This window comes from Cupriavidus sp. UBA2010 (assembly GCF_002335265.1).
In the GTDB taxonomy this organism is placed as follows: domain Bacteria; phylum Pseudomonadota; class Gammaproteobacteria; order Burkholderiales; family Burkholderiaceae; genus Cupriavidus; species Cupriavidus metallidurans.
In genome coordinates this window covers 230,687-277,244 of the sequence record NZ_DDCI01000015.1, presented here as the reverse complement: position 1 = coordinate 277,244, position 46,558 = coordinate 230,687, and the positions used below count along the sequence as shown (strand labels likewise).

Genomic DNA, 46,558 nt, shown 5'->3' with positions numbered 1-46,558 from the left:
TTCGTGGAACAGGGGCAAGGTCAAATGGTCCAATTCCCAGGTGTTGCCGATTCGATGGTGCTCGGCTTCCAGTCCTTCACTTCAAGCACGAGCAATCCATGCATTGGATGCAAGATTACAAAGTCCGGATATTTCTCCAGCGAAGCGATACGCACGTCGTACCAGATCTTGTAATCGTCATCCAGCTTCTGCTCAAGTCGTTCGGCAAGACGCTTCTCACCTGGCCACATTCTGCCAACACAAGAGGAAAGCGAGGGAACGATGGTCGCCATTGCCATAAACCAACACCTTGAAAGTTCAGTTCGCTAATCTACCATGCGGCAGCAGACCTACTGATGCTTTCCGCATCATTGTCACCTGTAGCAGCACCATCGGCGCTGCAGTGGATGTCATGGCGACTACCACCTCAGGTATTTTTATAACTCCCCCTATATGTTGTGGGAAGGAGTCGATCGAGGTATCAACGGATAATCATCAACACTAAGTGACAAACAAAGAGAGGATATAAAGGACGCGCACTTAACCTTTCTCTCTTTTCGAGTCAAATCAACCCTGATCACCCTACCCGCAAGCAGCCAGCGAGATTTATTCGCTGGCTTTTTTATTCCTGCAAAAGAAAGGGTAGTAACACATCATGGCGAGCTTTCATCACTGCCTCAAGAGCGGCAAAAAGGGCACTGCTGCGAATCACGCGGCCTACATCACCCGACAAGGAAAACATGGCCATCGCGAGGATCTGGTCTGCACAGGGCACGGCAACATGCCCGCATGGGCAAAGGGCAATCCCTCGGCATTCTGGAAGACGGGAGACAAGCACGAGCGCGCAAACGGTGCCGTTTATCGCGAACATGAGATCGCACTGCCGGCCGAACTGACGTGCGAACAGCAGAAAGAACTCGTCGTCGAGCTGATCCAAATGATGGTCGGCAGCAAGCCTTATGAGTACGCGATACATGCTCCCAACTCGTCCATCGAGGGCAGCACCAATACGCACCTGCACCTGATGTTCTCTGATCGCATGCAGGACGGCATTGAGCGATCGCCCGAGCAAACTTTCAGCCGCTACAACGCGAAACAGCCAGAACGTGGTGGATGCAAGAAGGACAGCGGGGGTAGGAACCGATTGGCTCTGCGCGACGAGCTCATCCAAACACGCAAAATGTGCGCTGACTTGCAGAACGCAGCGCTAGAGAAGCATGGCCATCCAATCAGGGTCGATCACCGTTCGCTGCGGGAGCAAGGCATCGAGCGTGCACCAGAGCGCCACCTTGGGCCAGCGCGTATCCAGGAAATGTCAGAGGAAGACAAGGCTCGCGTAGTGGAGGCAAGACGAGCTCACACACGTCATCAAACCAAGTAGATGTCATGGTGCACAGGCGTCATGTGAAGTCGAGAACATCGGCGCCTGGCATACAGCAACAGTTCAGCTGAGTGCCTCGGGGCTGCCAACCCTGTTCTCGCACTCGCCAAGATGGAACCCGTCGTGATCACAAATCCGGAGATGGACCGGTCTCTCCCACAAAAAAACGAACCGGCCAGGGAAAAAAGCATGCGATTCGTGCGATTAATCGCACGAATCGCATGCCGAACGCCAAGGTCTAGGCTGCAAAATACGCTGGATTGAGATGGATATAGCGCTCTCTTTTTGGCCCGACGGTGATCCACACGGCGCCATCGGCGATCAAGCAGTCCAGTGCAGCGTCGAGACGCGAGACCGGGCGCACCGGACCATTTCGCAACACCCCATTCTTCGGCACTATCCATCGGTTCCAGCGCCCATAGCGGGTCCAGAGGTGACGCGCCAACGGCTGCGCATCCGCCTGCTCCTGTGGGACAGCATGGTCCGGAGAGAAGATTCGCTTGAATTCGCCAATGTGCCACGCAACGATGTCGACCGCCCGACCAAGCGTATCAACCGAGATGGCACCTTCCTGCCTCGAGAACACATGCAGCAAAGCTGCAATACGGCCCGTTATTTCCAACGCCTTGGATATGTGGTCCTTGATATCATGCTGTGGACCATCTGGCCCGAGCGAAGACTCAAGTTCATTGGCAAGGCCGACCCAGCGCCGGACCGCATCTTCGGCGAACTCCAAAATCGTTCGCTCCGTAGCGCCTGCATCGAGGCGGCGCCCCCAATCGTCGAGCACCTCGCGTAGTCGCTTGTGAAACTTGGGTAGATGGTAGAACTCACCGTCTAGCCGATACTTAATGCGAGTACCCTGCGTTGAAGGCGGGTAAGCCACGAGATATCGCGCGCAGTGGCCTGATCCGCGCATGACATCCCCTCGGCGGCGCAGAAGATCGTTGAGCACAGCTGGCTGCACCTGGTAGGACAGCGTCACACGCGGATTGCGCGCGACGATGCTGACGCCATGGCTGCGATCCATCGTCAGCATCTGCGCGCCATCCCAAGCCTTGTTGAGCACACCGAGCTGATCAAGTGCACCGCCCTGAATAATGACATCCCCCTCATCACTGACGAAAGCCACCGACTCACCATCCCCTTCAAGCGCCTCCATGACGGCACGCTCCGATGCGCTCTGGCGCATGCTACGCCGAAGCCTCGGCTTGACGGGCTTGGAAGCCGCATGCTCCGCCATTTGATGACACAACTCGTCGGTTGGCTTGCCATCGACTGTCAGTTTGGTGAGCCTTCGACGTAGCCCTTTATCGATGTGCTCCCAGACGGATATTTCGTGTTCATACTGCGCGCGATCGGCCTCGTGTTTCCGTGTGCGTGCACGATCAAATTCGTAGAGCGGTTCTGCTACGAGATTGTGGACACCCGTCTTGCGCTCGCCTGAATCCGCAACCGTCAGCAGATTCAGTGATAGCGGGCGAATCTGTCCCGTCGGCAAACGTACGTCGTAGAGCCCCTGTGCCGATACCGACATGTTGGTCAAGAACTCCATCGCGACCAGTGCATCCGGCGCCTGAACGTGCCTGATAACTTCTTCAACGGCCTCTTTGATTACGACATGAAAGGCATGCAGCGGATAAGGCTCCTGTAGTGTGAGCGTGGGGTTCATGCAAGGCCTCCTACGCTTGTTGCGGCGTGACAAGTGAAAGGCACACATACGGTGTTTCCGACCCTCACCATGTTCCCGACGTAGTTCGTCAATGACACGCGCTGATCCAACGAGAACGGCGTGTGATTTTTCCTGACATGCATTTTTTCTTTTCTCGCAAATGGCTGACTGACCATTGCGCCCTCGCCAGCCCCACTACGTGTTGGCGAATCTGGCGAGCAACGCGAAGAGCCAGCGAATCCCTCGTCACTGATGCTTGTTGCCCTCGGGTACCAACTCACGGTGATCCATGCTCTTTGCGGCAAGACTGGCCAGCGTGGGGATGTCTCGTGGATTGGAGGCATCGCTTGATACCGGCAAGACACCGCCGCAGTAGTCACAGCAGAGAGGCTCACCCGACTCTGCCCGGCGCTTGCGCTCAGCCTCAAGCAGCGCGCGGAAACCACCCATGGACAGTGGCAACTCCGCGCTCAGTTGCGCGACGACCATTTTTTGCGGTACTTCCCGCGCCAGTGCGCTCTCGATAGCGGGGTACAGCCTCCGGAATAACGCCGTTTTCTGCTGCTGCTTGCCTGGCTGTAGCGCATCCAGTTGCTTGATCAACTGGTCTACGTTCGCCAGGGGAAGGCTGTCGGTTGTATTTTGAAGTTCCATTATTCGTTCCTCATACAGGTATGTCAGCGGCCCGATGTAACTCACTCGGGTGTACTAGCGGCCGATCCATACTTCGTCGTGTCGACGGGCTGCAGCAACCGAATACACGCATGTGCGCCCGATGTCGGTTTGGAAATAAGCATCTTTCTCTCCGATCTATGCTGAAGCGTGCGAGCTGGCACGCAAGGCGATCCACGCATCGAGATGGTGTTCTATTACCCCGGTAGTACGGGCTGACAGCGAGACCTTTCTCGGAAACGCCGGGTCATTCTTCATCAGTACGTACAGGGTCGAACGTGAGAGGCCGGTGCGCTCAATTACATCTTTGATGCGCAGCACGCGAGCGCCGGGCGGAATGCCGATACGGTCGGGAACGGCTTCGTCGTGCGCCCAGCTTGACGGCCCTACTCCAGGTCGCCCAATCTTCGCCGCGAACGGAGAAGTGGCGTCCATCGGGGTTTTGTTGTGCATGGTTACTCCTCGTTGGACACTGCGAATTTGCAGTTCCGGCATGATTGAGGATCGAGCGAAAATCCACGATGCCTAGCGCCTGTAAAAAAATACCCAGCGTCAATCAGACGATCGATGGTTGGCGTGCAACCACGCTATTCAGGCGGTACGCAATTGACGTGAGACGATGGTGGGGGTGGGCGGCGACACTGCAGCGAAGCGTTCGAGGAGGCTGGCCGGACATTGAGCGGTGTTCACCGGCGGCACGAAGGCCGCGTAGCCGAGCATCCAGAACTGCGAGGCGAGGAATTCGGTTTGCCGCCATTGCGCGACCGTCGAATGCGGCACGCCAAGCGTGTCGAGCCGACGCATGGCAGCAGCCGTACCTGCGCTGGCCCGCGTGGCGCTGACGGCGACCACGATCGCGGCGACGTACACGCGCTGGCCGAAAAGCGCACAGAAAATGGCGAGCCAGCGGTGGCAGTCGGCGCAGTAGAAGCTGTAGCGGAAGGCGTACTTGGCGCGGGTTTCGCGGGGCAGTCCACGTGGCTTGTGCGGATAGGGGGCACAGTGCAGGACGCCGCCACAGCCGAACAAGCCCGTTCGCGGGCTTGTTCGGCGTAGTTCTGATCGATATGTAACGGCAGGCGGGCTCGGGGACAGCTCAAACGGAGCAACAATCAGAACAAATCAGTCCTTCCTACCCCGCATTGTGAAACCGCCAGCTTGCTGGACTTCCGGGTCATCGCTCAACCAGTCGTGGAGCAGCGCGCGGACATCAACATCTCCATGTTTCTTTCTAATCGACTCTGCAACCTTTGAGACTACGGTACGAATGGCGGCGTCCCGCGATATCCAACCATCTTCAGGGCGATCATCGTTTAGGTGTTTGATGCACGCTTCCCGAACGGCCTGCCGCTTGTTCGCCTCCTTGGTGATGCCTCCCTTTCTTCCGCTCTGCTTCGTATCCTCCGCCGGTTTCGCCGCCAAGTAATACCCCTGCGCCCAGCCCTCGTGAAAGCAGGCACGCGACAAATGCCACCATGCTTTTTCCGTCAGGCCAGCCTCAAGCGCAGCCTTTGCCGTCAATAATTCACCGCACAAGCGCACCATGCTTCGGCGATACACGCGATCGTTATCCTTGAGAAGTTCGGGGTCCAGAGGGTAGGAATCGATCAAGCCCACAAAAGCTTCCCGCCCGCCCTCCTCAAGGAAGTCTTCCTCCGTCGAATACGGCGTGGCGAGTCGAGGAAGCGGGACGAACGGGGTCAGCCGATCCAGATACGCCCAAAGGCTTGTATCAGAATCAAAATCTCCGCGTAGTAGCCGATATCCGCTGTCGATCTGCGTAGCGGCATCAAACCACTGTTGAACATCTGAAGCATCCGGCTCGTTGTGCTCCCAACCCATATAGCCCTTCTCTCCCGGTATTATTCGTTGTTTAGTCAAAACGGTCCCACCGTCCGTAAGTCGTAGCAGTCGGCAAGGAAGCAAGACAACTGCACCTTGCTCCCGCGTCTGCTCAGGCCGCTTGGCCGCCAAGCCGCACGACATCAGCTCCTGCCTTCAGCTGTTCAAGATAGTCTGCCCACCTCTGCATCATTGAAATGCGGTCATCGATAAACTTTGTCCGGTTGTAGGCGGTGCCCAGTGCATCAGCAACCTTATGGGCAAGCTGGTGCTCGATGACTTCGCTCGGGAAGCGCAATTGCTCGTGCAGGATCGTACGTGCCATTGCACGGAATCCGTGTCCGGTTATTTCCGTTTTCGTATCGAAGCCCATCCGTCGAAGCGCTGCATTAATCGCAGCGCCACTCATCGGCTTCTTGACGTCCCGTCCCGGAAAAACATACTTCCGGTCACCTGTGAGCGCATGTAACTCATGCAGGATTGCAACAGCCTGCGAGGCAAGGGGCACCAGATGTTCAGTTTTTGTCTTGGAAACCGTATATCGCCACTGTGCCTTGTCGAGATCGAACTGCGACCATTCGGCCGTACGCAACTCCCCCGGTCGAACGAACAACATTGGGGCGAGTCGTAACGCGCACTGAACCACGAATGTTCCACGGAATCCATCTAGTGCGCGCAGGAGGCCTGCAACATCTGCAGGCTCAGTGATGGAAGCAAAATGGGTGTGGCGCGCAGGTGGAAGCGCTCCGCGAAGATCTGCACTGACATCGCGCTCCGCTCGCCCTGTGGCCACGGCGTAGCGAAAGACCTGGCCGCAATTCTGGTGTACGCGATGTGCTGTATCAAGCGCCCCTCGGGCTTCCACCCTACGAAGCACCGAAAGCACTTCTGGGGCTTTGATTTCCGCGATCGCCCGGCCCCCGAGCCAGGGAAACACGTCATTCTCAAGGCGCCCAATGATCTTGTCGGCGTGACTAGCGGCCCAGCCCGGCGCTTGCCTTGCAAACCACTCGCGCGCGACGGCCTCGAAGCTGTTTGCAGCTCGCTCGACGCTGGCCGCTTTCTGCACTCTACGTTCGATACCGGGGTCAACGCCGTTGGCGAGCAACCTTCGCGCATCGTCTCGACGCGTCCGCGCTTCCTTGGCGCTTACCTCCGGATAGACACCCAGCGCCAATCGCTTTTCCTTGCCAGCGAATCGGTATTTGAACCGCCAGTACTTCCCCCCTGCTGGTGAGACTTCAAGGTACATGCCGAGGCCGTCCGTCAAACGGTAAGCCTTATCGCGCGGGCGCGCGCTGCGGACTTCGACATCAGTTAAGGGCATTTGGTCTCCGTGGGGGCATCAGCGAAAGGGACAGCTGACATGCCCCCTAAAATGCCCCCTCATGCCCCTAGATGTCAACGGACGATGTTGGACTCCAGCAGAAACAAAAAACCCCGCAAGCCTTGAACTTGCGGGGTTTTTTGGACTTTCCCGGATCATCCGGGACATGTTCTTGGTGGACCGAAGGAGGATCGAACTCCCGACCTCTGCATTGCGAACGCAGCGCTCTCCCAGCTGAGCTATCGGCCCGTAGCGGATGATTGTAGCTGCCTTCAGGCGGCCTTTCAATCGCATTGGCGCAACCGTTGCGTCGATGTCAGGCGGTCGTAATTCCCGGGTTGCCGCTCATGCCGCGCACGGTCGGCAGGTTCAGTGGGCGAGCGCTGACTTCCTTGTTTGTCCGCAGCCACTGGGCCATCACATCCCAGATTGGCGCCCCACCTGCCTGGCGGGCTTCTTCTGATACCGGGGCCCAGCCGGCCACCTTGTAGGTCTTGCCGGTTTCCAGCGGCTTGCCGCCCAGCCGCATGTCGGTGATTCGCTTGCCGATCGGCTGGTTGGGGTCGATCGTGTATTGCAGCCCGCCCACGCGCACCATGTCGCCGCCCTGCTGGTAGTAGGGATCGGGGTTGAACAGGTTGTCGGCCACGTCCTCGAGGATGGTCTTGATGGTCTCGGCGGTCATCGGCGTCACCGTCGTGTACGGGTACGTGACGGCCGTCTGGTCCATCAGGGCTTCCATCGTGATGTTCTCGCCGGGCAGCAGCGTGGTGCCCCAGCGGAAACCGGGCGAGAACGCGATCTCGGCGTCCTGCACGGCCATCAGGCCGTCCAGGATGAGCTGGTCGAAGGTGCCGTTGAAGTTGCCGCGGCGATACAGCAGGCCACGGTTGATCGCCAGTACCTCGCTGAGCCTGGACTCGTACGGGGCACGTACCTTGGTGATCAGTGCCTCCATCGCGGGGTCGGCCGGCAGGTAGTCTGCGAAGACCGGCAGCAGCTTGTAGCGGAAGTCGGCCACCTTGCCGTTGCGGACGTCGAAGTCGAGCACACCGAGGAACTTGCCGTTGGAGCCCGCGTTGGTCACCAGCGTCGCACCGCCCGGATTCCTGACATGCACTGGCTTGGGCACGCCGTCATGCGTGTGGCCGCCGAGGATCGCGTCGAGGCCGCGCACGCGCGAGGCGAGCTTGAGGTCGACGTCCATGCCGTTGTGCGACAGCAGAACCACCACCTCCGCGCCCTTGGCACGCGCATCGTCGATCACCTGCTGGAGGTTTTCTTCCTGGATGCCGAAGGTCCAGTCCGGCACGAAGTAGCGCGGATTGGCGATCGGCGTGTATGGGAAGGCCTGCCCGATGATCGCCACGGCCACGCCGTTCATGTCGCGGATCACGTATGGGTCGAAGACCGGATCGCCGAAGTCGTTGGTCTTGATGTTCTGCGCCAGGAACGAGACGCGGCCCTTGAAGTCGTTGTCGACGATCTGCTTCACGCGCTCGGCGCCGAGCGTCATTTCCCAGTGCGGCGTCATCACGTCGACGCCCAGTTGCAGCGCCGCGTCGACCATGTCCTGGCCCTTGGTCCACAGCGCCGTGGCCGAGCCCTGCCAGGTATCGCCGCCATCGAGCAGCAACGCGCCGGGCCGGCTGGCCTTCATGCGCTGGATCAGCGTAGAGAGATGGGCAAACCCGCCCACCTTGCCGTAGCGGCGCGCGGCTTCGGTGAAATCGAGGCAGGTGAACGCGTGCGCTTCGGGGGTGCCGGGGCGGATGCCGTACTCGTGCAGAAAGGCCTTGCCCACCAGATGCGGCGGCTTGCCTGCCCATTCAGCCACGCCCAGGTTCACACTGGGTTCGCGAAAATGCACCGGACGCAGTTGCGCGTGGCAATCGGTAAAGTGCAGCAGGTGAACGTTGCCGAAGCGCGGCACGTCGTAGAACTGTTGCGCGGCGCGCGCGGCCTGTGCGTCGCCGCCCGGGAAAGCCATGCCGCCGGCGCCGGCCACCGCCAGCACCTGCAGGAACTCGCGTCGATTCATGCTGATTTCCGTCCGAGTCGTGCGCGCTCAGCGTTTGCCGTAGCGCGCCAGGGCGGCGACGTCGTCGTCGAGCATCTCGCCCACTTCCTTCTGCACCACGCGGCCCTGCCCGTCCAGCACGTACAGTTCCGGCAGCCCCTTGCGCTTGCCGAAGGCGTGGCGCAGGGCATCGGAATCCATCGTCGCGGGGAAGGTGTAGCCGCGCTGTTTCAGGTACGCCACTGCTTCATGCGGGTGCTTGTCGATGCTGATCGTCAGCACCTGCAGCGGCGTGCCGCGCGTCTTGTCGTACAGGGCCTGCAGGCGCGGGTTCTGCAGCGCGCAGAACGGACACCACGAGGCCCAGATCTCGACGACCAGCGGCTTGCCCGCCCACTGCGAGGCAGGCACGGTGCGGCCGTCGAGCAGCTTCACGTCGGGCAGGTGGATCACGTCGCCGACTTCCGCCGCCTGAGCCAACTGCGCTGCCGCGCCAAACGCCGCGGTCAGCGCGAGCATCCATGCGACCACGACGCGCCGAGCCCGCATCATGCGCCCCTTACTGATTGACCGGCGATGCCGGATCGAGCAGCAGCGCCATCACGTCGCGAATCTGCTGCTCGGTCAGGATGCCCTTGTGGCCGAAGCGCGGCATGTTGGAACAGGCGCTGAACGCGTTCGAATCCCAGATCTTGCCCCACGTGTAGCGAACCACTTCCTGCGAGTTACCGCGCAGCTTTCCGTACTGGTAGAGCGACGGCCCGATATTCCCGAATGAGATCTCGGCCTTGGTCAGCTGATGGCAGGCGTAGCAGTTGCCGCCGTTGGTGCCGCCCACCGCGTCGGTGAACTGCATGCCCCGGCCGTTCTGCGCGATCTTCTCGCCTTCCTTCCAGTCGCCGAGCCAGTTGTTGTCGGCGGGATACTTCACCTGCTTCAGCTCGGCGGCTTCCACCTTCTTCGCCACGGCGGCCGGCACCTTGCTGCGATCGGGGTACTGGCTGCATGCCTTCTGCGTGGCATCCTGGTTCAGCACACCCTCGACCGTGGCGGGCCCCTTGGACGTGAAGGACGATTCGATCATCTGGCGCACGTCGGCGTCGGTGACCTTTGCGGTCGCGCCCTTCGTCGCAGCCTTCGTCGTATCTTTTGCCGCCGTCTGCGCCAGCGCCTGCGTGCCGGCAGCCGAGAGCGCCACCATGGCGACCAGCGCCATCGTATGGAGTTTGTTCATGTCGTGGTCTCCTAGCGCTTCATGTTCGGGCCGTCGTACGTGCCGCCGTTGGCGTTCTTCGCCAGGAACATCGTCAGGGCGGTAATCACGTCGGAACCATAGGCCGGTTCGGGGAAGCGCTGCTGGCGCAGGCAGTCGTAAAGCCGGTGCTGCATCGTGCGAACCTCGCCCTGCGAGACGCGGTAGGCGGGCCACGTGGTGTACGCGGCCTCGGCGCCCTTCGACGTCAGCAGGTTCGGGAGGTCCTGCAGGCGGATGCGCTGGCCATCCACGGCATGGCAGGTGGCGCAGGCGAAGTCATACGCGCCGCCACGATAGAAGAACATCTTCTCGCCCAGCGCGTAGACCCGCTTTTCCTCGGGGTGCGTGAGCTGGACGTTCATCTTCACGCCGCGCGATTCGCCGGTCAGGTAGGCAGCCAGGCGTTCGATGTCGGACGGCTTGCCCTGCGACGAGAACGGGTTCTTCGTCGCCTCTTCCTGTGTCAGGCCCTGCAACGTCACGCGGCAGTAAGCCAGGCGCTGCTCCAGGTCCATGACCTTGTTGGTGTCCTTGAAGTAGCGCGGCAGTTCGGCGTAAGCGCCCTTGGTCACGCCCGGGCCCTTGCCCAGGTCGCACTGTTCGAGCGAGACGTTCTTCGGGCCGGCCGGCTTTTTCCACAGTTCCTCGCCGGCGGCTTCCCATAGTTCTGCGGGATTGCCTTCGGCCAGCATCTGACGGTACTTGGCGAGTTCTTCGGCGGTGCTGCCCTGCGCCAGCGCGGGCGCGGAGAGCGTGGTGGCGATCGCGGTGACGGCGGCGGCCACGGCCAGAATGGCAGAAGCGGCGCGGTACGTGCGGCGGGTATTGCGCGGGGAAACCATCGGGGCGTTCTCCTCGCCATCTCGCCACATGGTCGGGCGGCGGACGGCTTGCTATGCGGGTCCGGCCCAGGGGCTCATGGCCGGACTTCCGGAAATCGCGCTCGGCGCTCGCGCTTGCAGCGGCGAACGCCTCGCGAACACATCAGGGCTTGAGGTAAGCGTAGCCTTCGTCGAACTGCAGGCGTGCCACTTCCACCACACCGGCGGGCACCACCTTGGCATCCATCAGCAGGTTCTGCTCGGAAATGCGGCGGGCAGCAAGCGTGTTATGGCAAACGCGAAACTCCACGCCCGACGACGCCAGCGCGGCCACCGGGGCTTCGAACGTGTTGCCGCGCGAATCCTTGGCGCCTTCCACCAGGAAGTCGATGCCGTAGCCGAACGCTACGACGACGATCTTCGTATCCGGCGCGGCGTTCAGGTGATTGCGCAGATTGGCCATGGCACGCACGGCCTGATCGATGCCCTCTGACAACTGATAGACGACCTTGACGCGGCCCTTGCCCAGGATAGGCATGGACGCCTTCTCCTGTGCCGCTGCCTTGGCGGTGAGGCCGATGGCGGCCAGCGCCGCCGTGGCCCGAAAGAATGCTCGCCGCATGGTGCTTCCTCGCTTCGCCCTGGTCAGGCGATGGTGGCTTCGTCGGTACGCTTGTCGCCGCGGTTGTCGACCCAGGTCACGGTGACCTTGTCGCCCTTGGCACCGCCCTTGAACTTGAAGTTCAGGAACGGATCCTTCGATACGGCCGGGCCGAACTGGGCGTGGAACACTTCCTTGCCCTTGCACGTGGCGATCACGGTCTGGATATGCCAGGCCGGAATCGTCTTGCCGGAGGCGTCTTTGCGCTGGCCGGTCTCCATGTCGTGCTTCATCAGAATCTTGACGTCAACCACGCCGCCGTTTTCGGTGGCGCGAACGCGCATCGGGTCTGCCATGTGCTTCTCCTGTCAGCAGTAATCTGGAAATCTGGTCCGTGTTCTCGTCTGAACGATGGGGCGTCAGCCGCCGCAGCCGCCCAGCGTGACCTTGATTTCCTTCGATGCCACGTACCACTTGCCGCCGGCCTTGACCGCGGCGTGGACGACCGAGGTCTGGCCCATCTTCACGCGCGTGGAGACGAACGGCTCGGTGCCGGCCGGAATCGCGAAATCGGCGGCCAGCGTGTTCGGGTTCTTTTCCACCAGGATAGCGATCTGCTCGGTATCGGGGATGTTGCTGGTCACGGCCACCGGCACCACGGCGCCGTTCTCGGCGATGTCCGGTGCGATGAAGGTGATGGCCGAGCTCTTTTCGGGACCGCTGCCGCCCAGTGCCTTGATCACGTCGGCCACGCTCTTGCCGTCGAAGGCCGTCTTGTTCCACTCCGCGGCCTGCGCCTCGCTGATCAGGCCGGTGGCGGCCATCAGCGACAGCACAGCGGTCATCCGCAGCACGTCTCGTCGTTTCGCATTCATGTTGCTGTATTTCCTGTACTTGCCTTGCTTACCCGGTTTCCCTGGAAGCCGTTTCAAAATGATTCTGGCGCTCGTTCCACTGTCTGCAGCCGCGTGGCTGGCCAGAACTGCTTCGCTTCATTCTGAAACGACTTCTTGCGAACAGTGCGCCGGCATTGCTTTGGTATTTCGCCGGTCATCACGATGGATGTCCTACCGCCGGAAATGGCACGGGCCGCCGGAACATCAGACGGCCCGCGCGGACGTCGCGGCGCTTACTTGGCCGGGGCGCCAGCCAGCACCCACTCCACGACCGTCTTCAGGTCGGCATCGCTGACGGCGGCGTTAGCCGGCATCGGAACCGGACCCCAGACGCCCGAACCACCGTTCTTGACCTTCGCGGTCAGCTTCGCCAGAGCGGTCTTGTCGCCCTTGTACTTGGCGGCCACGTCCTTGTACGCGGGGCCGACCAGCTTCTTGTCGACCTGGTGGCAGCCCATGCAGGCGTTCTTGTTGGCGATTTCCTGGGCCTTGGCGGCGTCCACGGCGTGCGCGGATGCGGCGGCGGCCAGGAGAGCGGCGGCGATGACAAACTGCTTCATGTTGTTGTGCTCCAAACTGATTGAGCCGTGGGGACGGCAAGGACGCGCTTGGGGGGGGCGATCCCGCGGCGCGGCACGCGCTGGCCGCCGTTGGGGCGGGCCTTCTTTCGGGCCTCTGGGCCTCCGGGCCTCTCGGGTGATCGGTGAGAGCGTCTCGGGCGGGTTGCGGCCAGTCCGCTATTTTGCCTCAAGAAGCGGCAACGATACGGATTCACACGTGATATCCATATGCGCAAAAACGCGGGAACGGCGGCTAAATTGCGGGTTAACCCTCGAAATCACCGCCCGGCGAGCATCCGACCGGCCCACAGTCGCCCGCCGAACACGTTGAGCAGCAGACCGGCCATTACCACCAGGGCGCCAGCCCATTGCGTCAGCGCCAATGCTTCGCCCAGCAGCAGGTGTGCGGAGACCAGGCCGACCACCGGCACCAGCAGCGTCAGCGGCGCCACCTTGCTGGCCGCGTAGCGCGTCAGCAGGCGGCCCCACATCGTGTAGCCGAACAGCGTGGCACAAAACGCCAGGTAGCAGACCGCGAACACGCCCATGCCGGAGATATGGGTCAGCGCCTGCGTCATCCGGGCCGGGCCCTCGAACCAGAGCGACAGCAGCGCGAACGGCACGATCGGGATCAGCGCGCCCCACACCACCAGGCCCAGCAGGTCCACCGGCCCGATCTTCTTGCTGACGATATTGCCCGTGGCCCAGCACAGGGCGGCGCACAGCGTCAGCAGGAAGCCGGCCAGCGTCATGCCGCCCGGGCCGTGGGCGGCGCCGCTGCCAATCAGGGCGAGCCCGCAGGCGGCGATGGCCATGCCAGCGATGTTGTGCCAGCGCACCGGCTCGCCAAGCCAGAACCCGGCGATGGCCACGGTGAAGAACACCTGGGACTGCAGCACCAGCGAGGCCAGCCCCGCCGGCATCCCGACAGCCATCGCGTAGAACAGGAACACGAACTGCCCAAGGCTGATGGTGGCGCCGTAGGCCACCAGCATCCGCAGCGGGATACGCGGCCGAGGGATAAAGAAAACAGCCGGAAACGCCACCAGGCAGAAGCGCAGCGCGCCCAGCAGCATTGGCGGCACGCCGACAAGGCCGACCTTGATGACGACGAAATTGACGCCCCAGACCACGATGATGGCCAGGGCAAGCAGACGGTCTTTGGATTGCATGATCGAAAAAGGATCGCCACATCCCTGGGGGCGGGATGACCGGCACGGCTAGCGTATCAGCCCATGGCGGCGCGGCGTTGCACGATCCTGCGGTTTTGCGGCGTGTGGGGTGAGCGGGGCGTGTGGGGCAGCCGGCACTCTGTCAGTGAGTCAGGCGCCCAGCATGTCGGCCCAGATGCTGTGGGCCCAGGCAAGTCCGTACTCACCTTCCCGCCTGCTTGGCGCGACGGACAGCCCGCCGGACCCCGGCACGGTCAGCATGGTTTTCTCGCCGGCATCATAGCGATGCACGCTGGCCACGTGGATGGCCTCGTTCGACGACGTGAAGCTGTAGCAGGTGTTGGTGTAGACCGGCTCCGGGTCCGGATCCTGACCTGCCAGCAGCCGCAGGATCGCGGCGGCGGCCACCTTGCCGTGCTGATTGGCCATCGTGCCGGACTTGGGCATCAGCGGCGCGATCTGGACGGCGTCGCCAAGAACATGGATGTCGGGTGCCACGGTCGACGCCATGGTCAGGAAGTCGACCTCGCACCAGCGGCCGTTGGCCGTCGCCAGACCGCTGGCCACGGCGATGGCGCCGGCGCGCTGCGGTGGCAGCAGGTTGATGACGTCGGCCCGCTCGTCGTCCTGCACGTCGAAGCGGATCGTGCGTGTGGCCGGATCGACATCGACGGTCTCGAACTGCGGCCGGTACTCGATCATCCCCTTGTAGCGGGTCTCCCAGACCTTCCGGAACAACGCGCCTTTCGACGTGATGTCCGGGTTCGCGTCGAGCACGAGCACCTTGCTGCGCGGCTTGTGTTGCTTGAGATAGTCGGCAACCAGGCAGGCCCGCTCGTACGGGCCGGGCGGGCAACGGTACGGCGCCAGCGGGATCGTGATCGCGAACGTACCGCCATCGGGCATCGCCGCAAGCTGGCGGCGCAGGACGTCGGTCTGCGGACCGGCCTTCCAGGCGTGCACGATCTGATCCCCGCCAGGACGCGCCAGACCCGGGATCGCGCTGGACTGCATCTCCACGCCGGGGGACAGGATCAGGCGGTCATACGGCAGCGTCCCGCCGCTCGCCAGCCGGACAGTGCGTGCCGCCGGGTCGATCGCCGTGACCGTGTCGCGCACGTGCCTCACCCCGTGACGACTCACCAGCGTGTCGTAGGGCAGCGTGATGTCGGCCATCTGGCGATAGCCGGCGACAACGAGATTCGACAGCGGGCAGGACACAAACGCCTCGTCGGGCTCGACCAGCGTGACGTCGACAGCACCACGACTCCAGGTGCGCAGGTAGCGTGCGGCCGTGGCGCCGCCAAAGCCGCCGCCGATCACCACGACCTTCGCTGCAGTTGCTGCGCGCGCCTGACGCGGCGTCAACATGCCGAGCGTGGAGGCCGCGACACCGGCCAGGGCGGCCTGTAGGACAGAGCGTCTTTGCATGGGCTATTTCTGGTCGGCGAACCAGGCGGCCATCGCGAGGATCTGCGCGTCGCTATAGCCCTTGGCGATTTGCGGCATCACGGTCCCGGAGCGCTTGCCGTTCTTGAAATTGAACATCAGCTCGACGAGTTCGGCCTGCTGCCGGCCCGCCAGTAGCGGAATCGGACTATCCGCAGGCGGCTTGCCGTCCGTGCCGTGGCAGACCGCGCAGGACGCGGCGAGATTGCGCCCCTGCATCGTGCGGGCCGCCTGCGCCTCCACGGTCAGCTTGCCGGCTTCGGCCGGCCCGGCGGGTGCCGAAGCCGGCTGCGCGAGCGCCAGCGCCGGCGCCACGCAGACACCCGCCACGACGCCCCTCAGGTACCGCGGCGCGAGCGTCATGTCGCTTACGGCAGGTTGCGGCCCGGCGGCAGCGCCACCGGCGACGAGACCGGCGCGGCCACGGGGCTCGTGGTCGCGCCACCGGAGGTGCCCATCGACGCGGGCGCGTCGGAGTTCACGGGCGCGTTGGGTGCGCTACCCGGCACCGACTGGACCGGCGCCGGCGTACCTACCGCTTCGCTGCCGGTGTTGCCGTTCTGCGAACTGCCCAATGCATCCAGACGGGCGCGCTCGGATTCGCTGATGTAGTCGAACGCCTTGACCACCTTCTGCACGCCGCTGGAGTTGCGGGCCACGTCCGTGGCCTTGTCGCCTTCGGCATTGGTCACGATGCCCAGCAGATAGACCACGCCCTTGTCCGTCGTGACCTTGATCGAATTGGCGGGCACGCCCTCGGCGGTCACCAACAGCGTCTTGACCTTGCTGGTCAGGTACGCGTCATTGCTGCGCGTCATGAAGCCCGGCGAGGCCGTGACCTGGAGTTCATTCACTACGTCACGCGTGTTCTGCAGGCCGCGCACGTACTGTTCGACCTGCTGCTTGACGTCGGCATTGCTGACTTCGCCCACCAGCAGCACCTTGCGGTTGAACACCGCCGCCTCCACGCGGGCCTTGTCGCCGCTGAAGCGCGAGCTCAGCGTGCTGTCGATTTCCATCTGCAGGCCACGGTCGATCGTTTGCGTGCCCGTGGGCCGACGGTCGGTGGCCATCACCACGCCGGTACCGACCGCGCCGGCCAGCACGGGGAAGCAGCCGGCGAGCTGCGTGGCGGACACGATCAGTGCGGCCACGGTGACGGCCGTGCGTGCGATACGGGCCGGGGAAGTCTTCTTCTGGTTGGTCTTGGTCACGTTCGTCATGCGGTCCTTTGCAGGAAATCAGATTGCAGCGGTTTGCAGGGCGGTTGCGCGGCTGTGGATATCACTGTGGATGACGCCGCAAAACCTGTGGATACGTTGTGGGCAGGCCTGTGAATAACCCGGGATAACTCGCGGGCGTCCACTGGCGTGGTCCTTATGCTTCACCCAGCAGTGCCTCGTCGATACCGTCGCAGAGGCAATGCAGTGTCAGCAGATGCACTTCCTGGATCCGCGCGGTCCGATCGCTCGGCACGCACAGGTCAATGTCGAATTCGTCCAGCACCGTGGCGATCTTGCCGCCACCCTTGCCGGTCAGCGCCACCACGCTCATGTCGCGCTGGTGCGCGGCGTGGATGGCCGCGATCACGTTGGCCGAATTACCCGAAGTGGAGAGCGCCAGCAGGATGTCCCCGGGCTGGCCCAGGGCTTCCACCTGCTTGGAGAACACCACCGAAAAATCGTAGTCATTGCCGATCGCCGTCAGGATCGAACTGTCCGTGGTCAGGGCGATGGCTGCCAGGCCCGGGCGCTCGCGCTCGAACCGGCCGACCAGTTCGGCCGCGAAATGCTGGGCGTCCGCAGCCGAGCCCCCGTTGCCGCAGGCCAGGATCTTGTTGCCGCTGGTCAGGGCCGCGACCATCCGCTCCACGGCGGCGTCAATGTGAGGCGCCATCAGTGTGGCGGCCATCCGCTTGGTCTCGGCACTGTCCAGGAATTGCTGCTCGATACTTTCAATACTCATGGCTTGATGACTTCTGCACAATCCCGCGCATTATGACGCACGCCCCTCGCCGCCGCCCTCGGAATCCAGCACCCCGAGGTCGAACGCGTTCCGCAGCCATTCGAGCCGGCCCGGGTCCAGCGCCACCACATCCACCCGGCATGGCGGCAGCCGGTCCAGCGTGGCAAGGTAATGACTGGCCGCGCGCAGCACGCGCCGCTGCTTGGTCAGCGTGATGCTTGCCGCCGCGCCGCCAAACCCGCGTCCGCCGCGCTTGCGCACCTCGACGAAAACCAGCGTATCGTCAGCGGCGCGCATGATCAGGTCGATCTCGCCGCCTTTGCAGCGATAATTGCGTTCGACGGGCACCAGACCCTGCCGCTGCAGGTAGGCAAGCGCGCGATCCTCGGCCAGCGCGCCTTGCCGCGTCGTGGACGATGCCGGCAAGGCCGGCAAGGCGGATGGCGTGGTGGTTTTGAATGAGCGAATCAACGGAAGTTCTCCAAGCATGAGTGACTGGACCCTGCTGGCAAGCGGCCAGACCTACCCACCGGGTACGCTGTACGTGGTGGCCACGCCGATCGGCAACGTCGCCGATCTGTCCCTGCGCGCGCTGCACGTGCTCGGCCTGGCCGACGCAATCGCCTGTGAAGACACGCGCAACACCGGGCAACTGCTGACCCGCGTGGGGCTGCAGCGGCCGCTGGTCGCCGTGCACGAGCACAACGAGCGCGAGGCCGCCGTCCGTATCGTGGAACGCCTGCGGGCCGGGGAGCGGATCGCCTATGTGTCCGATGCCGGCACGCCGGGTATTTCTGACCCGGGCGCTCGGCTGGTCGAAGCCGTGCGCGCGGCCGGACTCGGCGTGGTGCCGTTGCCGGGACCGAGCGCCGCGGTCACAGCGCTGTCCGTGGCGGGCGACATGCTCGAGGCCGGCGAAGGCCGTTTCACGTTCGTCGGATTCCTGCCCGGCAAGCCCAAGGCCCGCGCGGACGAGATCGCCCGGCTGGCTGCGCTCGACCACGCCTGGGTCTTCTACGAAGCACCGCACCGCATTGCCGACACGCTGGCCGCGCTGGCGGCCGCCCTGCCCGGCACGCGCCGCCTGCTGATCGGGCGCGAACTGACCAAGCTGTTCGAGGAGACACCCGTCCTGACCGTGGCGGAAGCCCCGGCCTGGCTTGCGAGCGAAGCTGCGCGCGGCAAGGGCGAGTTCGTGCTGGTAGTGGAAGGTGTGCGTCGGGCGGAAGCGGGCGATGAAGATGCGCCCGATGCCGAAGCCGTGCGCGTGCTGAAGCTGCTGCTGGCCGAGCTGCCAGCCAAGCGTGCCGCCAAGCTGGCGGCCGCGATCACCGGCGCGAAGACGGATGCGCTCTACCAGCTCGCGCTCGCGCAGCGTGCTGAGTGAGAAAAATCTGAATTGGGAGGGGGGCTGCAGGCGGGCGGTTGAGCGGGGAGCGAGAGGATCGATCCGGCCGGCCTGCATCGCGGATCAGGGGCGCTTGCGCTTGACCGTGGACTTCTTGGCCTTCGACTTCGCCGGCACCAGCGCATTGGCGGTATCCGGCATCTCGTCGGCGCCGCTGCCGTCGCCGGCCTCGGTGCCACCCGCCTCGATCTCGGGGCCCAGGGCCGCCACTTCGGTGCGGGACAGCCGGCGGATTTCCACCTTGGTCGAACCACTATTGACGAAGCTCAGGCGCTTGGCTGCCGCGTACGACAGGTCGAGGATCCGGTTGCCATGATAGGGGCCACGGTCGTTGATCCGTACCACGGCCACCTTGTTGTTGCTGAGATTGCGCACCAGCACCCAGCTGTCTAGCGGCAGGGTCGGGTGAGCCGCCGTCATGGCGCGCATGTCGAAGCGTTCCCCATTGGCGGTCTTGCGGCCGTGAAAGCCCTTGCCGTACCAGGACGCCGTGCCACGCTGCTCGAACGTACCCATGTCCGCGCGCAGGCCGTCGATCGACGATTGCGCCGGCGCGCCTTCATCGAGGCCGAACAGGTTCCAGCTACCGCGATCGTCGGACTTGGCCGTCGCCGGCGCGTTCGTGCCGGACTTCGACCGTGCGGACTTGGTCGGGATCGCGCCTTGCGTCGATGCGTTCTCGGTGTCGCCGCCCGGCGGCGTCGCGCACGCGGCCATCACCAACGCCGATACGATGATCGCGCATTGACGAAGGAAGCGTGTGGAGCCGGGCGCTATCGTGCGCACGGACTCCGGGCGGAGTGCAGGCTGGCTAAACATAGGCGCGCAGTCTAACAGAGTCGTATTGAGGCTAGTGCCTTGATTTTGTTACGAAACTTAATCAAAAGGTGCTTAAATTGATGTCAATTCCCCGCAATCCACGGCGTGGCAAGGGATTGCGCCGGATACCCCGGGGCGGGCTTCCGATGGAGCGTGCACGGCCTATGCTGCACTTTCCGTGTGGCATCGCACGTATCGGAGTCGATGACCGAGCGATGACGAACGCATGACGCGGCTACAATGACCCACCTGCTGAGGCTGGCGTCTGGCCTCAAAATATGCCGCAACAAGCACAAATGAAAGCCCTCCTGATCCCCGTCACGCCCTTCCAGCAAAACTGTTCACTACTGATCGACGAGACCACGCAGCGCGCAGCCGTTTGCGATCCCGGAGGCGATCTCGACCGCATCCTCTCGGCGGTCAAAGAGCAAGGCGTCACGCTGGAGAAGATCTTTCTGACGCACGGGCACGTCGATCACTGCGCTGGCGCCGCGACGCTATCGCGCCAGCTCGGCATTCCGATCGAGGGACCGCAGCAGGAGGAACGCTTCTGGATCGAGCAACTGCCCGAGCAGACGCGGCGATTCGGCTTTGGGCATCCCGAGGCGTTCGAGCCGGACCGCTGGCTCGAGAACGGCGACACGGTCACGTTTGGCAACGAGACGCTCGAGGTCTATCACTGCCCGGGCCATACGCCGGGCCACGTTGTGTTTTTCTCGCGTCCCAACAAGCTCGCGATCGTCGGCGATGTGCTGTTCGCCGGCTCGATCGGGCGCACCGACTTCCCGCGCGGCAACCACGCGGATCTGATCCGCTCGATCCGCACCCGGCTCTGGCCGCTGGGTGACGACGTGACGTTCGTGCCGGGTCACGGCCCGGTCTCCACGTTCGGCGAGGAGCGTCGCAACAATCCATTCGTGGCCGATCACCTGATCGACGCGGCCTGACCCATGGCGAAAAAACAGGCGCCGGACACGCGTCCCGAGATCTACGTCAGTACCGACGTGGAGGCCGACGGCCCGATCCCGGGCCCACATTCGATGCTGTCCTTCGCATCGGTGGCGATGCTGGCGGACAAGACTGTCGTGGGCACGTTCTCCGCGAACCTCGAGACCTTGCCCGGTGCGGCCGGTCATCCTGTACAGATGCAATGGTGGAAGACGCAGCCCGAAGCCTGGGCGGCATGCCGGCGTGACCTGCAACGCCCCGAGGACGCCATGCCGCGTTACGTCGAATGGGTCGAAAGCCTGCCCGGCAAGCCGGTCTTCGTCGCGTTCCCGGCCGGCTTCGATTTCACATGGGTGTTCTGGTACATGATGCGGTTCGTGGGCCGGTCACCCTTCGGCTGGGCCGCGCTCGACATCAAGACCGTCGGCTTCGCGCTGACCGGGCTGCCCTACCGTAAAGCGGTCAAGGCGGCCTTTCCGGCCCATTGGCACGATCCGCTGCCACATACGCACGTGGCGCTCGACGACGCGCTCGAGCAAGGGGCGCTGTTCTGCAACATGCTGACCGAACTGCGCGCGCGGGAAGCCGCCCTGGCTGCCCTGCCCCCGGCGGCGGACACATCGGAAGGCGATCCCAAACCCGCAGTGTGAATGCTGGATCGCTTTCGGTGCATTTGAGGCCAAACAGGCGCACCGCCTTGGTGCGGCAACCAACACCTGTTTGATCCGTGCCGCATCGATAGCATGGCAAACGTCACCTATAGTAGAAGCGTGCAATTGGTGGCGTGAGGTGGCGTGAGCGTTCGCGCGCCTGTGTCCGCCAGCGATCCCTGACGGTGCGCCGAGGAGGTGTGGCCATGCGATTCCATCCCGATCTTCATCTCAAGGATCTTTCCGGCCGATTGCACTGGCCGCACCGTCCTGGTGCGCATACCGATATCGTCACGCACTACCATTCCGTCACGGAAGATGCGGAAGTCGCCCAGGCGACGATCTACGTGAGCGCGGTCACGGCTGTCGTGCTGCTGGTCGTCCTGGCAGGAATCTCTTTCGGTCAGGAGGTCATGCACTGGCTGGGCGTCAATTGAACGGCCCCGTCTGAAGCACAGTCCCTGTCTGACCGGCCGGCCTCCACCTCTGGTGGGGGCCGGTTCTATTTCAGGGGCGGAAAACTGGCGCTCAGCCCAGCAGCGGGGCCACGTTCTCCGGCGGACGCCCGATCGCCGCGCGGCGGTTGCGGACCACCACCGGTCGTTGCAACAGAATCGGGTTGTCGGCCACGGCGGCCAGCAGTTCGGCGTCGGTCAGGCCGGGATCGGCAAGATCCAGTTCCTTGTAGGCGCTTTCGCCATCGCGGATCATGGCGCGCACCGGCACGCCCAGCATCGTGTGGAGCTGGCGCAGCGTGGCGAGCGACGGCGGTGTCTTGAGGTATTCCACGATCTCCACCGGTTCGCCCAGGCGCTGCGCCGCCGATTCGACCAGCGCGAGCGTTTCGCGCGACTTCGAGCAGCGGGGGTTATGGTAGATCGTGATCATGACGGCTTCCTTCGGCCTGTTCCGGCAGTCTGTGTTGAACTACCCGCACTATATACAACGGCACGCTGCAACGGACAGGCAACGAATGCCGGCTGGCACGCATCATGCGAGACCCGGCCTACCGCTGAACCATGGCCAGCGACGACGTGCCATGGCAGGTTTACCCCTCAGAATCTTCTTCGGAATCCAACGTGTCCGCCCTCCCCACCACCGCGCGCAAGCCTTACCGGCTGCGCGACGCCACCACTGACGACGTCCCGGCGATCCACGCCATCTACGCCCACCACGTGCAACACGGCCGCGCCTCGTTCGAGGAAGTGGCGCCGACCGTCGACGAGATGCGGCACCGGTTCGGCGAGGTCCTCAAGAAGGGTCTGCCATATATCGTCGCCGAACGCGATGGCGAGATCCTTGGCTATGCCTATGCGTCGAGTTATCGCGCTCGCAGCGCCTACCGCTTCGCCATCGAGGATTCGATCTATATCGACCATCGCCATACCGGCGAAGGGCTGGGCCGCGCGCTGCTGGCCGAACTGATCACGCGCTGCGAGACCGGGCCGTGGCGTCAGATGGTGGCCGTGGTGGCACTGACCGCGTCCGGCGAGGGCGCCGGTTCCGTGGCCGTGCACGAGCGACTGGGATTCCGTACCGTCGGGCGGCTGGAAGCGGTCGGTCTCAAGCACGGCCAGTGGATCGACACCCTGCTGATGCAGCGCCCGCTTGGTGTCGGAGACGGGACAGTCCCCGACTGATTGGCCGAGTGGGCCGCCTCTGCGGCGTCAGTCCACATCAGTCCAGCATCAGTCCGGCATCAGTCCGGCATCACGGGCACGGCGGCTTCGCACCAGGCGCGTAGGTGGTCAAAGCTGCGCGCCACCGGGTCGGAGCCGCGATTCATGTTTTCCATGCGCAGGACCTCGACGCGCGACAGGCCGATCGTCCCCAGCACGTACTTCAGGTATGGCGTGAAGAAATCCTGCTGACTGCCGGGCCCGTCGTGGAACGCGCCGCCGCAGGCCACCACGGCCAGCACCGGGCGATCTCGCAGCAGGCCCTGCTTGCCTTGCGGCGTGCTTCGGAAAGTCCGCCCCGGCCGCACGACGAGGTCGATCCACGTCTTGAGCGTGGCCGGCACCGTGAAGTTGTGGATCGGCGTGGTGATGAGCACCATGTCCGCAGACTCGAGTTCGGCAATCAGGCGCCCGGAGAGCATCAGCGCCGGGGCCTGCTCGTCACCGCCGGCCGCCACGGCAAGATTCGCGTCGGTGAACGCCGCGTCGATGGGCGGCAGCGGCTCGGCACCGAGATCGCGTTCGATCACGGTCAGCGGTCCGCGATGCGCGGCCAGCCGTTCTCGTACGACGGTTCCAGCCCGGCGGCTATGTGATCGTTCGCCGCGCGGGCTGACGTTCAGGTGTAGCAATGTGGTCATGTCTGGGGGCGTATGGTCGGCCCATGAGTTCGGCCCATGAGTTCGGCGCAGTGATCGACTCACTCAGTCGAACACGTAGTTGAACCGTAGCGCCCGGGCCAGCAGGCCGTTGCGGTAGTAGAAGCGGTGGCCGAGCACATTGTCGAGCGGCGTATCCAGTACCAGCCGCGCGCATCCCTGCGCGTGCGCTTCCGTCTTCAGCCAGTCCATCAGCATCTGGCCGTACCCACCGCTGCGCGCGGCGGCGTCGGTAACCAGATCGTCGACATAACAGTACGGCCCGTAGACGAGGTTTTCCGCGTACCGATAGCCAGCCAGCGCTACCAACGGGCCGTCGTCCCACAGGCCGACCAGACGGTAGCCGTCGCCGGTCTGCTGCCGCCAGCGCGTGACCAGCTCGTTCGCGTCCCGCAGATGCGGACGCAACTGGCGCATCAAGGGAAACGCCGCAGCCACGTCGTCGGGCGTATCGATGCCCCGAATCTCGATCCGCTCCACGGTGACGCCGTTCATGGCCGGCCCCCGGGTGCGGCCGGCGGCGGCGCGAAATGCAGGCCGACCGCAATGCGGTTCCAGGCATTGATCGACGCAATCGCGGCTGCCAGCAGCATCAGTTCCTGCTCGCTAAACACCGTCCGCGCGGCGGCGAAGGCCGCATCGCGCGCGGCGGGATCGTTCATGGACGTCAGCGCCTCGGCCCAGCCCAGCGCCGCGGCTTCGCGCGCTGTGTAGATGCCCGCGTCGCGCCAGCCCGCAAGCAAGTCGAACTTGCGCGGGTCGATATCGAGTTTGCGCGCAATGTTCAGATGGAACTGCAGGCAGAACGCGCAGCCGTTGATCTGCGAGACACGCAGCTTGAGCAGCTCCGTCAGCGCTTTGTCCATCCCCGCCGCTTCCACCGCCTTGCTCACCCCGCTCAGCGCCGCGTAGACGTCGGGTGCCGATTTCGTGAAGGTCTGGAAATCCATGACTGGCTCCTTGCGATAAGATGTCAGAGTTCGAAGATTAATGTAAGAGCACTGATATCATGGGAAAGACCCTGTCATCCAAAGGGAAAAACAAAGGGAAGAAGGCGGACGCGGCGGAAGCGGCGCGGATTCCCGCACCCGGTGAAGGCAAGCGCGGCGAGAGCGGCTATCTGGCGTACCTGCTGCGGCAGGCCAGCGCGGCCAATCGCCTGAACATGGAACGCCTACTGGCCGATCTTGGCGTGACCCTGCCGCAGTTCTTCGTACTGACGATGCTTGGCGCATACCCCGGCATTTCCGGTGCCGACGTGGCGCGGCTGGCGATGCTGACCCCGCAGACGGTCAGCGTGATCATGAACAACCTGGAGAAGATGGGCGCGATCGCGCGTCAGCCTCATCCGGTGCACGGCCGCATCCAGACGATCGCGCTGACGGAGAGCGGGCAGGCGTTGCTGGCCGAGTGCAAGGTACGCGCGCGGGAGGCCGACAAGCGACTGCGCGCCGGGCTCACCGCCGAGGAAGAGCAGATCGTGCGGCGATGGCTGGTAAGCCTGGCCGTGCCGGACGAAGACGCCGCCGAATGAAAAAAGGCCCGCGGACGAGTGTCTCGCGGGCCATCATCACAACCAAGAGGTACTACAGTTCGCGGGGGCGCGTCTTGTTCAGGCCATCAGGTCCGACAGTGCCAGCGCGACGACCTTGGTGGCACGGTTCAGGTCGTTCAGACGCAGGTTCTCGTCCGAGTTGTGGCCGCGGGCTTCCATCAGCGTGCGCGGGCCGGCGCCGTACAGCACGGTCGGGATGCCACGGCTCGTGTAGTGGCGAGCGTCGGTGTAGAGCGGCACGCCCTGCACCGGGATCTCCACGCCGAAGACCGACTCGGCGCGTTGCTTCAGGGCACCGATCAGCTTCTCCACGCCCGGCAGTTCCGACAGCGGTTCGGCCAGGATGATGCGCTCTACCTTCACTTCGATGCCCGGACGCTCCTTGGCGGCCTTCTCCACGACGGCACGGAGCTCGCCTTCGGCGTCGAAACCGATCTCTTCCGGAATCATGCGGCGGTCCACACGGAACGTGACCAGGTCAGGCACCACGTTGGTGTTGATGCCACCCTTGATCAGGCCGACGTTCAGCGTGGCAGTGTCGATGCCGAGCACCTTGCTCTTGCGCGTGGCCAGTTCGGCTCGCAGGCCGTAGATCGCCTGCAGGATGTGCGTGGCAGCCTCAATCGCGTCCACGCCAGTGTGCGGCATGGCGGCGTGGCCCTGCTTGCCCTTGACGGTGACTTCCACGTGCAGGCAGCCGTTGTGGGCCGACGTGATGCCGTACGAGAAGCCGGCCGAGATTGCGTAGTCGGGCTTGGTCAGGCCTTCGTCGAGCAGGAACTTCGGACCGATGTCGCCACCGGTTTCCTCGTCATAGGTGAACTGCAGTTCGACGGTGCCGTTCAGCTTCGCGCCCTGCTTCTCGGCTTCCTGAAGCGCCAGCACGGCGTAGGCGTAGGTGGCGAAGTCCGACTTCGACACGGCCACGCCACGGCCGAACATCACGGGGCCATGTTCGCTGTCGGCGATCTCGCCGCCGTACGGGTCCTTGGTCCAGCCCAGGCCCGGAGGCACCACGTCACCGTGGGCGTTCATCGCGATGGTCGGTCCACCGTTGCCGAACGTCTTGCGCACCAGCAGGTTGGTCGCGCTGATCATGCCGGCTGCACGGACCTTGTCTTCGGGCACCTTGTGGGCCTCGACCTTGAATCCCAGCCCTTCGAGCAGTTCCTTGGCGCGCTTGCCATGGGCGTCGCAATCGCCGGGGGGGTTGTCCGACGGCACCTTGACCAGCTCGGCCAGGAACGCTTCCTGTTGCGGGCGATGTTGGTCGATATATTGCGTCAGCGTGGTTTCAACGGGATTCATGTTGTCTCGTGCGGTCATCTTCGTTATCTCTGGAGTGTTCGGGGCGACGCCGATGGCGCCGCTTATTGGGGGCGATGGAAGTGCTCGACGAAATCGGCGAACACGCGCGCGGCCGTCTGGGCGTCTTCCGACGTCATGGTTTCGGTGGGGTGATGGCTGATGCCGCCGTTGCCGCAGCGAACGAACAGCATGGCCACATCGGCGATGGCGGCAATGGCCATGGCGTCATGGCCCGCGCCGGAGGGCAGGTGGCGCACGGGCACGCCCTGGCGCTCCACTGCCGCGGCCCATTGGGACTGCAGCCACGGCGCGCACGGAACGCTGGCGGCTTCGTGCGTCTTGCGGATCTGCGAGCGCACGTTGCGGCGCGCGCAAACACGTTCGATTTCGGCCAGCACGTCGTTGACGGCGGCCTCGCGCTCGGCGTCATCGCCAGCGCGGATATCGATGGAAAACACCGCGCGGCCCGGAACCACGTTGGTGGCGCCGTTCGGTACGTTGAACTGGCCGACCGTGCCGACCAGGCCCGGCTTGCCGCCGCAGCGCTTCTCGATGAACAGGCCGATCTCCGCGCCGGCCATCGCGGCGTCGCGGCGCATATCCATCGGCACCGTGCCGGCATGGCCGGCCAGGCCTTCCAGTTCGACGATGAAGCGCGTGGCGCCGGAGATGGCGGTAACCACGCCCACGGGCAGGCCTTCGTTCAGCAGCACCGGACCCTGCTCGATGTGAACCTCGATGAAGGCCAGCACCTGGCTGCGATCGTGCTTCGCGGCGGGAAGTTGCCCGGCATCGAACCCGGCCGCGCGCATCACTTCACGCATGGTCTTGCCCGAGTCGTCGACGTTGTCGAGCACATTGGTATCGAACGTGCCCGCGATGGCGCGGCTGCCCAGCAGCGTGGCCTTGAAGCGCACGCCCTCTTCCTCGGCAAACCCGACCACTTCGAGCGCGAACGGAAAGCGCTTGCCCTGGCGGTTCCACTCGGCCACACAGGCGATCGGCAGGATCACGCCGAGGTTGCCGTCGTAGCGACCCGCGTCGCGCACGGTGTCGAAGTGGGAACCCGTCAGCAGCGCCGGGGCGTTTGGCGTGGTGCCTTCATAGCGGCCGATCACGTTGCCGGCGGCATCGCGGCGCACGGTCATGCCCGCGGCTTCCATCCATTCGGTCAGCAGCGCGGCGGCGCCGTGATGGGCCTCGGTCAGATAGGTGCGGGTAAGGATGCCGGGCTGATCGGTATGAACGGCCAGGGCGTCGGCCCAGGTCATGATGCGCGTGCCGGTTTCAGCGGACAACGGCGTAGGGGTTGCTGCCATGTGTGTGTCTCTCCTGCTGGTGGTGCGTGAGCTCGGTCGAGGAAATCCTGGCGGGAAGGCCAGTCAAGGCGGGCGCCCGGTGCCGTAGCTCTATTCTGTGCGATTCATGTTAGCACAGTGAATTCAAAAATTGCATACAAAAATGATATGCACTATATTGGCCTCCACGCACCAACAATCCGCTGCGGACAATCCGGTCCGGACAAGTGGATTGCGTGGATTCCGCCTCAACAGGGGGGCTTTCCGCGCGGGATATGGCTCTCGGGCCGATTTCCCGTGGTGATGCCAGACCCGCCGCGCATCCGCCCTCCCGCGCCATGTGACGGCAGGTAGTCCTGAATCAGATCAGGGCCGGCCAGCGACGCAAAGACGTCTCATCTGGACCGCGCCCGGCACGGAGACAACGATGCAGCAAGCCGTACCCTCGCAGCGCGCCGCTGGTGCACGCCTGCACACCCGATTCACCCGCTCCCTGTTCGGTCAGGTGCTGATCGCGCTGGTGATCGGCACCCTGCTCGGGCTGTTCTTCCCCGAGTTCGCCGCCAAGCTCAAGCCGCTGGGCGATGCCTTCATCAAGCTGATCAAGATGCTGATCGGCCCCATCGTGTTCTGCGTGGTCGTGGCCGGCATCTGCGGCGCCGGTGAGCTGAAGAAGGTCGGGCGCGTCGGCATCAAGGCCGTGGTCTATTTCGAGGTGGTCACGACCATCGCGCTGGCGCTCGGCGTGGTGCTGGCCTACGTGTTCCATCCGGGCACCGGCATGAATGTGAATCCGCGTTCGCTGGATATCTCGGCCATGTCGGCCTACATCGAATCCGCCGACAAGGTGAAGAGCGCGGGCATGGTCGATTTCCTGCTCAAGCTGATTCCGAACACGATCATGGGCGCGTTCTCCAGTGGCGACGTACTGCAGGTGCTGCTGGTCTCGATCCTGTTCGGCTGCGCGCTGTCCGTCGTGGGCGAATCCGGCCGTCCGCTGGTCAGGCTGATCGACACGTTCTCGCACACGCTGTTCAAGATGATGGGCTTCATCATCAAGCTGGCGCCGCTGGGCGTGCTGGGCGCGGTGGCGTTCACCGTGGGCAAGTACGGCATCGGCTCGCTCAAGCAGCTCGGGTTCCTGGTGATCCTGTTCTACGGCGCGGTGGTGATCTTCGTGGTCGGCGTGCTGGGGCTGATCATGCGGCTGTGCGGCTTCTCGGTGCTGAAGCTGATTCGTTACCTGCGTGCCGAACTGCTGGTGGTGCTGGGCACAGCGTCGTCTGACAGCGTGCTGCCGCAGGTGATGAAGAAGCTCGAGTACATGGGCATCCGCAAGTCGGTGGTCGGCCTGGTGATTCCCACCGGCTACTCATTCAACCTCGATGCATTCTCGATCTACCTGACGCTTGCCGCGGTGTTCATCGCGCAGGCTACCAACACGCCGCTGGCGCTGGGCGACCTGCTCGGCATCCTGGCTGTGGCACTGGTCACGTCGAAGGGCGCGCATGGCATCCCCGGTTCGGCGATCGTGATCCTGGCCGCGACGCTCTCCGCCCATCCGGCGATCCCCGCGATCGGCCTGGTGCTGGTGCTGTCGGTGGACTGGTTCATCGGCATCGCCCGCGCGGTGGGCAACCTGATTGGCAACTGCGTGGCCACGGTGGTAGTGGCCGCCTGGGAGCGCGACATCGACCGCGAACGGGCCCACGGCGTGCTCAATGGCACGATCCCGGCAGGCGAGCTGGAGGAAGGGCTGACGGTGCACGAGCATGGCTCCGGGGAAGTCCCGGTACCGGCGCCGCTGCCGGGGGTGGCCTCGGGGCGCTAGAATCACGCACATCCCACTCTCCGCGCTGGCCTGCCAGGCGACGCGCGACACCATGCCCGAGCATATCGATCCAGACATGACCGCCGAGGCGATTGCCGACGATATCGTCGCCGCCATCGTCTCGCACCGCCTGCCGCCCGGCACCAAGCTGCGCGAGGAGGCGCTGGCCAGCGTCTATCGTGTCAGCCGCACCAAGGTCCGCGCCGCGCTGCTGATGCTGTCCAAGGACAAGGTCATCCAGATCGTGCCGGACAAGGGCGCGTTCGTGGCCAAGCCCAGCGCGGAAGAAGCACGCGAGGTGTTCACGGTGCGGCGCATCCTGGAGGCGGCACTGGCGCGCGAGTTCGTCGCCAAGGCCACGCCTGCCGACTACAAGCGCATCGAGAAACACCTGACCGCCGAGCGCAAGTCGCTGGGCGGCAATGATGCCCAGACGCGTACCCGGCTGCTGGGCGATTTCCATATCGTGCTGGCCGAGGTGGTGGGCAACAGCGTGATGACCGGCATCATGCGCGAACTGTCGATGCGTAGCGCCGTGATCACGATGCTCTACCAGAGCCGCCGCGATGCGACGTGTTCATCGGACGAGCACCGCGCCTTTATCGACGCCGCGCGCGCGGGCGATGCCGAGCTTGCCGTGAAGCTGATGGTCGAGCATCTGGCGCATGTGGAGGCCGCCCTGCACTTCGAGGAAGTACCGGCGGCAGCACGTGGCAAGGACCTGGTGGCCGCGTTGCTGGCCTGACGCTCAGAGCGAATGCGATAGGCTTGATCGGAGTCAAGGACGAAGAAGCGGGAGAGGCGCAATATTCACCTCGCCATGGAGTTGCGGGGGCGCACTTCATGAGCTCTCCCCGTCCTTCGCAAGAAGGACCGCCCGCAGACCGCAATGGCTGCGGGCTTTTTCTTTTGGGGGTCCGGTTTTGCGGACCTGGTTCCGCGCAGACGGCGCCAGCGCGCCGGAGCACCAACGCTTCAAACCCCTCAGACCCTGCCGCTCCAATACCCCGGCTTTGCAAACGCCTGTTTCAAGTGCTCGATGAAGAAGCGAATCTTGGCCGGCACCGGCCGCTGCTGCGGGTACACCGCGAGGATGTCGTAATCCGGCAGCGCGTACTCGTCGAGTACCGTGATCAGCTCCCCGCTTTCCAGTTGCGGCAGGATCTCCCACGTCGAACGCCAGCCCAGTCCCAGGCTCTCGCCAGTCCAGCGATGCAATAGCTCGCCGTCGTTGCAGTCGAGATTGCCGTTCACGCGCACCGTCACGGTCTTACCGTTTTGCTGGAAGTACCAGCCACGCTGCTGCCCGCCTTGCAGGTTGAACGCGAGGCAGTTGTGCTTCTCCAGATCCTCGAGCGTGTGCGGCACGCCGTGCCTGGCAAAGTACGCGGGCGTGCCGCATACCACGCGCTTGTTGGTCGCCATCTTGATCGCCACGAAGTTCGGGTCGATCGCGCCCCCGATGCGGATGCCGACGTCATAGCCCTCGCGCACCAGATCCACCACGCGGTCAGTCAGGTTGAATGAAATCTGCACCTCGGGATTGGCGGCGAGAAAGGCCGGCGCGTGCGGCGCCACGTGCTTGCGCCCGAATGCGGCCGGTGCCGACACGATCAGGTGACCGGTGGCCTTGTGCTTGCCTTCGGCAATCAGCATCTCGGCGCGGTCCAGGTCGGCCAGCGCCTTCTTGCACTGCTCCATAAACGCGGCGCCCTGCTCGGTCACCACAATGCGGCGCGTGGAGCGATGCAGCAGCTTGACGCCGATGCGTGCCTCCAGCGCGTTGATGCGCCGGCCGATCATGACCGGCGTGACGTTCTGCGTCAGCGCGGCGGCGGCCATGCTGCCGTGTTCCACCACGGCGATGAATGCTTCGATCTGTTTGAGTTTGTCCATGCCAGCCCAGCTAAATGTCTCCTGCCGGCACATTGTGAGGCATCGGAGCCATATCGCGCATCCCCGGGGCGCTATGACGCCCATCCGGCCCACCGAACGTCACGCCCCGGAAGCCCGGCACGGGACGACTGCTACGGCTGACGCTGCCGGTTCACGGCCTCGTTGATTTCCGCCGCTTCACCCAGCACGTGGGCCAGCCGGCGCAGCGGGGCGCTGCATTGCAACTGCGCGAACAACGCCAGGGCGCATCCAGCCACCAACACTGCGCCGTAGATCGCCACGAGCGCCGGGACGCCGCCGGGTGCCATGACCGCCACACCGTCGGCCAAGATCACCGCGGCGGGCCCGATGGCCAGGACCAGCGCCATGGTGCGGGCGCTGGCGTCCCAGAGCCGCGCCTGCAGCACCACGCGACGCTGGCGAGCGCGGAGCTGGAGCGCAGGAATGCGGCCAAGGCGTAGCAGCAGCGCGTTCTCGACCTCGCTTTGGGTATCGAGCCGACGCGTCAGCCAGCGAAGCGGATGTTGCAACGCAGCACGGCGATCAAGCAGCCTGATCACCCATGCGCCGACGTAGAACACCCCGCAAACGGCCAGCAGCACGTGAAAAGCCTGCGGAAGCCACGCCGGCGGCACCTGCGCAAGCACCCGGTGCCACCACACCAGCGCGCCGCCGGCGACCAGCATCGGCACCAGCGCCAGGACAAAGCCGGCCCACAACACCGTGGCCAGCCGGCTCTCGGCGGCCGGTCCGGCCTGCGGAGAGGCCTGGAGCGCTTCAATCAATTCGTAGGTGGTCGGCAGCCGCGAGTACATGACAGAGCAAGGGCGATTCCAAACCTGTCATTTTGGCCCGATGGCGGCGCGACCGAAAGCCCGCGACGCCACCAGATTGCGCCGAACCCCTCTCCATGGGGGATCCGGCGAAGGGTTCGAGCACATACTGCATCGCTCACATTCGACGTTCGATGCTGCGGCATTGCTAACCGTACGTATCGAATCAACTGATCTCCCTTCTGTTTATCCACAGGCCGGTGCGGGCATAGCATCAGACCCAGAACAAATCCCACCCATTGTTTTGAATCGTATTGGAGACAGACATGCCGAAGATGAGAGCAGTCGACGCGGCCATCGCCGTACTGGAAAAGGAAGGCATCACCACCGCGTTCGGCGTGCCCGGCGCTGCCATCAACCCGTTCTACTCGGCCATGCGCCGCGCTGGCTCGATCCGCCACCTGCTGGCGCGCCACGTGGAAGGCGCCTCGCACATGGCCGAGGGCTACACCCGTGCCGAGCCGGGCAACATCGGCCTCTGCATCGGCACGTCGGGCCCCGCCGGCACGGACATGATCACGGGCCTGTACTCGGCCTGGGCGGATTCGATCCCCATTCTCTGCATCACCGGCCAGGCGCCGCGCGCCCGTCTGTACAAGGAAGATTTCCAGGCCGTCGATATCGAGTCGATCGCCAAGCCTGTGACCAAGTGGGCCGTGACCGTGCGTGAGCCGGCGCTGGTGCCGCAGGTGTTCCAGCAGGCGTTCCACCTGATGCGTTCGGGTCGCCCGGGTCCGGTGCTGATCGACCTGCCGTTCGACGTGCAGGTGGCCGAGATCGAATTCGATCCCGAAACGTATCAACCGCTGCAACCGTACAAGCCGGCCGCCTCGCGCGCCCAGATCGAGAAGGCCATCTCGATGCTGAACCAGGCCGAGCGTCCGCTGATCGTCTGCGGCGGCGGCGTGATCAACGCCAACGCGTCGGAACTGCTGGTCGAGTTCGCCGAGCTGGTCAATGTGCCCGTGGTGCCCACGCTGATGGGCTGGGGCGTGCTGGCCGACGACCACCCGCTGCAAGCCGGCATGGTGGGCCTGCAGACCTCGCACCGTTACGGCAACGCCACGCTGCTCGCCTCGGATTTCGTGATGGGCATCGGCAACCGCTGGGCCAACCGCCACACCGGCAGCGTCGACGTCTACACCAAGGGCCGCAAGTTCGTGCACGTCGACATCGAGCCCACGCAGATCGGTCGCGTGTTCGGTCCTGACCTCGGCATCGTCTCGGATGCCAAGGCCGCGCTGGAGCAGTTCGTCGAAGTGGCCCGCGAAATGAAGATGGCCGGCCGCCTGCCGTGCCGCAAGGCGTGGGTGGCCGACGTGCAGAAGCGCCGCCGCACGATGAAGCGCAAGAGCGACTTCGACAACGTGCCGGTCAAGCCGCAGCGCGTGTACCGCGAGATGAACCAGTACTTCCCGCGCGACGTGCGCTACGTGACGACGATCGGCCTGTCGCAGATCGCCGCCGCGCAGTTCCTGTCCGTGAACCAGCCGCGCCACTGGATCAACTGCGGCCAGGCAGGCCCGCTGGGCTGGACCATTCCCGCCGCCATCGGCGTGAAGACCGCCTCGCCGAACTCGGACATCGTGGCCATCTCGGGTGACTACGACTTCCAGTTCATGATCGAGGAACTGGCCGTGGCCGCGCAGTTCAAGGTGCCGTACATCCACGTGGTGGTGAACAACTCGTACCTGGGCCTGATCCGTCAGGCGCAGCGCAACTTCGAGATGGACTACTGCGTGCAGCTCGCGTTCGACAACATCAACGCGCCCGAGCTGGAAGGCTACGGCGTGGACCACGTAAAGGTCGTGGAAGGTCTCGGCTGCAAGGCAATCCGCGTGTTCAAGCCCGAAGACATCGCACCGGCCTTTGCCGAAGCGCGCGACCTGATGGCCGAGTTCTCGGTGCCGGTAGTGGTCGAGGTGATCCTCGAGCGCGTCACCAATATCGCGATGGGTACCGAGATCGACAACATCAACGAGTTCGAGCCGATCGAGGACCTCGAAGACGCCGCGGACGCCGATTCGGCGATCCTGGTCGAAGAGACCACCGCCTGAGTACCGAGTACCGCTTCCCCGTAGTACGCCACCCTGCCCCGCTCCACCGGGGCGGGTGTGGCGGTTTTTCCCAGACACCGAGAGAGACAAACAATGCCAAAGCTCGCAGCAAACCTGACGATGCTGTTTAACGAAGTCGGCTTCCTGGACCGCTTCGAGGCCGCCGCCCGCGCCGGATTCCGTGGCGTGGAGTTCCTGTTTCCGTACGCGTTTCACGCCGACCAGATCGCCGATCGCCTGAACCGCTTCCAGCTCGACCTCGTGCTGCACAACCTTCCCGCCGGAAAGTGGGAAGCGGGTGAGCGCGGCATCGCCTGCCACCCGGACCGCGTGGGCGAATTCCAGGACGGCGTGGGCGAGGCCATCAAGTACGCCAAGGTACTGGGCGTGCGCCAGTTGAACTGCCTGGTCGGCATCCTGCCGCAGAACGTGAAGCGCGAACAGGCGCAGGAAACGCTGGTGGAAAACCTGCGTTTCGCGGCCAATGCGCTGGCGCAGGAACATATCGATCTGCTGGTCGAACCGATCAACACGTTCGACATCCCCGGCTTCTTCCTGTCGCGCACGCAGCAGGCGATCGACCTGATTGGTCAGGTCAACGCGCCCAACCTCTACGTGCAGTACGACATCTATCACATGCAGCGCATGGAGGGCGAGATCGCCAACACGATCCGCGCCAACCTGCCGAAGATCAAGCACGTGCAGCTTGCCGACAACCCCGGCCGCAACGAGCCCGGCACCGGCGAGATCAATTACCAGTACCTGTTCCGCTTCCTCGACGAGATCGGCTACCAGGGCTGGATCGGCTGCGAATACAAGCCGAAGACGACCACCGAAGCCGGCCTGGGCTGGCGCGCGGCGCACGGCGTTTGAGCCGGCGTTCCGCTGAAATCCGAATCGAATTCTTTCTACTGACTGGAGACAAACATGGCAAACCAACGCAACGTCGGCTTTATCGGCCTGGGCATCATGGGCGCGCCGATGGCGGGTCACCTGCGCGCCGCCGGCCACACGCTGTTCGTGCATGACGTGAACCCGGCACCGCAGTTCCTGGTGGACGCTGGCGTCACCGTCTGCACCAGCGCCGAGGAAGTGGCCAAGCGTGCCGACATCGTGATCGTGATGGTGCCGGACACCCCGCACGTCGAAGCCGTGCTGTTCGGCGAAAAGGGTGTTGCCGCCGCCTTCAAGGCAGCCGGCAAGGAAGCCAGCTACAGCAAGATCGTCGTGGACATGAGCTCGATCTCGCCGATCGCCACGAAGGACTTCGCCGCGCGCATCAACAAGCTCGGCGCCTCGTACCTTGACGCACCGGTGTCGGGTGGTGAAGTGGGCGCCAAGGCCGCAACGCTGACGATCATGGTCGGTGGCCCGGCTGAAGCGTTCGACCAGGTCAAGCCGCTGTTCGAACTGATGGGCAAGAACATCACGCTGGTGGGCGGCAACGGCGACGGCCAAACCACCAAGGTGGCCAACCAGATCATCGTGGCGCTGAACATCCAGGCCGTGTCCGAAGCGCTGCTGTTCGCGTCGAAGGCTGGTGCCGATCCGGCAAAGGTGCGTCAGGCGCTGATGGGTGGCTTCGCGGCTTCGCGCATCCTGGAAGTGCACGGCGAGCGCATGGTCAAGCGCACCTTCGATCCGGGCTTCCGTATCGAACTGCACCAGAAGGATCTGAACCTGGCGCTGCAAGGCGCCAAGGCGCTGGGCGTATCGCTGCCGAACACGTCGACCGCGCAAGAGCTGTTCAACGCGTGCGCCGCGAACGGCTTCGGCAAGCTCGATCACTCGGCACTGTGCCGCGCGATCGAAATCATGTCGAACCACGAGATCGCCAAGGGCGGGAAGTAAGCCCTCCCGCGGCCGCCCTGCCTGACGGCGGGCGGCCGCGTTGATTGTTGTCCTTGTTTTTCTGCTTGCGTTTCATTTCAGGACCCACATGTTTGCCACCGACGCCACCGCCGCCCTGCTGTCGCCGCAGCGCCAGGCCGGCACGCCCGACTATCGCGACGCTTCTCAAGCCCGCGCGCTGCTGCGCGATCTGTTCGATACGGCCGTCTCGGCCGTGAGCGCGACGCATTGCCTGCCGCCGCATTTGCCACAACCGCCAAAGGGACGCACCGTTGTGATCGGCGCGGGCAAGGCCGCCGCCGCGATGGCGCAGGCAGTAGAGGCGAACTGGAAGGGCGAACTGTCGGGGCTGGTGGTCACGCGCTATGGCCATGGCGCCGATTGCCAGCGCATCGAAGTCGTCGAGGCCGCGCACCCGGTGCCTGACGCCGCGGGCCAGCAGGCCGCGCAGCGCATGGTGGAACTGGTGCAGGGACTGACCGCCGACGACCTCGTGCTGTGCCTGATCTCCGGTGGCGGCTCCGCCCTGCTCGCGGCACCCGCGCCGGGCATCACGCTGGCGGACAAGCAGGCCGTGAACAAGGCGCTGCTGCGCAGCGGCGCGAGCATCGGCGAGATGAACTGCGTGCGCAAGCACCTGTCCGCCCTCAAGGGTGGCCGCCTGGCTCTGGCCTGCGCACCCGCGCGTGTGGAAACGCTGCTGATTTCCGATATTCCGGGCGATGACCCCACCCTGATCGCCAGCGGCCCGACGCTGCCGGACGCCACCACTTGCGCGGATGCGCTCGCGGTCATCGCCAAGTACCACATCGATGTGCCCGCCAACGTGCACGCGCATCTGGAGAGCGGCGCGGGTGAAACGCCGAAGCCCGGCGACGTCCGTTTCGAAGGTCATCGCAACGTGACGCTGGCCAGCGCCCAACAGTCGCTCGAAGCTGCCGCCGCGCGCGCACGCGAACTCGGCCTGACGGCGCACATCCTGTCCGACAGCATCGAAGGCGAAGCGCGCGACGTGGCCGAAGTCCACGCGGCGATCGCACGCCAGATCGTCGCGCATGGCCAGCCGTTCGAGAAACCGTGCGTAATCCTGTCCGGCGGCGAGACGACGGTGACGGTGCGAGGCAATGGCCGTGGCGGTCGCAATGCCGAGTTCCTGCTGTCGCTGGCGGTATCGCTCGACGGCCTGCCCGGTGTGCACGCGATCGCTTGCGACACGGATGGCATCGACGGCTCCGAAGACAATGCAGGCGCACTGCTTGGCCCCGATTCGCTGACGCGCGCCGTGGCACGCGGCCTGTCTGCCCGCGCGCATCTGGACAACAACGACGGGTATGGATTCTTTGCCGGCATCGACGACCTGATCGTCACCGGCCCGACCCGTACCAACGTGAACGATTTTCGCGCGATCCTGATCATCTGATCGCGCCCTGCAAGGAACGAGGAAGAGAGGAGACACTCATGAGACGCCAGCGCAAAGCCAAGATCGTGGCCACACTGGGCCCGGCCAGCACGGACATCGCGGTCATCCGCCAACTGTTCGATGCCGGGGCCGACGTGTTCCGGCTGAACTTCAGCCACGGCACGCACGAGGACCACCGCGCGCGCTACGACGCCGTGCGCCAGGTGGAAGCCGAGACCGGCCGTCCGATCGCGATCCTGGCCGACCTGCAGGGCCCGAAACTGCGCATTGGCACGTTCGCGGCCGGCAAGGTGGCCGTGAGCGCCGGCGACACGTTCGTCCTCGACAGCGACCCGACGCCTGGCGATGCGAAGCGCGTCTACCTGCCCCACCCCGAACTGTTCAAGGCCGCCAACGCGGGCCAGTCGCTGCTGATCGACGACGGCAAGGTACGCTTGAACATCGAATCGGTGGCCAGCGGCAGCATCACCACGCGCGTGGCCAACAACGGCACGCTGTCCGACCGCAAGGGCGTGAACGTGCCCGACGCGGTGATCCCGATCCCCGCGCTGACCGAAAAGGATCGCAAGGACCTGGCCTTCGCACTGGAACTTGGCGCCGACTGGATCGCGCTGTCGTTCGTGCAGCGCCCGTCGGACATCCTCGAAGCGCGCGAACTGATCGGCACGCGTGCCGGCGTACTGTCGAAGATCGAGAAGCCGGCCGCATTGCAGCAGCTCGAGGAAATCGTACGGGTGTCGGATGCAGTGATGGTCGCGCGTGGTGACCTCGGCGTGGAACTGCCGCCCGAGCGCGTGCCAGGTGTGCAGAAGCGCATCCTGCGTATCTGCCGCCAGCTCGGCAAGCCGATCGTGATCGCCACGCAGATGCTCGAGTCGATGATCGACTCGCCAGTGCCGACGCGCGCCGAAGCGTCAGACGTGGCGAGTGCGATCTATGACGGCGCTGATGCGGTGATGCTGTCGGCCGAATCGGCCAATGGCCGTCATCCGGTGGCCGCTGTCTCGATCATGAATCGCATCATCACCGAGGTCGAGAACGATCCGCTCTACCGCAACATGATCGACGCCCAGCACGAGGCACCGCTCTCCACGCGCCAGGACGCAATCTGCGCGGCGCTGCGCGAGGTCACGCAGATCATCGGCGCGAAGGCCACGGTGACGTACACGTCGTCCGGCGCCACCGCGCTGCGCGCGGCACGTGAGCGGCCATGCGCGCCGATCGTCAGCATCACGCCGAACCTGGAGATCGCGCGTCGGCTGGCCATCACCTGGGGCGTGCATTCGACTGTCAGCCCGGACGTGCAGAGCGTCGACGAAATGGTCGAGGCCGCCGCGCGCGCCGCGCTGGTGGAAGGCTATGCCGCACCGGGCGACCAGATCACCATCGCGGCCGGGATGCCATTTGGCCAGGGCGGCACGACCAACCTGCTGCGCGTGGCAGAGGTGGGGACGGAAGTGGCCGGGCTGGACATCGGCAAGGTGCCGGCTGCCGAGGCGGTTTGATGCGCTGAATCGCTCCCCCATCCCGCTTCCGTCACGTGGGAAAGGGGTCGGGGGAGCAGGCTGGCGATGCACATTGCCGGCTACGCAGGATTTCCCTTTGGCTACCAGGCTGACCCCCTGCTCGCCGGCCGCCCACGCCCTTATCAGCCCGCTTGTCGCCTGGTGCGCGGGCGGCTTCCCTTTTTCGAGGTAACGAATTCTGAACGGTGCGCTGGGCGTCAGGTGCCGTTGCTATACTCCACCGGCATCGGGCAGCCGAAGCACGGCTGCCGCCACACATGACCCGACGGAGCCCCCATGCGTCTCGATGACGAAGCCGAAAGCCAGAACGTAGAAGATCGCCGCGGCGGTGGCTACGGCGGAGGCGGAGGGTTCGGACTGCCGATCGGCGGCAAGTCGATCGGTATCGGCACGATCGTCATTGCGCTGGCCGCTTCATATTTCTTCGGCATCGACCCCTCGCTGATTTTCCAGGGCGCATCGGTCGTCCAGAACCAGCAGCAACAGGCACCGCAGTCCCAGGCACATCGCCCGCCCGCCAACGACCAGCTGACGGTTTTCACCCGCAAGGTGCTCGGCAATACCGAGCGCACGTGGGGACACATCTTCGAAACCGACCTGAACCGCCGTTACGCGCCACCGAAACTGGTGCTGTTCTCCGGCGCCACGCAAACCGCCTGCGGTACTGGCCAGTCCGCCATGGGGCCGTTCTATTGCCCGGGTGACCAGAAGGTCTATATCGACCTGTCCTTCTATGACGAACTGCGTCAGCGCTTCGGCGCCGGTGGTGATTTCGCGCAGGCATATGTGATCGCGCACGAGATCGGCCACCATGTGCAGAACCTGCTCGGCGTCTCGGAAAAGGTGGATGCGGCACGTCGCCGCATGAGCGAGGCGCAGGCCAACCAATTGTCGGTACGCATGGAATTGCAGGCCGATTGTCTGGCAGGCGTGTGGGCTGCCAACGCGCAGAAGCTGAACCAGCAGTTGCTGGAACCGGGCGATATCGAGCAAGGCCTGAAGGCTGCCGCCGCAATCGGCGACGACCGGCTGCAGCGTCAGGCACAGGGCTACGTGGTGCCTGAAGCCTTCACGCATGGCACGAGCGAGCAGCGTGTGCGCTGGCTGCGTCAGGGACTGACGACCGGCGATATCCGCAAGTGCGACACATTTGCCGCGCGGCAACTCTAGATCACTTCGGGAAGAACTACAGACACTGCCGAGGGGGAAAAATCACCTGCGCGACGGAGAGAGATGGAGGAGGTCGGTCGCGCAGGTGGGAGAGAAACTTTTGAACTGGCGACCACCGGAGTGGCCGCCACGGTCCATAAGGACCGGATGCGTCAGACGCTGTAGCCGTAGAGCTCGCCGCCGTTGCGCGAGTTGTCGAGCGACGAAGCGGAGATCTCGCCGCTGAATGCGTGGGCGCCTTCGCTGAAGCTATCGAACTTGCCCTGGCGGGTGCCTTCGCTATACGGGTCGAACTTGCTGGCGCGTTGTCCGTCGGTATAGAAGTCGTACTTGCCGATCTTCGCGCCGTCGGAATACACATCGAACTTGCCCACTCGGGCGGCGTCCGCATAGACATCGAATTTGCCGGCCTTCTTGGTGGCGGCGGGAGCGGCTATCGCGGCCGAGGCGGCAAATGCAGCCAGCACGAGTGCGCCGCCAAGGATACGTTTGGCGTTCATCTGGGACTCCTTCAACTGATTCACAACTTTCTTATGGATACAGCTGACTTCTGCCCGGATACGCCATCTCTGTGGCGATCGAGCACGGACTGAAGGTTAGTGGCTCAACGAACCCGGAGAAATAGCGCTGCGACGAATGGTGCGTTGCACGCCGTGAAACGCTGAAGATCTGGATGAACGGAAGGGATTGCCAGACCGAACGGTGCATACCGTTCGGTACTGCCAGGCGGCGCGGCTACCCGCGCGCGCCGCTTCGGGCGCACGGTGGGTAGCTGGCCGGGGGAAGGATCAAAGCGTGAACTGGCCGCTGGCCTCGGGCTGGAACGCGATCTCCACGATGGTCACGCGTTGCGCGCGGCCGTCGGGCAGGCGGTAGTCGACCGTGTCTCCGGCGCGGGCGCCCAGCAGTGCCTGGCCAATCGGCGACAGCACAGACAGCCGGCCAGTGGCCAGATCGGCGTCGTCCGGATACACCAGGGTCCAGTCGCGCGGCTTGGCCTCGCCTTCGAGCGCGCAAACCACACGTGAATTCATCGTCACGACGTCCTTCGGGATCGAGTCGGGCGACACAATGGCGGCGCGCTCCAGCAGTGCATCCAGCATCTCGTCGAGTTCGGCGGTGCCGGCACGGCTGGCAATTCCCTCGAGGCGGGCGACGTCGAGTTCGGTCAGATAAAGGGTTGCCGGGCGCGATGGCGCGGCGGTCGTGTTCTTGGTCTTGGCCATGGCAATGCCTCTCACGGAAGTGAAATCCAGAATCGATTGGCCGGCGCAACTTCACGCGCGCCGGACGGACACAGCTTGGTAATGCAGCGAATGCAGCAACTAAATCGGCAGCAGATCACACGGCAACTGGCGAGGCCTGGTGCTACGCGTGAAAGCGGGGGTACGTGCTGGCTCGGGCCCGGTTCGGCGCCGGGCCTTCTGCTGGTTCAGGAAGGGGATCGGTTAGGCCGGGAACCGGGCTGGATCAAGCGGGGCGTTGATCCAGCGGCTGGCGTCGATGGGCGCCGGCATCACGCGCGCGCGCGCCGGTCGCTGGAAGCGAACCATGACGGAGACGGCGAGCAGTAGATGACGGGACATCGTTGGGAAATCTCTGAGTTACAGGTAAGTCACCGAAGCGACCAGCGGCCATCGTAGCACAGCCAGCGGGCAACGGTCCGAATCGAAGCGTGGGGGCGGAATGCCCCAGTTTCGGCTTGCCGCCCGCCTTGTAGCGAGATGTTGCGAGATCGGCGTGACGATGCCGTCCCGCTGCATCCCTAGTGTCGTGGGTGGCACTCGCAGGCCGCGCCCTCGGCTGCCTGCTGCAGGTTCTGCAGGATGCCGCACTCGCTGGCCGGATGCGGATTTGGGTTCTCGCAGGTATGGCGCAGCGTGCGCAACTGACCTTCCAGCGCTTCCAGCGAAACACGCTGGGCGTGGATCTGCTCGATCTGGCGGTCCAACAGCGTATTGATGTCGTCGCACGCGAGTGACGGATTGCGCTGGAAGTCGCGCAGCTTGCGCACGTCGGCCAGGCTCATGCCCAGCGAGCGGCAGTGGCGCACGAAATTGAGCTGGACGAGGTGCCCGTCGCCGTAGCGGCGATAGCCGTTGTCCTCGCGCTGCGGTGCGTCCAGCAGCCCTTCACGTTCGTAATAGCGGATGGTCTCGATGTCGCAGCCACTGTGGCGGGACAGTTCGCCGATACGCATGGTGAGTGCCTCCTCGATGCCAGATCCCTGTAGTAATTACAGGGTTACCGCTGAAGTGTAGCCCAATCAGGCGGAACCTGCAGAGGCGGGGCCACGCGCCGCATCGCGCACATGCCATTGCGCCGGCGCCAGTTCGGCCACGATGGCTTCGATGCCCCGGTAGGGCTGCGCCGCACCGCACATAAAGATATCCACAGCCGCGAAACCATATTCCGGCCAGGTATGGATGCTGATGTGTGACTCCTTGAGCAGCAGCACGCCCGTGACACCGAGGCCGGGGCCGAAATGCTGGAACCGCGCGTCCACCGGCGTGGCGCCAGACACCCGGGCGGCATCGTAAAGCACGCGCTCGATCAGCACGGCATCGGTGAGCCGCTCGGCGGTCACGCCCTGCATGTCGAGCAGCAGGTGGCGGCCAAGAACCGGTGGGCAGGCAAGCGTCGGGGCATTCATGGTGATCGTCTCACCGGACTATTTGTGCCCGGCGCCCGAAGACCAGCCGCCGCCCGAACCGCCGTATCCGCCGGAGCCACTCCAGCCGCGAGCCGACGACGATCCACCGGACGTACTGCCCGCCGACCCCAGCGTGTAGAACGTGACGCCGAACAGCACGATCAATCCGTAGACAAGAAACAAAAAGCGCACAGCTCAGTCCCCTCCCCCGATATGCCCCGAAAACGCCTGCACGGTCCAGATCGGCAGCCAGAGCAGCAGCGTGCCCAGCAGAAGCCCGGCCATGCCGGCACCGCCGAAGAACGAGATCGGCAGGTTCAGCAGCCACATCGCGATAGCGATGCCCCACGCGACCTTGCGGCAGTACGCGAGGTCGCCGGTGGCCGGCGCGGCGGGACGCTTGCGCTCGGGCAGCGCCTTCGCCGCGGCGGCCAGCGCCTTGTTGCCCTTGAACCATTGCGCGACCTGGGTGCGCGACACCGTGGTGGACTGCGTCCAGACGATCTCGGTGTCGCTCGTCTCGCGCGTCAGTCGCCGCGCCGGCGGGCCGAACTCGGTCAGTTGCGTGGTATCGCCGGCCTGCACGCGCCAATTGAACGTGCCCGCCGCATAGAGCACGCGGCTGTCGTATTCGAACCCCCTGCGGTACTCGTTGCCGGCAAGCACGGCCACGCTCGATGACGCCATCGTGCCGGGCCAGACATCCAGCACGCGCACGCGGTCCCAGCCAGCGTCCTGCTCCACGAGCCACAGAAAGCCGGCCGTCTCGTTGAACAGCAGGTACTCCATCCAGGTCGAGGTCTCGTCCTCGTCATCATCGGTGCACTGAAGCAGGCCGAGCACGGTGTATGGCTTGCCGTCGATCGTGCCGACCTCGCCCGGCGTCAGGCTGGTCTGCAGTGCCTCGATCTCGGCGTGCTTCTCCAACACGATGGCTGTCGACGTCGTGCAATCGACTTCGCTATGGCAGCTTGGGCAAATGATGAAATTCGCCACGCCGGCGCGATAGGCGATCGGGCTGCCGCAGTTTGGGCAAGCCAGCGGAATCGCCTTGCCACGATAGCGGTCGGCGGTGCGGTCAATCTCGTCTGCGCTGCGCAGAAGCTGGCACTTGAGCTGGTCGAGCTCGACCATCTGGCCCGTGTAGACCGCAGGCGGGTAACCATCGGCGTAGTCGAGCGTCAGGAAGTTGCCCGCGTTGCGGAAGTCCGCGACCTGAGCGGTCCAGCCCGTGCCGACCTGGAACGGCAACTCGCCCTGCCCACCGGTGCAGCGCGCGGTGCGCACATCACCGGCTTCGTAACGATACTTGTTGAAGAACAGCGGCTCGCCGGGCTTCAGGCCTTCGAACTTCGGCAGCTTGCCGACCGACGCCCTCGCGGCGTCTTCGTCAGAGACCCTGCGCGTGAACATGTACTGGCCCGACGCATCGCCGAGCCAGCCGTCCGTGCCGTCATCGAACAGCACATACCATTCGCTCCACAGACCGGCGTCGTACCGCAACTGGATGCGGCCGACCAGCGTGAAGCCCTGCCCCTTGCCGTCATTCGGCCAGATGCCGCTGGTGCCGATCTGCAACGGCGAGTAGTCCTCGAGCACCGCCGACATCTTGCCGATGTCGCGTACCTGGTCGGCCTCGCGCAGCAAGGTGCTGTGGCAGTACTCGCAGACCGCCATGACCGCGGCGGACGACCGAAAGCGGACCTCCGCGCCGCAGCCCGGACAGTTGACCGTTTGCATGGAGCGGAATCAGCCGACGAGTTTCTTGAGAATTTCCGCCTTGGCCGTATCGAACTCCGCCTGCGAGATCAGGCTCTTGTCGAGCAGCTCCTTGAGCTTCTGCAGCCGCACCGCCGGATCTTCGGCGGCGGGCGTTGCAGGAGTGACGGGAGCTGCGGCCGGTACACCCGCCACGCCGCCCACGAGTCCGCCAGCCATCGCCTGCCCCATGACCGCCCCGGCGGCCAGACCCGCGCCGAGCCCGGCGACACCGCCCTCGTTCTGCGCGGCAAGCGGGATCGAGCTGGCCACCTGGTACTGCGTGTACTTGGCCATGTCGCCCATCATTCCCATCGAGATGCGGGTGTCGATGGCCTTCTGCAGTTCCTCCGGCAGGGAGACATTGGTGACCGCGAAGTTGTCGAGCGCCACGCCATAACGCTCGAACTCGGGCGCGAGCTTTTCGTGGATCGTCTGCGACATCAGCGTCTGGTTGGCCGCCATGTCCAGGAACGGCACCGACGACGCGCCGAGCGTGTTCGTCATCGTGGCGATCAGCAGATTGCGCAGTTGCTCTTCCACTTCGTCGCGCGTGTACTCGGCGCGCGTGCCGCTGATCTCGGTGTAGAACTTCTGCGGATCGCTGATCTTGTACGAATACAGACCGAAGGCGCGCAGCCGCACCATGCCGAAGTCCGCATCGCGGATCGTGATCGGCTGCGCCGTGCCCCACTTGCGGCCAATCTGCAGGCGGGTGCTGAAGAAGTAGACGTCCGACTTGAACGGCGACTCGAACAGCTTGTCCCAGTTCTTCAGGTACGTCAGCACCGGCAGCGTCTGGGTGGTCAGCTTGTACATGCCGGGGCCGAACACGTCGGCGATCTTGCCTTCGTTGACGAAGACCGCCATCTGGGATTCACGCACGGTCAGGCTGCCACCGTACTGGATTTCCATGTCTTCCATCGGATAGCGCCACGCCAGCACGCCGTCCGTGTCCTCCGTCCACTGGAGGATGTCGATAAACTGCTTCCTGATGAACGACCCGATGCTCATGTCAGCTCCTTCTTCCCAAGGAATGATTCATGTCCTGGCCTCAGGACAGGCACGCGGCATTGAGCACGCCGACCGAGACCGACATCGTGCCCATCAGCCCGCCCATGGCCATATTGTTAGATTCGATGGCCGCATCCATATCCGGCAATGCGCGCGCCAGCGCCGCGTAGACCACTGCCTGCACCACCATCGCCACCAGCGACCACACCAGGAACATCAGAAAGGTGTCGTTGTGCTGGAGACTCGACGACAGCGTGAAGCAGAAACCGAGCGTGCTGCCACCGAGCGAGAGCGCGGCAGCCACATTGCCCTGGCGGATCAGCGCGAACTCGTTGAAGGGCGTGATCCTGGTGTAGACTCCGACGAACACGACCAGCAGCACAAGGCTGGCCAGCAGATGCTCGGCGTAGGCGTAGATGGGTAGCATGGTTCGGGTACGCGGCCTGTCAATGAAGTTGTGGAAATACCGGTCCTGCGCGATGCGCTTGCCGTGCGGCGATGCCAGCGGCAAACTACGCGGCAAAGTATAGCCGCAGTCCTATTCCTTCCAATATCAATTTGTGAAACGCCGGAACGCCAGCCGCGCTCCGGGCGATCTCCTGTTGCTCACCTG

Annotated in this window: 54 protein-coding genes and 1 tRNA gene; 15 read left to right on the top strand and 40 right to left on the bottom strand. The window is 64.3% G+C overall.

The window, feature by feature from the left end; all coding sequences use genetic code 11:
* Positions 1-20 precede the first annotated feature (20 nt).
* Positions 21-278, bottom strand: coding sequence for a nuclease-related domain-containing protein (locus B2246_RS12195; protein WP_286962335.1), 258 nt, complete (start codon positions 276-278; stop codon positions 21-23).
* A gap of 356 nt (positions 279-634) precedes the next feature.
* On the opposite strand from B2246_RS12195, the gene B2246_RS12190 reads away from it, so the two are divergent.
* Positions 635-1,360: a MobA/MobL family protein gene (locus B2246_RS12190; RefSeq protein WP_286882206.1), complete on the top strand. Its 726-nt coding sequence runs from the start codon at positions 635-637 to the stop codon at positions 1,358-1,360.
* A 238-nt stretch (positions 1,361-1,598) separates the two neighbouring features.
* Here B2246_RS12190 and B2246_RS12185 read toward each other — a convergent pair whose 3' ends face one another.
* From B2246_RS12185 to B2246_RS12085, 21 genes are all read right to left on the bottom strand, one after another.
* Entirely contained in the window at positions 1,599-3,032 is a 1,434-nt protein-coding gene (locus B2246_RS12185) for a YfjI family protein (protein WP_286882207.1), read from the bottom strand.
* 246 nt (positions 3,033-3,278) lie between these two features.
* Complete coding sequence (locus B2246_RS12180; RefSeq protein WP_286882208.1) at positions 3,279-3,686, bottom strand: hypothetical protein; 408 nt, start codon at positions 3,684-3,686, stop codon at positions 3,279-3,281.
* A 156-nt stretch (positions 3,687-3,842) separates the two neighbouring features.
* The gene (locus B2246_RS12175) at positions 3,843-4,157 is read right to left on the bottom strand and encodes a helix-turn-helix transcriptional regulator (RefSeq protein ID WP_286882209.1); all 315 of its coding nucleotides are present in this window, start codon (positions 4,155-4,157) and stop codon (positions 3,843-3,845) included.
* 138 nt (positions 4,158-4,295) lie between these two features.
* The gene (locus tag B2246_RS12170; RefSeq protein WP_286882210.1) at positions 4,296-4,733 is read right to left on the bottom strand and encodes a hypothetical protein; all 438 of its coding nucleotides are present in this window, start codon (positions 4,731-4,733) and stop codon (positions 4,296-4,298) included.
* Positions 4,734-4,826: 93 nt separating this feature from the next.
* On the bottom strand, positions 4,827-5,546 hold the full coding sequence (locus tag B2246_RS12165; protein WP_286882211.1) for a hypothetical protein: 720 nt from the start codon (positions 5,544-5,546) through the stop codon (positions 4,827-4,829).
* 112 nt (positions 5,547-5,658) lie between these two features.
* A complete protein-coding gene (locus tag B2246_RS12160) occupies positions 5,659-6,873 on the bottom strand; it encodes a tyrosine-type recombinase/integrase (RefSeq protein WP_286882212.1) in 1,215 nt (404 codons plus the stop codon).
* Between the two features lie 173 nt (positions 6,874-7,046).
* Positions 7,047-7,122, bottom strand: a tRNA-Ala gene (locus tag B2246_RS12155).
* Positions 7,123-7,189: 67 nt separating this feature from the next.
* Entirely contained in the window at positions 7,190-8,914 is a 1,725-nt protein-coding gene (gene soxB / locus B2246_RS12150; protein ID WP_035884373.1) for a thiosulfohydrolase SoxB, read from the bottom strand.
* A gap of 27 nt (positions 8,915-8,941) precedes the next feature.
* Positions 8,942-9,442, bottom strand: coding sequence for a TlpA disulfide reductase family protein (locus B2246_RS12145; RefSeq protein WP_200876316.1), 501 nt, complete (start codon positions 9,440-9,442; stop codon positions 8,942-8,944).
* A gap of 10 nt (positions 9,443-9,452) precedes the next feature.
* Positions 9,453-10,127 (bottom strand): sulfur oxidation c-type cytochrome SoxX, encoded by a 675-nt coding sequence (gene soxX / locus B2246_RS12140; protein WP_035884375.1) that lies wholly within the window; start codon positions 10,125-10,127, stop codon positions 9,453-9,455.
* An 11-nt stretch (positions 10,128-10,138) separates the two neighbouring features.
* A complete protein-coding gene (gene soxA, locus B2246_RS12135) occupies positions 10,139-10,990 on the bottom strand; it encodes a sulfur oxidation c-type cytochrome SoxA (protein ID WP_008646445.1) in 852 nt (283 codons plus the stop codon).
* A gap of 142 nt (positions 10,991-11,132) precedes the next feature.
* The gene (locus tag B2246_RS12130; RefSeq protein ID WP_008646444.1) at positions 11,133-11,591 is read right to left on the bottom strand and encodes a DsrE family protein; all 459 of its coding nucleotides are present in this window, start codon (positions 11,589-11,591) and stop codon (positions 11,133-11,135) included.
* A 23-nt stretch (positions 11,592-11,614) separates the two neighbouring features.
* Positions 11,615-11,926, bottom strand: coding sequence for a thiosulfate oxidation carrier complex protein SoxZ (gene soxZ / locus B2246_RS12125; protein ID WP_008646443.1), 312 nt, complete (start codon positions 11,924-11,926; stop codon positions 11,615-11,617).
* 63 nt (positions 11,927-11,989) lie between these two features.
* The gene (gene soxY, locus B2246_RS12120; protein ID WP_008646440.1) at positions 11,990-12,445 is read right to left on the bottom strand and encodes a thiosulfate oxidation carrier protein SoxY; all 456 of its coding nucleotides are present in this window, start codon (positions 12,443-12,445) and stop codon (positions 11,990-11,992) included.
* Positions 12,446-12,699: 254 nt separating this feature from the next.
* Positions 12,700-13,026, bottom strand: coding sequence for a c-type cytochrome (locus B2246_RS12115; RefSeq protein ID WP_008646439.1), 327 nt, complete (start codon positions 13,024-13,026; stop codon positions 12,700-12,702).
* A gap of 278 nt (positions 13,027-13,304) precedes the next feature.
* Positions 13,305-14,198 carry an O-acetylserine/cysteine exporter gene (locus B2246_RS12110; RefSeq protein WP_008646438.1) on the bottom strand — a complete coding sequence of 298 codons (894 nt, stop codon included), beginning with the start codon at positions 14,196-14,198 and terminating at the stop codon, positions 13,305-13,307.
* Positions 14,199-14,348: 150 nt separating this feature from the next.
* On the bottom strand, positions 14,349-15,629 hold the full coding sequence (locus tag B2246_RS12105) for an NAD(P)/FAD-dependent oxidoreductase (protein ID WP_035884377.1): 1,281 nt from the start codon (positions 15,627-15,629) through the stop codon (positions 14,349-14,351).
* A gap of 3 nt (positions 15,630-15,632) precedes the next feature.
* The gene (locus tag B2246_RS12100; RefSeq protein WP_286882218.1) at positions 15,633-16,010 is read right to left on the bottom strand and encodes a c-type cytochrome; all 378 of its coding nucleotides are present in this window, start codon (positions 16,008-16,010) and stop codon (positions 15,633-15,635) included.
* A 5-nt stretch (positions 16,011-16,015) separates the two neighbouring features.
* Positions 16,016-16,870: a BON domain-containing protein gene (locus B2246_RS12095; RefSeq protein ID WP_186425436.1), complete on the bottom strand. Its 855-nt coding sequence runs from the start codon at positions 16,868-16,870 to the stop codon at positions 16,016-16,018.
* Positions 16,871-17,024: 154 nt separating this feature from the next.
* On the bottom strand, positions 17,025-17,612 hold the full coding sequence (locus B2246_RS12090; protein ID WP_008646124.1) for a phosphoheptose isomerase: 588 nt from the start codon (positions 17,610-17,612) through the stop codon (positions 17,025-17,027).
* 30 nt (positions 17,613-17,642) lie between these two features.
* Positions 17,643-18,083, bottom strand: a complete 441-nt coding sequence (locus tag B2246_RS12085; RefSeq protein ID WP_286964041.1) for a YraN family protein — start codon at positions 18,081-18,083, stop codon at positions 17,643-17,645.
* 16 nt (positions 18,084-18,099) lie between these two features.
* Between B2246_RS12085 and rsmI the strand changes: the two genes are divergently transcribed.
* Positions 18,100-18,999, top strand: a complete 900-nt coding sequence (gene rsmI, locus B2246_RS12080; protein WP_286882219.1) for a 16S rRNA (cytidine(1402)-2'-O)-methyltransferase — start codon at positions 18,100-18,102, stop codon at positions 18,997-18,999.
* Positions 19,000-19,083: 84 nt separating this feature from the next.
* Here rsmI and B2246_RS12075 read toward each other — a convergent pair whose 3' ends face one another.
* Complete coding sequence (locus tag B2246_RS12075; protein ID WP_197067572.1) at positions 19,084-19,839, bottom strand: septal ring lytic transglycosylase RlpA family protein; 756 nt, start codon at positions 19,837-19,839, stop codon at positions 19,084-19,086.
* 296 nt (positions 19,840-20,135) lie between these two features.
* Here B2246_RS12075 and B2246_RS12070 point away from each other — a divergent pair, with 296 nt between their 5' ends.
* From B2246_RS12070 to B2246_RS12060, 3 genes are all read left to right on the top strand, one after another.
* Positions 20,136-20,786, top strand: a complete 651-nt coding sequence (locus tag B2246_RS12070) for an MBL fold metallo-hydrolase (RefSeq protein WP_186425437.1) — start codon at positions 20,136-20,138, stop codon at positions 20,784-20,786.
* A 3-nt stretch (positions 20,787-20,789) separates the two neighbouring features.
* On the top strand, positions 20,790-21,437 hold the full coding sequence (locus B2246_RS12065; RefSeq protein ID WP_008646131.1) for a hypothetical protein: 648 nt from the start codon (positions 20,790-20,792) through the stop codon (positions 21,435-21,437).
* 206 nt (positions 21,438-21,643) lie between these two features.
* Positions 21,644-21,874 carry a hypothetical protein gene (locus B2246_RS12060; protein WP_008646132.1) on the top strand — a complete coding sequence of 77 codons (231 nt, stop codon included), beginning with the start codon at positions 21,644-21,646 and terminating at the stop codon, positions 21,872-21,874.
* A 91-nt stretch (positions 21,875-21,965) separates the two neighbouring features.
* Here the strand turns inward: B2246_RS12060 and arsC are convergent, their stop codons facing one another.
* Positions 21,966-22,325 (bottom strand): arsenate reductase (glutaredoxin), encoded by a 360-nt coding sequence (gene arsC / locus B2246_RS12055; protein ID WP_008646133.1) that lies wholly within the window; start codon positions 22,323-22,325, stop codon positions 21,966-21,968.
* A 131-nt stretch (positions 22,326-22,456) separates the two neighbouring features.
* On the opposite strand from arsC, the gene B2246_RS12050 reads away from it, so the two are divergent.
* Entirely contained in the window at positions 22,457-23,077 is a 621-nt protein-coding gene (locus B2246_RS12050) for a GNAT family N-acetyltransferase (RefSeq protein ID WP_051705531.1), read from the top strand.
* Between the two features lie 59 nt (positions 23,078-23,136).
* Here B2246_RS12050 and B2246_RS12045 read toward each other — a convergent pair whose 3' ends face one another.
* From B2246_RS12045 to B2246_RS12035, 3 genes are all read right to left on the bottom strand, one after another.
* Positions 23,137-23,757 (bottom strand): FMN-dependent NADH-azoreductase, encoded by a 621-nt coding sequence (locus B2246_RS12045; protein WP_008646138.1) that lies wholly within the window; start codon positions 23,755-23,757, stop codon positions 23,137-23,139.
* A 63-nt stretch (positions 23,758-23,820) separates the two neighbouring features.
* Positions 23,821-24,270 carry a GNAT family N-acetyltransferase gene (locus tag B2246_RS12040; protein WP_008646139.1) on the bottom strand — a complete coding sequence of 150 codons (450 nt, stop codon included), beginning with the start codon at positions 24,268-24,270 and terminating at the stop codon, positions 23,821-23,823.
* The gene (locus B2246_RS12035; RefSeq protein WP_035884382.1) at positions 24,267-24,725 is read right to left on the bottom strand and encodes a carboxymuconolactone decarboxylase family protein; all 459 of its coding nucleotides are present in this window, start codon (positions 24,723-24,725) and stop codon (positions 24,267-24,269) included. Before B2246_RS12035 ends, B2246_RS12040 begins: the two co-directional genes overlap by 4 nt.
* A 59-nt stretch (positions 24,726-24,784) precedes the next feature.
* Here B2246_RS12035 and B2246_RS12030 point away from each other — a divergent pair, with 59 nt between their 5' ends.
* Complete coding sequence (locus tag B2246_RS12030; RefSeq protein WP_008646141.1) at positions 24,785-25,309, top strand: MarR family winged helix-turn-helix transcriptional regulator; 525 nt, start codon at positions 24,785-24,787, stop codon at positions 25,307-25,309.
* 78 nt (positions 25,310-25,387) lie between these two features.
* Here B2246_RS12030 and B2246_RS12025 read toward each other — a convergent pair whose 3' ends face one another.
* The gene (locus tag B2246_RS12025; protein ID WP_224445415.1) at positions 25,388-26,638 is read right to left on the bottom strand and encodes a M20/M25/M40 family metallo-hydrolase; all 1,251 of its coding nucleotides are present in this window, start codon (positions 26,636-26,638) and stop codon (positions 25,388-25,390) included.
* A 62-nt stretch (positions 26,639-26,700) separates the two neighbouring features.
* Positions 26,701-27,957: an allantoate amidohydrolase gene (locus B2246_RS12020; protein ID WP_008646144.1), complete on the bottom strand. Its 1,257-nt coding sequence runs from the start codon at positions 27,955-27,957 to the stop codon at positions 26,701-26,703.
* A gap of 406 nt (positions 27,958-28,363) precedes the next feature.
* Here B2246_RS12020 and B2246_RS12015 point away from each other — a divergent pair, with 406 nt between their 5' ends.
* Positions 28,364-29,767, top strand: a complete 1,404-nt coding sequence (locus B2246_RS12015; protein WP_008646145.1) for a C4-dicarboxylate transporter DctA — start codon at positions 28,364-28,366, stop codon at positions 29,765-29,767.
* A 52-nt stretch (positions 29,768-29,819) separates the two neighbouring features.
* Entirely contained in the window at positions 29,820-30,512 is a 693-nt protein-coding gene (locus B2246_RS12010) for a GntR family transcriptional regulator (protein ID WP_008646146.1), read from the top strand.
* Positions 30,513-30,751: 239 nt separating this feature from the next.
* On the opposite strand, the gene B2246_RS12005 is transcribed toward B2246_RS12010, so the two are convergent.
* On the bottom strand, positions 30,752-31,663 hold the full coding sequence (locus tag B2246_RS12005; protein ID WP_286882220.1) for a LysR family transcriptional regulator: 912 nt from the start codon (positions 31,661-31,663) through the stop codon (positions 30,752-30,754).
* A gap of 131 nt (positions 31,664-31,794) precedes the next feature.
* On the bottom strand, positions 31,795-32,478 hold the full coding sequence (locus B2246_RS12000) for a hypothetical protein (RefSeq protein WP_017510785.1): 684 nt from the start codon (positions 32,476-32,478) through the stop codon (positions 31,795-31,797).
* Positions 32,479-32,762: 284 nt separating this feature from the next.
* Between B2246_RS12000 and gcl the strand changes: the two genes are divergently transcribed.
* From gcl to B2246_RS11970, 6 genes are all read left to right on the top strand, one after another.
* Positions 32,763-34,553, top strand: a complete 1,791-nt coding sequence (gene gcl, locus B2246_RS11995; RefSeq protein ID WP_286882221.1) for a glyoxylate carboligase — start codon at positions 32,763-32,765, stop codon at positions 34,551-34,553.
* Between the two features lie 93 nt (positions 34,554-34,646).
* Positions 34,647-35,426, top strand: a complete 780-nt coding sequence (gene hyi / locus B2246_RS11990) for a hydroxypyruvate isomerase (protein ID WP_008646150.1) — start codon at positions 34,647-34,649, stop codon at positions 35,424-35,426.
* A 54-nt stretch (positions 35,427-35,480) separates the two neighbouring features.
* Positions 35,481-36,404, top strand: coding sequence for a 2-hydroxy-3-oxopropionate reductase (gene glxR, locus B2246_RS11985; protein WP_008646151.1), 924 nt, complete (start codon positions 35,481-35,483; stop codon positions 36,402-36,404).
* Between the two features lie 88 nt (positions 36,405-36,492).
* The gene (locus B2246_RS11980) at positions 36,493-37,824 is read left to right on the top strand and encodes a glycerate kinase type-2 family protein (protein ID WP_008646152.1); all 1,332 of its coding nucleotides are present in this window, start codon (positions 36,493-36,495) and stop codon (positions 37,822-37,824) included.
* Between the two features lie 38 nt (positions 37,825-37,862).
* Positions 37,863-39,329, top strand: coding sequence for a pyruvate kinase (gene pyk / locus B2246_RS11975; RefSeq protein WP_008646154.1), 1,467 nt, complete (start codon positions 37,863-37,865; stop codon positions 39,327-39,329).
* Between the two features lie 297 nt (positions 39,330-39,626).
* Entirely contained in the window at positions 39,627-40,520 is an 894-nt protein-coding gene (locus B2246_RS11970; RefSeq protein WP_286882222.1) for a KPN_02809 family neutral zinc metallopeptidase, read from the top strand.
* Positions 40,521-40,672: 152 nt separating this feature from the next.
* Here B2246_RS11970 and B2246_RS11965 read toward each other — a convergent pair whose 3' ends face one another.
* The 9 genes from B2246_RS11965 to B2246_RS11925 all read right to left on the bottom strand — a co-directional run bounded on the left by B2246_RS11965 (position 40,673) and on the right by B2246_RS11925 (position 46,372).
* A complete protein-coding gene (locus tag B2246_RS11965) occupies positions 40,673-41,020 on the bottom strand; it encodes a hypothetical protein (RefSeq protein ID WP_008646158.1) in 348 nt (115 codons plus the stop codon).
* Positions 41,021-41,308: 288 nt separating this feature from the next.
* Complete coding sequence (gene rnk / locus B2246_RS11960; RefSeq protein WP_286882223.1) at positions 41,309-41,746, bottom strand: nucleoside diphosphate kinase regulator; 438 nt, start codon at positions 41,744-41,746, stop codon at positions 41,309-41,311.
* 222 nt (positions 41,747-41,968) lie between these two features.
* Positions 41,969-42,106 carry a hypothetical protein gene (locus B2246_RS11955; protein WP_008646160.1) on the bottom strand — a complete coding sequence of 46 codons (138 nt, stop codon included), beginning with the start codon at positions 42,104-42,106 and terminating at the stop codon, positions 41,969-41,971.
* A 179-nt stretch (positions 42,107-42,285) separates the two neighbouring features.
* A complete protein-coding gene (locus B2246_RS11950) occupies positions 42,286-42,720 on the bottom strand; it encodes a Cd(II)/Pb(II)-responsive transcriptional regulator (RefSeq protein WP_008646161.1) in 435 nt (144 codons plus the stop codon).
* A 66-nt stretch (positions 42,721-42,786) separates the two neighbouring features.
* Positions 42,787-43,173 (bottom strand): adenosylmethionine decarboxylase, encoded by a 387-nt coding sequence (gene speD / locus B2246_RS11945; protein WP_008646162.1) that lies wholly within the window; start codon positions 43,171-43,173, stop codon positions 42,787-42,789.
* Between the two features lie 18 nt (positions 43,174-43,191).
* Positions 43,192-43,365 (bottom strand): hypothetical protein, encoded by a 174-nt coding sequence (locus B2246_RS11940; protein WP_017513169.1) that lies wholly within the window; start codon positions 43,363-43,365, stop codon positions 43,192-43,194.
* 3 nt (positions 43,366-43,368) lie between these two features.
* Positions 43,369-44,913, bottom strand: a complete 1,545-nt coding sequence (locus B2246_RS11935; protein WP_286882225.1) for a DUF4178 domain-containing protein — start codon at positions 44,911-44,913, stop codon at positions 43,369-43,371.
* Positions 44,914-44,922: 9 nt separating this feature from the next.
* Complete coding sequence (locus tag B2246_RS11930) at positions 44,923-45,945, bottom strand: SPFH domain-containing protein (protein WP_286882226.1); 1,023 nt, start codon at positions 45,943-45,945, stop codon at positions 44,923-44,925.
* Between the two features lie 40 nt (positions 45,946-45,985).
* Positions 45,986-46,372, bottom strand: a complete 387-nt coding sequence (locus B2246_RS11925) for a DUF350 domain-containing protein (RefSeq protein WP_011517890.1) — start codon at positions 46,370-46,372, stop codon at positions 45,986-45,988.
* Positions 46,373-46,558 lie beyond the last annotated feature (186 nt).

Bases quoted from the DNA above. Each gene is read 5' to 3' on its own strand.
- B2246_RS12195 (WP_286962335.1), bottom strand. From the start codon at position 278: ATGGCAATGGCGACCATCGTTCCCTCGCTTTCCTCTTGTGTTGGCAGA.
- B2246_RS12190 (WP_286882206.1), top strand. From the start codon at position 635: ATGGCGAGCTTTCATCACTGCCTCAAGAGCGGCAAAAAGGGCACTGCT.
- B2246_RS12185 (WP_286882207.1), bottom strand. From the start codon at position 3,032: ATGAACCCCACGCTCACACTACAGGAGCCTTATCCGCTGCATGCCTTT.
- B2246_RS12180 (WP_286882208.1), bottom strand. From the start codon at position 3,686: ATGGAACTTCAAAATACAACCGACAGCCTTCCCCTGGCGAACGTAGAC.
- B2246_RS12175 (WP_286882209.1), bottom strand. From the start codon at position 4,157: ATGCACAACAAAACCCCGATGGACGCCACTTCTCCGTTCGCGGCGAAG.
- B2246_RS12165 (WP_286882211.1), bottom strand. From the start codon at position 5,546: ATGGGTTGGGAGCACAACGAGCCGGATGCTTCAGATGTTCAACAGTGG.
- B2246_RS12160 (WP_286882212.1), bottom strand. From the start codon at position 6,873: ATGCCCTTAACTGATGTCGAAGTCCGCAGCGCGCGCCCGCGCGATAAG.
- soxB (WP_035884373.1), bottom strand. From the start codon at position 8,914: ATGAATCGACGCGAGTTCCTGCAGGTGCTGGCGGTGGCCGGCGCCGGC.
- B2246_RS12145 (WP_200876316.1), bottom strand. From the start codon at position 9,442: ATGCGGGCTCGGCGCGTCGTGGTCGCATGGATGCTCGCGCTGACCGCG.
- soxX (WP_035884375.1), bottom strand. From the start codon at position 10,127: ATGAACAAACTCCATACGATGGCGCTGGTCGCCATGGTGGCGCTCTCG.
- soxA (WP_008646445.1), bottom strand. From the start codon at position 10,990: ATGGTTTCCCCGCGCAATACCCGCCGCACGTACCGCGCCGCTTCTGCC.
- B2246_RS12130 (WP_008646444.1), bottom strand. From the start codon at position 11,591: ATGCGGCGAGCATTCTTTCGGGCCACGGCGGCGCTGGCCGCCATCGGC.
- soxZ (WP_008646443.1), bottom strand. From the start codon at position 11,926: ATGGCAGACCCGATGCGCGTTCGCGCCACCGAAAACGGCGGCGTGGTT.
- soxY (WP_008646440.1), bottom strand. From the start codon at position 12,445: ATGAATGCGAAACGACGAGACGTGCTGCGGATGACCGCTGTGCTGTCG.
- B2246_RS12115 (WP_008646439.1), bottom strand. From the start codon at position 13,026: ATGAAGCAGTTTGTCATCGCCGCCGCTCTCCTGGCCGCCGCCGCATCC.
- B2246_RS12110 (WP_008646438.1), bottom strand. From the start codon at position 14,198: ATGCAATCCAAAGACCGTCTGCTTGCCCTGGCCATCATCGTGGTCTGG.
- B2246_RS12105 (WP_035884377.1), bottom strand. From the start codon at position 15,629: ATGCAAAGACGCTCTGTCCTACAGGCCGCCCTGGCCGGTGTCGCGGCC.
- B2246_RS12100 (WP_286882218.1), bottom strand. From the start codon at position 16,010: ATGACGCTCGCGCCGCGGTACCTGAGGGGCGTCGTGGCGGGTGTCTGC.
- B2246_RS12095 (WP_186425436.1), bottom strand. From the start codon at position 16,870: ATGACGAACGTGACCAAGACCAACCAGAAGAAGACTTCCCCGGCCCGT.
- B2246_RS12090 (WP_008646124.1), bottom strand. From the start codon at position 17,612: ATGAGTATTGAAAGTATCGAGCAGCAATTCCTGGACAGTGCCGAGACC.
- rsmI (WP_286882219.1), top strand. From the start codon at position 18,100: ATGAGTGACTGGACCCTGCTGGCAAGCGGCCAGACCTACCCACCGGGT.
- B2246_RS12075 (WP_197067572.1), bottom strand. From the start codon at position 19,839: ATGTTTAGCCAGCCTGCACTCCGCCCGGAGTCCGTGCGCACGATAGCG.
- B2246_RS12070 (WP_186425437.1), top strand. From the start codon at position 20,136: ATGAAAGCCCTCCTGATCCCCGTCACGCCCTTCCAGCAAAACTGTTCA.
- B2246_RS12065 (WP_008646131.1), top strand. From the start codon at position 20,790: ATGGCGAAAAAACAGGCGCCGGACACGCGTCCCGAGATCTACGTCAGT.
- B2246_RS12060 (WP_008646132.1), top strand. From the start codon at position 21,644: ATGCGATTCCATCCCGATCTTCATCTCAAGGATCTTTCCGGCCGATTG.
- arsC (WP_008646133.1), bottom strand. From the start codon at position 22,325: ATGATCACGATCTACCATAACCCCCGCTGCTCGAAGTCGCGCGAAACG.
- B2246_RS12050 (WP_051705531.1), top strand. From the start codon at position 22,457: ATGGCCAGCGACGACGTGCCATGGCAGGTTTACCCCTCAGAATCTTCT.
- B2246_RS12045 (WP_008646138.1), bottom strand. From the start codon at position 23,757: ATGACCACATTGCTACACCTGAACGTCAGCCCGCGCGGCGAACGATCA.
- B2246_RS12040 (WP_008646139.1), bottom strand. From the start codon at position 24,270: ATGAACGGCGTCACCGTGGAGCGGATCGAGATTCGGGGCATCGATACG.
- B2246_RS12035 (WP_035884382.1), bottom strand. From the start codon at position 24,725: ATGGATTTCCAGACCTTCACGAAATCGGCACCCGACGTCTACGCGGCG.
- B2246_RS12030 (WP_008646141.1), top strand. From the start codon at position 24,785: ATGGGAAAGACCCTGTCATCCAAAGGGAAAAACAAAGGGAAGAAGGCG.
- B2246_RS12025 (WP_224445415.1), bottom strand. From the start codon at position 26,638: ATGAATCCCGTTGAAACCACGCTGACGCAATATATCGACCAACATCGC.
- B2246_RS12020 (WP_008646144.1), bottom strand. From the start codon at position 27,957: ATGGCAGCAACCCCTACGCCGTTGTCCGCTGAAACCGGCACGCGCATC.
- B2246_RS12015 (WP_008646145.1), top strand. From the start codon at position 28,364: ATGCAGCAAGCCGTACCCTCGCAGCGCGCCGCTGGTGCACGCCTGCAC.
- B2246_RS12010 (WP_008646146.1), top strand. From the start codon at position 29,820: ATGCCCGAGCATATCGATCCAGACATGACCGCCGAGGCGATTGCCGAC.
- B2246_RS12005 (WP_286882220.1), bottom strand. From the start codon at position 31,663: ATGGACAAACTCAAACAGATCGAAGCATTCATCGCCGTGGTGGAACAC.
- B2246_RS12000 (WP_017510785.1), bottom strand. From the start codon at position 32,478: ATGTACTCGCGGCTGCCGACCACCTACGAATTGATTGAAGCGCTCCAG.
- gcl (WP_286882221.1), top strand. From the start codon at position 32,763: ATGCCGAAGATGAGAGCAGTCGACGCGGCCATCGCCGTACTGGAAAAG.
- hyi (WP_008646150.1), top strand. From the start codon at position 34,647: ATGCCAAAGCTCGCAGCAAACCTGACGATGCTGTTTAACGAAGTCGGC.
- glxR (WP_008646151.1), top strand. From the start codon at position 35,481: ATGGCAAACCAACGCAACGTCGGCTTTATCGGCCTGGGCATCATGGGC.
- B2246_RS11980 (WP_008646152.1), top strand. From the start codon at position 36,493: ATGTTTGCCACCGACGCCACCGCCGCCCTGCTGTCGCCGCAGCGCCAG.
- pyk (WP_008646154.1), top strand. From the start codon at position 37,863: ATGAGACGCCAGCGCAAAGCCAAGATCGTGGCCACACTGGGCCCGGCC.
- B2246_RS11970 (WP_286882222.1), top strand. From the start codon at position 39,627: ATGCGTCTCGATGACGAAGCCGAAAGCCAGAACGTAGAAGATCGCCGC.
- B2246_RS11965 (WP_008646158.1), bottom strand. From the start codon at position 41,020: ATGAACGCCAAACGTATCCTTGGCGGCGCACTCGTGCTGGCTGCATTT.
- rnk (WP_286882223.1), bottom strand. From the start codon at position 41,746: ATGGCCAAGACCAAGAACACGACCGCCGCGCCATCGCGCCCGGCAACC.
- B2246_RS11955 (WP_008646160.1), bottom strand. From the start codon at position 42,106: ATGTCCCGTCATCTACTGCTCGCCGTCTCCGTCATGGTTCGCTTCCAG.
- B2246_RS11950 (WP_008646161.1), bottom strand. From the start codon at position 42,720: ATGCGTATCGGCGAACTGTCCCGCCACAGTGGCTGCGACATCGAGACC.
- speD (WP_008646162.1), bottom strand. From the start codon at position 43,173: ATGAATGCCCCGACGCTTGCCTGCCCACCGGTTCTTGGCCGCCACCTG.
- B2246_RS11935 (WP_286882225.1), bottom strand. From the start codon at position 44,913: ATGCAAACGGTCAACTGTCCGGGCTGCGGCGCGGAGGTCCGCTTTCGG.
- B2246_RS11930 (WP_286882226.1), bottom strand. From the start codon at position 45,945: ATGAGCATCGGGTCGTTCATCAGGAAGCAGTTTATCGACATCCTCCAG.
- B2246_RS11925 (WP_011517890.1), bottom strand. From the start codon at position 46,372: ATGCTACCCATCTACGCCTACGCCGAGCATCTGCTGGCCAGCCTTGTG.